Source organism: Guptibacillus hwajinpoensis (assembly GCF_020524165.1).
Taxonomy (GTDB): domain Bacteria; phylum Bacillota; class Bacilli; order Bacillales; family Guptibacillaceae; genus Guptibacillus; species Guptibacillus hwajinpoensis_D.
The window spans coordinates 1-56,841 of record NZ_JAIVKU010000006.1 but is presented as its reverse complement, the minus strand read 5'-3'; the positions used below and the strand labels follow the sequence as shown (position 1 = coordinate 56,841).

57 protein-coding genes, 16 tRNA genes and 1 rRNA gene (1 of these 74 only partly in view) are annotated in these 56,841 nt (G+C 40.2%); 18 read left to right on the top strand and 56 right to left on the bottom strand.

The window, feature by feature from the left end:
- From LC090_RS18280 to LC090_RS18245, 8 genes are all read right to left on the bottom strand, one after another.
- On the bottom strand, positions 1 to 1,240 hold the 5' portion of the coding sequence (locus tag LC090_RS18280) for an MDR family MFS transporter (protein WP_226659456.1). Its footprint begins 35 nt before the window's first position; 1,240 of the gene's 1,275 nt are visible here — the first part of the coding sequence; its start codon is at positions 1,238 to 1,240; its stop codon lies off the left edge, out of view.
- 76 nt (positions 1,241 to 1,316) lie between these two features.
- Entirely contained in the window at positions 1,317 to 2,288 is a 972-nt protein-coding gene (yhaM, locus tag LC090_RS18275) for a 3'-5' exoribonuclease YhaM (protein ID WP_226659455.1), read from the bottom strand.
- Positions 2,289 to 2,336: 48 nt separating this feature from the next.
- Positions 2,337 to 3,707, bottom strand: coding sequence for a sensor histidine kinase (locus LC090_RS18270; RefSeq protein WP_226659454.1), 1,371 nt, complete (start codon positions 3,705 to 3,707; stop codon positions 2,337 to 2,339).
- The gene (locus LC090_RS18265) at positions 3,704 to 4,369 is read right to left on the bottom strand and encodes a response regulator transcription factor (protein WP_226659453.1); all 666 of its coding nucleotides are present in this window, start codon (positions 4,367 to 4,369) and stop codon (positions 3,704 to 3,706) included. Before LC090_RS18265 ends, LC090_RS18270 begins: the two co-directional genes overlap by 4 nt.
- Positions 4,370 to 4,373: 4 nt before the next feature.
- On the bottom strand, positions 4,374 to 7,160 hold the full coding sequence (locus LC090_RS18260) for an AAA family ATPase (protein ID WP_226659452.1): 2,787 nt from the start codon (positions 7,158 to 7,160) through the stop codon (positions 4,374 to 4,376).
- Positions 7,160 to 8,401, bottom strand: coding sequence for a metallophosphoesterase family protein (locus tag LC090_RS18255; protein ID WP_226659451.1), 1,242 nt, complete (start codon positions 8,399 to 8,401; stop codon positions 7,160 to 7,162). Before LC090_RS18255 ends, LC090_RS18260 begins: the two co-directional genes overlap by 1 nt.
- A gap of 190 nt (positions 8,402 to 8,591) precedes the next feature.
- Positions 8,592 to 9,845, bottom strand: a complete 1,254-nt coding sequence (locus tag LC090_RS18250; RefSeq protein ID WP_226659450.1) for an ABC transporter permease — start codon at positions 9,843 to 9,845, stop codon at positions 8,592 to 8,594.
- Positions 9,838 to 10,734 (bottom strand): ABC transporter ATP-binding protein, encoded by an 897-nt coding sequence (locus LC090_RS18245; protein ID WP_226659449.1) that lies wholly within the window; start codon positions 10,732 to 10,734, stop codon positions 9,838 to 9,840. Before LC090_RS18245 ends, LC090_RS18250 begins: the two co-directional genes overlap by 8 nt.
- Positions 10,735 to 10,872: 138 nt before the next feature.
- On the opposite strand from LC090_RS18245, the gene LC090_RS18240 reads away from it, so the two are divergent.
- Entirely contained in the window at positions 10,873 to 11,058 is a 186-nt protein-coding gene (locus LC090_RS18240) for a YhzD family protein (protein ID WP_224598668.1), read from the top strand.
- Positions 11,059 to 11,127: 69 nt separating this feature from the next.
- Here the strand turns inward: LC090_RS18240 and LC090_RS18235 are convergent, their stop codons facing one another.
- Together LC090_RS18235 and LC090_RS18230 are read right to left on the bottom strand one after the other, a co-directional pair.
- Entirely contained in the window at positions 11,128 to 12,609 is a 1,482-nt protein-coding gene (locus LC090_RS18235; protein WP_226659448.1) for an aldehyde dehydrogenase family protein, read from the bottom strand.
- 152 nt (positions 12,610 to 12,761) lie between these two features.
- Positions 12,762 to 13,613, bottom strand: a complete 852-nt coding sequence (locus LC090_RS18230) for a Cof-type HAD-IIB family hydrolase (RefSeq protein WP_226659447.1) — start codon at positions 13,611 to 13,613, stop codon at positions 12,762 to 12,764.
- A 197-nt stretch (positions 13,614 to 13,810) separates the two neighbouring features.
- Here LC090_RS18230 and LC090_RS18225 point away from each other — a divergent pair, with 197 nt between their 5' ends.
- Positions 13,811 to 14,032 carry a hypothetical protein gene (locus tag LC090_RS18225; RefSeq protein ID WP_226659446.1) on the top strand — a complete coding sequence of 74 codons (222 nt, stop codon included), beginning with the start codon at positions 13,811 to 13,813 and terminating at the stop codon, positions 14,030 to 14,032.
- 155 nt (positions 14,033 to 14,187) lie between these two features.
- Here the strand turns inward: LC090_RS18225 and LC090_RS18220 are convergent, their stop codons facing one another.
- Both LC090_RS18220 and LC090_RS18215 read right to left on the bottom strand, forming a co-directional pair.
- The gene (locus LC090_RS18220; protein WP_224598674.1) at positions 14,188 to 14,556 is read right to left on the bottom strand and encodes a YlbF family regulator; all 369 of its coding nucleotides are present in this window, start codon (positions 14,554 to 14,556) and stop codon (positions 14,188 to 14,190) included.
- An 83-nt stretch (positions 14,557 to 14,639) separates the two neighbouring features.
- On the bottom strand, positions 14,640 to 15,782 hold the full coding sequence (locus tag LC090_RS18215) for a DUF445 domain-containing protein (RefSeq protein WP_226659445.1): 1,143 nt from the start codon (positions 15,780 to 15,782) through the stop codon (positions 14,640 to 14,642).
- A 127-nt stretch (positions 15,783 to 15,909) separates the two neighbouring features.
- Here LC090_RS18215 and LC090_RS18210 point away from each other — a divergent pair, with 127 nt between their 5' ends.
- The 10 genes from LC090_RS18210 (at position 15,910) to LC090_RS18165 (ending at position 25,284) form a co-directional block, all read left to right on the top strand.
- Complete coding sequence (locus tag LC090_RS18210) at positions 15,910 to 17,268, top strand: YheC/YheD family protein (protein ID WP_226659444.1); 1,359 nt, start codon at positions 15,910 to 15,912, stop codon at positions 17,266 to 17,268.
- A gap of 12 nt (positions 17,269 to 17,280) precedes the next feature.
- Complete coding sequence (locus LC090_RS18205; protein WP_226659443.1) at positions 17,281 to 18,369, top strand: YheC/YheD family protein; 1,089 nt, start codon at positions 17,281 to 17,283, stop codon at positions 18,367 to 18,369.
- Positions 18,338 to 19,711: a YheC/YheD family protein gene (locus tag LC090_RS18200; RefSeq protein WP_226659442.1), complete on the top strand. Its 1,374-nt coding sequence runs from the start codon at positions 18,338 to 18,340 to the stop codon at positions 19,709 to 19,711. The genes LC090_RS18205 and LC090_RS18200 overlap by 32 nt, the downstream gene beginning before the upstream one ends.
- Complete coding sequence (locus LC090_RS18195; RefSeq protein ID WP_226659441.1) at positions 19,708 to 20,871, top strand: YheC/YheD family protein; 1,164 nt, start codon at positions 19,708 to 19,710, stop codon at positions 20,869 to 20,871. The genes LC090_RS18200 and LC090_RS18195 overlap by 4 nt, the downstream gene beginning before the upstream one ends.
- A gap of 43 nt (positions 20,872 to 20,914) precedes the next feature.
- Positions 20,915 to 21,133 carry a DUF5342 family protein gene (locus LC090_RS18190; RefSeq protein ID WP_226659440.1) on the top strand — a complete coding sequence of 73 codons (219 nt, stop codon included), beginning with the start codon at positions 20,915 to 20,917 and terminating at the stop codon, positions 21,131 to 21,133.
- A 57-nt stretch (positions 21,134 to 21,190) separates the two neighbouring features.
- Positions 21,191 to 21,394, top strand: a complete 204-nt coding sequence (locus LC090_RS18185) for a hypothetical protein (protein ID WP_226659697.1) — start codon at positions 21,191 to 21,193, stop codon at positions 21,392 to 21,394.
- A 117-nt stretch (positions 21,395 to 21,511) separates the two neighbouring features.
- Positions 21,512 to 22,405 carry a PucR family transcriptional regulator gene (locus LC090_RS18180; protein WP_226659439.1) on the top strand — a complete coding sequence of 298 codons (894 nt, stop codon included), beginning with the start codon at positions 21,512 to 21,514 and terminating at the stop codon, positions 22,403 to 22,405.
- A gap of 164 nt (positions 22,406 to 22,569) precedes the next feature.
- Positions 22,570 to 23,667, top strand: a complete 1,098-nt coding sequence (locus tag LC090_RS18175) for an ABC transporter ATP-binding protein (RefSeq protein WP_224598707.1) — start codon at positions 22,570 to 22,572, stop codon at positions 23,665 to 23,667.
- A gap of 173 nt (positions 23,668 to 23,840) precedes the next feature.
- A complete protein-coding gene (locus LC090_RS18170; RefSeq protein ID WP_226659438.1) occupies positions 23,841 to 24,632 on the top strand; it encodes a transporter substrate-binding domain-containing protein in 792 nt (263 codons plus the stop codon).
- A complete protein-coding gene (locus LC090_RS18165; protein ID WP_226659437.1) occupies positions 24,625 to 25,284 on the top strand; it encodes an amino acid ABC transporter permease in 660 nt (219 codons plus the stop codon). The genes LC090_RS18170 and LC090_RS18165 overlap by 8 nt, the downstream gene beginning before the upstream one ends.
- Positions 25,285 to 25,319: 35 nt before the next feature.
- Here LC090_RS18165 and LC090_RS18160 read toward each other — a convergent pair whose 3' ends face one another.
- The 6 genes from LC090_RS18160 to LC090_RS18135 all read right to left on the bottom strand — a co-directional run bounded on the left by LC090_RS18160 (position 25,320) and on the right by LC090_RS18135 (position 30,692).
- Complete coding sequence (locus tag LC090_RS18160) at positions 25,320 to 25,568, bottom strand: hypothetical protein (protein WP_226659436.1); 249 nt, start codon at positions 25,566 to 25,568, stop codon at positions 25,320 to 25,322.
- 76 nt (positions 25,569 to 25,644) lie between these two features.
- A complete protein-coding gene (locus LC090_RS18155; protein ID WP_048313244.1) occupies positions 25,645 to 25,860 on the bottom strand; it encodes an alpha/beta-type small acid-soluble spore protein in 216 nt (71 codons plus the stop codon).
- Between the two features lie 447 nt (positions 25,861 to 26,307).
- The gene (locus LC090_RS18150; protein WP_226659435.1) at positions 26,308 to 27,660 is read right to left on the bottom strand and encodes a TrkH family potassium uptake protein; all 1,353 of its coding nucleotides are present in this window, start codon (positions 27,658 to 27,660) and stop codon (positions 26,308 to 26,310) included.
- A 270-nt stretch (positions 27,661 to 27,930) separates the two neighbouring features.
- Positions 27,931 to 28,638: an alpha/beta hydrolase gene (locus tag LC090_RS18145; protein WP_226659434.1), complete on the bottom strand. Its 708-nt coding sequence runs from the start codon at positions 28,636 to 28,638 to the stop codon at positions 27,931 to 27,933.
- A gap of 74 nt (positions 28,639 to 28,712) precedes the next feature.
- Positions 28,713 to 29,207 carry a hypothetical protein gene (locus tag LC090_RS18140; protein ID WP_226659433.1) on the bottom strand — a complete coding sequence of 165 codons (495 nt, stop codon included), beginning with the start codon at positions 29,205 to 29,207 and terminating at the stop codon, positions 28,713 to 28,715.
- 81 nt (positions 29,208 to 29,288) lie between these two features.
- Entirely contained in the window at positions 29,289 to 30,692 is a 1,404-nt protein-coding gene (locus tag LC090_RS18135; protein WP_226659432.1) for a SpoVR family protein, read from the bottom strand.
- A 170-nt stretch (positions 30,693 to 30,862) separates the two neighbouring features.
- Here LC090_RS18135 and LC090_RS18130 point away from each other — a divergent pair, with 170 nt between their 5' ends.
- Positions 30,863 to 31,828, top strand: coding sequence for a bile acid:sodium symporter family protein (locus LC090_RS18130; protein WP_226659431.1), 966 nt, complete (start codon positions 30,863 to 30,865; stop codon positions 31,826 to 31,828).
- A 42-nt stretch (positions 31,829 to 31,870) separates the two neighbouring features.
- Here LC090_RS18130 and LC090_RS18125 read toward each other — a convergent pair whose 3' ends face one another.
- The 5 genes from LC090_RS18125 to LC090_RS18105 form a co-directional block, all read right to left on the bottom strand.
- Positions 31,871 to 32,956 (bottom strand): mechanosensitive ion channel family protein, encoded by a 1,086-nt coding sequence (locus LC090_RS18125; RefSeq protein WP_226659430.1) that lies wholly within the window; start codon positions 32,954 to 32,956, stop codon positions 31,871 to 31,873.
- Positions 32,957 to 33,037: 81 nt separating this feature from the next.
- Positions 33,038 to 33,925 (bottom strand): EamA family transporter, encoded by an 888-nt coding sequence (locus tag LC090_RS18120; protein ID WP_226659429.1) that lies wholly within the window; start codon positions 33,923 to 33,925, stop codon positions 33,038 to 33,040.
- 252 nt (positions 33,926 to 34,177) lie between these two features.
- Positions 34,178 to 34,366, bottom strand: coding sequence for a hypothetical protein (locus LC090_RS18115; RefSeq protein ID WP_226659428.1), 189 nt, complete (start codon positions 34,364 to 34,366; stop codon positions 34,178 to 34,180).
- Between the two features lie 101 nt (positions 34,367 to 34,467).
- Entirely contained in the window at positions 34,468 to 35,046 is a 579-nt protein-coding gene (locus LC090_RS18110) for a peroxiredoxin family protein (RefSeq protein ID WP_226659427.1), read from the bottom strand.
- A gap of 196 nt (positions 35,047 to 35,242) precedes the next feature.
- Positions 35,243 to 35,503, bottom strand: a complete 261-nt coding sequence (locus LC090_RS18105; RefSeq protein ID WP_098446390.1) for a metal-sensitive transcriptional regulator — start codon at positions 35,501 to 35,503, stop codon at positions 35,243 to 35,245.
- 157 nt (positions 35,504 to 35,660) lie between these two features.
- Between LC090_RS18105 and LC090_RS18100 the strand changes: the two genes are divergently transcribed.
- Positions 35,661 to 35,849 carry a hypothetical protein gene (locus tag LC090_RS18100; protein ID WP_194220044.1) on the top strand — a complete coding sequence of 63 codons (189 nt, stop codon included), beginning with the start codon at positions 35,661 to 35,663 and terminating at the stop codon, positions 35,847 to 35,849.
- A gap of 94 nt (positions 35,850 to 35,943) precedes the next feature.
- Here LC090_RS18100 and LC090_RS18095 read toward each other — a convergent pair whose 3' ends face one another.
- From LC090_RS18095 to LC090_RS18055, 9 genes are all read right to left on the bottom strand, one after another.
- Positions 35,944 to 37,683, bottom strand: coding sequence for a phospho-sugar mutase (locus tag LC090_RS18095; protein ID WP_226659426.1), 1,740 nt, complete (start codon positions 37,681 to 37,683; stop codon positions 35,944 to 35,946).
- A gap of 191 nt (positions 37,684 to 37,874) precedes the next feature.
- Positions 37,875 to 39,410, bottom strand: coding sequence for a bifunctional GNAT family N-acetyltransferase/carbon-nitrogen hydrolase family protein (locus LC090_RS18090; protein ID WP_224884079.1), 1,536 nt, complete (start codon positions 39,408 to 39,410; stop codon positions 37,875 to 37,877).
- A gap of 115 nt (positions 39,411 to 39,525) precedes the next feature.
- Positions 39,526 to 39,963, bottom strand: a complete 438-nt coding sequence (locus LC090_RS18085) for a CBS domain-containing protein (protein ID WP_224598753.1) — start codon at positions 39,961 to 39,963, stop codon at positions 39,526 to 39,528.
- A 78-nt stretch (positions 39,964 to 40,041) separates the two neighbouring features.
- The gene (locus LC090_RS18080) at positions 40,042 to 40,911 is read right to left on the bottom strand and encodes a ComEC/Rec2 family competence protein (protein ID WP_226659425.1); all 870 of its coding nucleotides are present in this window, start codon (positions 40,909 to 40,911) and stop codon (positions 40,042 to 40,044) included.
- Positions 40,912 to 41,042: 131 nt separating this feature from the next.
- Positions 41,043 to 42,212 carry a sporulation protein YhbH gene (yhbH, locus tag LC090_RS18075; RefSeq protein WP_226659424.1) on the bottom strand — a complete coding sequence of 390 codons (1,170 nt, stop codon included), beginning with the start codon at positions 42,210 to 42,212 and terminating at the stop codon, positions 41,043 to 41,045.
- Between the two features lie 289 nt (positions 42,213 to 42,501).
- Positions 42,502 to 42,672: a hypothetical protein gene (locus LC090_RS18070; RefSeq protein WP_226659423.1), complete on the bottom strand. Its 171-nt coding sequence runs from the start codon at positions 42,670 to 42,672 to the stop codon at positions 42,502 to 42,504.
- Positions 42,673 to 42,729: 57 nt separating this feature from the next.
- Positions 42,730 to 43,287, bottom strand: a complete 558-nt coding sequence (lepB, locus tag LC090_RS18065; RefSeq protein WP_226659422.1) for a signal peptidase I — start codon at positions 43,285 to 43,287, stop codon at positions 42,730 to 42,732.
- A 157-nt stretch (positions 43,288 to 43,444) separates the two neighbouring features.
- Positions 43,445 to 45,340 (bottom strand): PrkA family serine protein kinase, encoded by a 1,896-nt coding sequence (locus LC090_RS18060; protein ID WP_226659421.1) that lies wholly within the window; start codon positions 45,338 to 45,340, stop codon positions 43,445 to 43,447.
- A gap of 156 nt (positions 45,341 to 45,496) precedes the next feature.
- Positions 45,497 to 45,802, bottom strand: coding sequence for an antibiotic biosynthesis monooxygenase family protein (locus LC090_RS18055; protein WP_226659420.1), 306 nt, complete (start codon positions 45,800 to 45,802; stop codon positions 45,497 to 45,499).
- A gap of 450 nt (positions 45,803 to 46,252) precedes the next feature.
- Here LC090_RS18055 and LC090_RS22030 point away from each other — a divergent pair, with 450 nt between their 5' ends.
- Together LC090_RS22030 and LC090_RS22025 are read left to right on the top strand one after the other, a co-directional pair.
- Entirely contained in the window at positions 46,253 to 46,375 is a 123-nt protein-coding gene (locus LC090_RS22030) for a hypothetical protein (protein WP_255648193.1), read from the top strand.
- Complete coding sequence (locus LC090_RS22025; protein WP_255648192.1) at positions 46,372 to 46,494, top strand: hypothetical protein; 123 nt, start codon at positions 46,372 to 46,374, stop codon at positions 46,492 to 46,494. The genes LC090_RS22030 and LC090_RS22025 overlap by 4 nt, the downstream gene beginning before the upstream one ends.
- Before the next feature lie 185 nt (positions 46,495 to 46,679).
- Here LC090_RS22025 and trmL read toward each other — a convergent pair whose 3' ends face one another.
- The 6 genes from trmL to LC090_RS18025 all read right to left on the bottom strand — a co-directional run bounded on the left by trmL (position 46,680) and on the right by LC090_RS18025 (position 52,471).
- Positions 46,680 to 47,153 carry a tRNA (uridine(34)/cytosine(34)/5-carboxymethylaminomethyluridine(34)-2'-O)-methyltransferase TrmL gene (gene trmL / locus LC090_RS18050; protein WP_226659419.1) on the bottom strand — a complete coding sequence of 158 codons (474 nt, stop codon included), beginning with the start codon at positions 47,151 to 47,153 and terminating at the stop codon, positions 46,680 to 46,682.
- Between the two features lie 64 nt (positions 47,154 to 47,217).
- Positions 47,218 to 48,105, bottom strand: coding sequence for an amidase domain-containing protein (locus LC090_RS18045; RefSeq protein ID WP_226659418.1), 888 nt, complete (start codon positions 48,103 to 48,105; stop codon positions 47,218 to 47,220).
- 55 nt (positions 48,106 to 48,160) lie between these two features.
- The gene (locus tag LC090_RS18040; protein ID WP_226659417.1) at positions 48,161 to 48,790 is read right to left on the bottom strand and encodes a YczE/YyaS/YitT family protein; all 630 of its coding nucleotides are present in this window, start codon (positions 48,788 to 48,790) and stop codon (positions 48,161 to 48,163) included.
- Positions 48,791 to 48,996: 206 nt separating this feature from the next.
- Positions 48,997 to 49,533, bottom strand: coding sequence for a methylated-DNA--[protein]-cysteine S-methyltransferase (locus LC090_RS18035; protein ID WP_226659416.1), 537 nt, complete (start codon positions 49,531 to 49,533; stop codon positions 48,997 to 48,999).
- Positions 49,534 to 49,599: 66 nt separating this feature from the next.
- Positions 49,600 to 50,739, bottom strand: a complete 1,140-nt coding sequence (gene queG, locus LC090_RS18030) for a tRNA epoxyqueuosine(34) reductase QueG (RefSeq protein WP_226659415.1) — start codon at positions 50,737 to 50,739, stop codon at positions 49,600 to 49,602.
- Positions 50,740 to 50,770: 31 nt separating this feature from the next.
- Positions 50,771 to 52,471: an ABC-ATPase domain-containing protein gene (locus LC090_RS18025; RefSeq protein WP_226659414.1), complete on the bottom strand. Its 1,701-nt coding sequence runs from the start codon at positions 52,469 to 52,471 to the stop codon at positions 50,771 to 50,773.
- 81 nt (positions 52,472 to 52,552) lie between these two features.
- Between LC090_RS18025 and LC090_RS18020 the strand changes: the two genes are divergently transcribed.
- Both LC090_RS18020 and yvfG read left to right on the top strand, forming a co-directional pair.
- The gene (locus LC090_RS18020; protein WP_226659413.1) at positions 52,553 to 53,221 is read left to right on the top strand and encodes a B3/B4 domain-containing protein; all 669 of its coding nucleotides are present in this window, start codon (positions 52,553 to 52,555) and stop codon (positions 53,219 to 53,221) included.
- A gap of 257 nt (positions 53,222 to 53,478) precedes the next feature.
- Positions 53,479 to 53,700: a protein YvfG gene (gene yvfG, locus LC090_RS18015; RefSeq protein WP_226659412.1), complete on the top strand. Its 222-nt coding sequence runs from the start codon at positions 53,479 to 53,481 to the stop codon at positions 53,698 to 53,700.
- 35 nt (positions 53,701 to 53,735) lie between these two features.
- On the opposite strand, the gene LC090_RS18010 is transcribed toward yvfG, so the two are convergent.
- From LC090_RS18010 to rrf, 18 genes are all read right to left on the bottom strand, one after another.
- Entirely contained in the window at positions 53,736 to 54,440 is a 705-nt protein-coding gene (locus tag LC090_RS18010; RefSeq protein ID WP_226659676.1) for a DsbA family oxidoreductase, read from the bottom strand.
- Positions 54,441 to 54,872: 432 nt separating this feature from the next.
- Positions 54,873 to 54,957 (bottom strand) — tRNA-Leu (locus LC090_RS18005).
- Between the two features lie 34 nt (positions 54,958 to 54,991).
- Positions 54,992 to 55,081: transfer RNA gene (locus tag LC090_RS18000), tRNA-Leu, on the bottom strand.
- Positions 55,082 to 55,108: 27 nt separating this feature from the next.
- A tRNA-Cys gene (locus tag LC090_RS17995) sits at positions 55,109 to 55,183 on the bottom strand.
- Between the two features lie 9 nt (positions 55,184 to 55,192).
- Positions 55,193 to 55,267, bottom strand: a tRNA-Gly gene (locus LC090_RS17990).
- A 7-nt stretch (positions 55,268 to 55,274) separates the two neighbouring features.
- A tRNA-Gln gene (locus LC090_RS17985) sits at positions 55,275 to 55,349 on the bottom strand.
- 4 nt (positions 55,350 to 55,353) lie between these two features.
- Positions 55,354 to 55,429: transfer RNA gene (locus LC090_RS17980), tRNA-His, on the bottom strand.
- 16 nt (positions 55,430 to 55,445) lie between these two features.
- A tRNA-Trp gene (locus LC090_RS17975) sits at positions 55,446 to 55,519 on the bottom strand.
- Between the two features lie 7 nt (positions 55,520 to 55,526).
- A tRNA-Tyr gene (locus LC090_RS17970) sits at positions 55,527 to 55,611 on the bottom strand.
- A 70-nt stretch (positions 55,612 to 55,681) separates the two neighbouring features.
- Positions 55,682 to 55,757 (bottom strand) — tRNA-Thr (locus LC090_RS17965).
- Between the two features lie 4 nt (positions 55,758 to 55,761).
- Positions 55,762 to 55,837, bottom strand: a tRNA-Phe gene (locus LC090_RS17960).
- Between the two features lie 86 nt (positions 55,838 to 55,923).
- Positions 55,924 to 56,000 (bottom strand) — tRNA-Met (locus LC090_RS17955).
- A gap of 18 nt (positions 56,001 to 56,018) precedes the next feature.
- Positions 56,019 to 56,094, bottom strand: a tRNA-Asp gene (locus LC090_RS17950).
- A gap of 8 nt (positions 56,095 to 56,102) precedes the next feature.
- A tRNA-Val gene (locus LC090_RS17945) sits at positions 56,103 to 56,178 on the bottom strand.
- Positions 56,179 to 56,202: 24 nt separating this feature from the next.
- Positions 56,203 to 56,277 (bottom strand) — tRNA-Glu (locus tag LC090_RS17940).
- A 23-nt stretch (positions 56,278 to 56,300) separates the two neighbouring features.
- A tRNA-Ser gene (locus tag LC090_RS17935) sits at positions 56,301 to 56,392 on the bottom strand.
- 1 nt (position 56,393) lies between these two features.
- Positions 56,394 to 56,468: transfer RNA gene (locus tag LC090_RS17930), tRNA-Asn, on the bottom strand.
- Between the two features lie 9 nt (positions 56,469 to 56,477).
- A 5S ribosomal RNA gene (rrf, locus tag LC090_RS17925) occupies positions 56,478 to 56,594 on the bottom strand.
- Positions 56,595 to 56,841: the final 247 nt, after the last annotated feature.

Sequence of the window (56,841 nt, the reverse complement as noted above, 5' to 3'; positions counted from 1 at the left end):
TAAACATCACATAATAGAGAATACCTGCACTAACGGCAAGAAAACTAATCATATAAAACGTCCACTGAAATCCTAGTATAGCTGTAAGCGGGATTGCGGCTGGGGCAAGCGTTCTACCAATTGTAAAGCGCAGACTTGCCGCTGCAAAATACTGTCCACGCATATGCTCTGGTGCCAGACGTGATACAAACCCCTCTTGAATTCCTACGACCATTAGCTCTCCCATGGTAAAAACAAACATAGCGATGACAAGGAGCCATACAGACGTAACATTTCCAAATAAGATCATGCTTAACGCATAGATCAGGCAAGAGATGATAAATACATTTCGTTCTTTAAACTGATTCATCTTACTCGTCATATAAACCGTAAGTAGCGCTACCAATAAACCATTCTCTGATATGAGCCAACTGAAGATCCGATTGCCATCTGCTATGATGGAAGTGCCTAGAAAATGAAACACAGCTTGCTCTGGCACTTTTTCACTTAAATAAACAGCGATTAATAAATCTAGTTGCATAAATGTTTGAGCTACAAGGACTCCAGCTAAAATAAACAAAAGAAATATTTTGTCTTTTGCAATCACACGATAGTCTTGAAGCTGTGTCCAAATAAACTTTGTCCACTTAGTAGAAGAATCTGTAACGAGACTATTTTGTCTCTTCTCAGGAGCAGTCTCACGAATAAAGATGGCAATTAACACTGCCAGGGAGAAGCTGACGAGAGCAGCAATTAACAGTAAGCTAAACCGATGCTGAAAGAAGAAAAGGCCACCTAAAATGGGGCCGACAACAACTGAAATATTGAGGGCCGTATAAAAAACAGCAAACACGGTATTTCGATCCTTTTCTTCCACGACATCTGCGACCATCGCATGACTCGCCGGCCAGTACAAGGACCCGAATATGCCAAGAATTGAAAAACTTATAAACGTTAACATCGGTGAGTCGAACCAGGGGGAATTTGCCAATGCGAACACAATAAACGTTAGTCCCTGCCCGATAGCGGAAAGAAACATCATTTGTTTTCTTCCATATTGATCGGCACAATACCCACCAACTAAATTAGCAATAACTGCCACAACTTGAGATAATACAAGTAACAGACCTGCCATTCCCTTTCCGAAAGAATCGGAAAAATAAATCGCCATGAAGGGGAAAAACATCCAGAATAGAATATTCATCATGCCTTCCCCAAATAGCCTAATTTTTAAATTTCGATCCCAATCTCTTATTCTCATATCCATCCTCCGGAGTTTCTTTCATCCAAAAAAGAGAAACCGCTCAAAGAACGATTCCCCATTCTATCCTCTTGCTTTAATTTTTTGCGTTTTCGCTTAAAGAAGTCATCTTAGGTTTATAAAAGGAACGATTATCAAGCGCAAAGACACGATCTGTAAATTCACCTGGCTCCACTTTGTCAAGTGCTCGATCAAGCATATTCATTTTCGCATCAATGTTATCAATCATATGCAAAATCTCCGCTTCTCGAATCATAGGAGGCTTTGGACTTCCCCATTCTGCTTTGCCATGATGACTCAAAATGAGGTGTTGAAGAAGCATGACTTCTTCCCCTTCAATTTCTAATTCTTTTGCAGCCTGGCCGATTTCATTTACCATGATAGAGATATGGCCCAGGAGTTTCCCTTCATTCGTATAGCTTGCTGCAATCGATCCTGATAGCTCTACGACTTTTCCTAAATCATGTAGGATTATCCCCCCATAAAGCAAGTCCGTATCAAGTGATGGATACAACTGAGTTAGCGACTTTGCGATATCAAGCATCGAAACAACATGATAAGATAATCCGGATACAAATTCATGATGGTTTTTTGTTGCTGCAGGGAATGTAAGAAAGTCATTTTGATGTTTTTTCACAAGATGACGGGTAATCCGTTGAATATTTGGATTCCGCATTTCAAACACATATTGCGTGATTTTCTCCATGATTTCATTTACTTCAAGTGGTGCAGATTCTACGAAATCACTTACTTTCACCTGATCCATATCTGTTGCAAGGCGAATGGCTTTAATTCTTAGTTGATTACGTCCACGATAGCTTGTTACATCACCTTTCACCTTAATAATTTGCTGAGCATCAAAACTCTCTTCATCGTCAGGAGAAGCATCCCAGAGTTTGGCTTCAATATCCCCTGACTTATCCTGCAGGATTAACGTAAGGAATGGCTTTCCATTACTAGCCACGCCTTTCACTGATGATTTAATTAAAAGATAATGATCAACTTGATCACCTACTCGGTAATGTCCAATTCCCTTGAATTCCTTCATCTTTCCACCTCCGGGTCAACATGTATTTATCTAGTATAGCATAGCGACTTATGCAGATGGTTCGCTACGATTCTTAGGCATAGTGATTGAAAAAACAACTCCTTGCTCCAAGTTCGTTACTTCTGCTATTCCTTTATGACGCTCTGCAATTTTCTTAACAATTGCAAGTCCGATGCCAAATTGGCCTTTATCCCCTTTTTGAAAAGGTTCAAACAGCCTTTCCTTTTCTACTTTCTGAAACGATATTTGTTCACCATCATTAAAGACTTCTAATGTAATCTCCCCTTTGGCCTCGCGAGCCTTCAAGTGAATTTCACTTTTCGCATACCGTAATGCATTCTGAACTAGATTGTCCATCGCTGTTAACATTTGTTCATGGATCGCTGTCAGTTCAATCTGTTCACCAGAGATCGAGAACGTTACATCTTCTCTCTGATACATAAACCGTTCACGAAGCTCTTCTGCAAGAACCCCAAATCGAAATGTTTCCCAGTTTCCTTCAGGCTCATCGATTGAGTCGAGCTTAATATACGTTAGCATCCCTTTTACACGCTGTTCCATTCGATCAGACTCATTTAATATGATGGTCATCGTATTATCAAGTGAATCAGGCATCACACCATCTTTTATGGATTGCGCATAACTTTTAATGATCATAATTGGTGTTTTCAACTCGTGAGAAGCATGTTGAATAAAGGTTTTTTGAGCCTTGTCATATCTCATTAGGTTTTGTCTCATCGACTCAAATTGATTGGAAAGCTTCTGAAACTCCTCATCCCCTTCCCACTTGAAAGGTTCTTTCCAATTACGGTTAGCAATTTGCTCAAAGCGCTCTCCAAGCACGGTTAACGGTCTTCGCAAATACTGTGCGATCCACGCGGCAGGAAAAAGGCTAAGAAACAATGCAAAAAGTAAGATGATGATGAGTCTCCACCAGAGACGGTCGATCATTTGATTACGATACGTATCCCACATATAGGAGATAAAGTACGCTTCTTGCCCATTAACATCGACTTTAGAAATAACATAAAACAATGAGGCCTGATTATTATAAGTGAGTTCATATCGGCCTTTATCTTTTTTCTGATCTAGCGCATTTTTCCTCATTTCAATAATCACTTCATCAGGAATGGGATCACCTTGTAACGGTCCACTATAGAGCCTTGTAATCAAGGTATGGCCGACAGATCGTTCCGCGTCCCTTCGTTCAATAAAATCTTGATCCGTTTGAGGTGGGAGTGGACCATCTTGATCAGGAAACGTGTATCGCTGCTGTTCGCTCTCAATAATCTGATACGTTTCTTCGGTTAATGTCCCTTTGATGGAAAGAGGATAGATCACCGCAATAACGACACCTACGAGCAAGACAAGGATCATAAATGATAGCCAAATTCGCTTCGTTAAGTTCAAGCGGATCATGTGATTAACCGGTAACCAAGTCCGTATGACGTCTCCAGGTTCATGCGAGGCATTTTCTTACGTACGCGTCTAATCACATCATCAACAGCTCGATCTGAACCAACGTAATCATCGCCCCATACATGGACGAGAATTTGCTCTCTCGACAAAGTTTGATTCACATGATCCGCTAAGTAAAGAATTAAATCCATTTCTTTCGTTGTTAATTCAACCGGTTCCCCTCGATCAAGTACTTTTCTCGCCACAGGGTCGATTTCATACTCTACGATTTCAAATCGCTTTTGGGTTGATTGCTGATACACTCTCTGTAGTAGTTTCTTCGCACGAATGATTAGTTCCCTTGGCATGAATGGTTTCGCAATATAATCATCGCTTCCCAATTCAAGACCAACGATACGATCTAAATCTTCATCTCTAGCAGATATGAAAATAACCGGGACATCATCTTCTGCCTTAATTTTTTTTAACAACTCGTATCCATCAATTCCAGGCAGCATAATATCTAATATCCACAGGTGGCAGCTCTCATGAATGCTTTCAAGGGCTTCTTCACCACTCATAAAGGTCTTAACCTGAAATCCTTCCTTTTCCATATACGTCTTTAAAATTTGCACCAAATTCTCTTCATCTTCAACTAAATGTATTTTATAATTTTCTTCCACAAGATCACCTCATTAAATGGTCTCTTTTATTTGTTATAACGGATGAACGTTCAAGTACATGAACCTTCTCATCTAATCCTATCGTGGTAGCGGTGTGGCATGTTAATAAAATCACTTGATGTTCTTTTGAAAACTTTTTAATAAAGGTTTTCGCAAGATTCGTCCGTTTTTCATCAAAATTCACAAAGATGTCATCAAGAAAAATGGGCAATTCAACTGTTGAAACGGAAGCAAGCGCAAGTCTAATACATAAATATAACTGTTCAGCTGTTCCCCTGCTTAACTCTGACGGCTTAAGCGCTCTTCCACTATGGTGAATTACTCGGAAGGGTTCACCTTCTGAAGGCGGATAAACGGCGACGTAACGGCCATCAGTAATCGTTTGAAAGTATGCTTCTGCTTTCTTCATCACAGCTGGAAGCCGTTCTTCTTGATATCTAGCTTTCGCTTTTGTTAGAAGATCAGCTGCTATTCTCATCACAGACCATCTTCTTGCAAGAGCATTCACTTCATCTTCAGTTTGCTGACGTTGCAAAAGAAGCTCATCATACGTGCCATCTTCAATTAAAAGACGTATTTTTTCTTGTTCACTTGCTACCTGCTTATAAAGCGTTTGTTGATTCTCCATAATCAACGCTTCTTTTTGTTCTACTTGTTGACGTTGATGTTCTAAATCTTCGATCGATGCAAACCTGACAGACGCATCTTCACCAAGCTGTGTAGAAAGAGTAGCTAGCTGTCGATGAAGCTCTTTTGCTTCTTGATTCGCTTTTCCTTTTATTCGAAACGCCTCTTCACTCGCTGTCTCTGCGAACTGCATCAGCGCGTTCATTTCCTCTTTACAGCTCTGTAATTTTGCGTCAACCTCACCGCTCTGCTCTTCAAGAGATTTCAGTCTATTTTTCGCCATTTCAACTTCTTTCAAACTCTCTCTTTGCTCTTCTGCTTTTTGTAGCACAAGTTGGAGCGCCTTTTCAGGGGTTTGATATACTAAATTCACTTTTTCACATAAATGCTTTATCCGTTCTTCGACCACTGTTAAGCTAGCTTCAAGCTCTTCTACTTGCCTCTGCTTTTGATTTCGTTCTGTTTGCAATCTTTTAATAGAAACCACTCGATCAAATGCCTCTAGCAAAGATGAAGGCTGCAAATCGTCTGGAAACCGATGTTGAATACGCCATTCCGCAAGATCTTTATCAAGCTGGTATCTTTCTGCTTCCCAAAGATCCACTTTTTCAGCAGCTTTCAAGTAAGTGCGATTCAGACGATCTACTTGATCTTTTAATTGTTCAGCTTGTCGCGCCCACTCTCTCTCACGGATCAATGTCTCATCGTGAAAACCGTTCTTAGAACCTTTCGTTGTATAAGTCATCAGGAAAGCTCCGCCAATGACAATAGCAGCCACTAAAAAGCCAAGCACCCAATCCTCAACTAAACCGATTACAATCAGAAGAATGATTGCAAGTGCCACCATCTCAAATGGTCGCTTTTTGGTTGAAGAGGGTTCTCTCTCTCCTTTTTCGCGAACCTTTTCAGAAGTCATACGATCTTTTAGGCGTTTATACTCATTTTCCTCTTTCTCAAGCTCCTCTTTAGCAGTAAGAAATCCTTCATTTACATATTGGTATTTCTGATCGGATTGCTGATAGGCTTCGTTGAGTTGTTTTAAACTTTGACGACCTGAAAAAGGCGTCTGAACAGATTCAACTTTTTCTTCTTTATGACCTAATTCCTGTAGCTCTGTTTCAAGCGTTGTCTCAAGTGAAAAAATTTCTTGCTTTAGCTTTCTGCGTTCTTCTGCTCTTCCTCGATATAGAATCATTTCTTCGTTCAAGTACGAAGCTTCTTGCAGGAATTCTCTCCAATTAGGCAGAAGATTGGCAGGATGGAGTTCTTCTTTTAGCTCCTGCATTCTTTTCTTTAAACTTTCTAGCTCCCCGGATAAAAGAACAGCCTGCTCCTTCCATTTATCCATTCTTACAAGTCCTTCCTCTGGAAAAGGAGAAAAATCAGGCAAGTTGAGTAACTCTTGATGGAGCTGTTGTTTTTCTTTAAGGAGTGGTAGGATTTGTTTCTCATAATCAAGCGTGCGCTGCTCGGATTGAAGTGACTGTAATTTCTCTGCATTTTCTTCTACTTGTGTTTCTAGCTCCTCTACCTTTTGAATCATCTGATTGTAGCTCTCGTTTTTCTTTTCCCAATCGCTTGTCCTTTTCTTTAAAGACTCATAGCTTTCTAGCTTTTCATTCAATGCTGGTTTTCTCCCGCCAGGCTTAAAGATTTCCCCCTGCCACTTATCTAGATTCTTCTCAATTGCTAGTAATGAAGCCCCGCCACTCATACCGGCTTCATATAATATTTGGTTCCAGCTGTCTTCATCATACGTTTGATATTCATTTAATGTTGTTAAATCGCAAAAGAAGATTTGTCTGAAGCTTGTTCGATTCATTCCCTTCAGCAAAGCCTTTAAATCGTCACGATCTCCCAATGCACCATTTGAATAATAGAGCACAACCTGTTCAGAAGTGAGATCTTTCGTTCGTTCAATTCGAAGCGTCTCCCCATCAACGTCAACAGAAAGCACACCTCCAAAGCGCGGAAGGTGATTCATATTATAGTTGTTATCCTGACGTGCTTTAAACCCAAATAACACATATTCAATAAAGGCAATTAGCGTTGATTTTCCTGCTTCGTTTTCACCAAACACCAGCTGCAGTTCATCTGAGATATCTTCTATTTGATCATTTTCGAATTTGCCAAAACCATAGATTTCGACTCCATTAAGCTTCATTACCCGCCGCCCCCTTTTGATTCAATAAGGTAGGTAAGTAGTAACTCTTCTGCTTCTTTGATTAACTGACTTTCATCTTCTACCGGATGAAGTGCCTTTCTCGCTCGCCTGTGTTCATAGAGTGGGGCAAGGGCTTCTTTTAAATTGGTTTGTTCATAGTGATCTGAAGTGAAGAGGATATCTTGTAAAAACCCACTTTGCTGTTTTAAACTCTCACGATTCCATGAAGGCATTGAATGTAAGGATAGTTTGTATGGCCATACGAATCCGTTCTCTTCCAAATCTCGATTTAATTGTAGCGTCTGAAGAAGATCTTCTAATTGATTTCCATACAGCAAATCTGTATGTACTGTACTCCTCCCTACAAATTCGATATTAATTAAATGTCCTCCCGAAGAAAAGCTTTCCTGATTCAAAATCTCTTCACAAGCATTTAATAGATCCTGAATGGATTCACATTTGCCAATATCGACACTCAGTCTATGCCATGTGACATCAGACGTTTGATGAAAAGCTGTTAATGGCCCCGCTTCACTTAACTTAACAAAATAACATCCCTTTTCCCCTCGCTCTTTGGAATGAGCCCCCTGAATGTTCCCAGGATACACAATGGGAGGGTTATCTTGTAATTCTGCCCGTTGATGAATATGCCCAAGCGCCCAATAATCAAAGTTTTTCTCAATTAATTCACTTAATGTAAACGGGGCATAAGCAGAATGCTCCGTCTGTCCTTCTAAATTTCCGTGAAGCATTCCGATTTGAAAACTGTTTTCATCCGCCCTCTGATAATCATTTACCCTCTTTTCATTCACATGACGAGTTGGATAACTAAATCCATGAATCCAGGCTAATACTTCACCTTCTCGCTTGTAGGGAATGGCTTCTACCTCTTCTTCAAAAAAGTAACTTGATTCCGGCCATGTTAAGGTAGCCCACTCTCCGTCAAGTGCATCGTGATTACCATGGGAGAGATAGCTATGAATGCCTGCCTCATCTAACCTCTTTAATTCTTGTAACAGAACCATTTGGGTCTTTATACTTCGATAACTACTATCAAACAAATCTCCGGCAAATAAGACAAAATCGACTCGTTGCTGAATGGCGAGTTCAACGATCGCATGTAATGAGCGATAGGCGCTTTCTCGAACAAACTCAAGAATTGAAGTTGGTAACTGATTAGCACCTGTGAATGGTCGATCTAAATGTAAATCCGCACAGTGTAGAAAGGTTACTTCTTTCATCACTCATCTCCCTTTCGAATGCTCTCTATCATTCATTTTACCATATTCAATCGAGCGCACGTTCGTACGTCTACACATTTTCTACTGCGATCACCAATGGGGCTAACCGCATCAACACAATAAAGGAAAGAAAGATAAACGACCCGGGGTAACCATATCCCCGGGTCGATTAGCTTCTTTTCTTTTTTAGCTATTGTTCACGTTTCGACAATTTCAATGCTTTTCCAATATCCTTTAATGAAGATGATTTCCCATACATGAGAACACCGCCTCGATAAACTTTCGCACCCATGATGCCAAATAAGACAATTGCTCCAACAAGTAGCGCAAGACTAATGGCTACTTCCCAGAATGGAATCGAGAGCATTCCCACGCGTAAAAACATGACAACCGGTGAGAAAAAAGGGATATAGGATGAAATCGTGACGAATGTAGCTGATGGTGTACTTAGGCCAAACATCGCGATAAAGAAAGCCACAATGATTAAAAGCTGCACTGGCATGATCATCTGCTGCACTTCTTCAGCTCTGCTGACAAGTGATCCAACCATGGCGAGAATTGTTGCGTACAGCAAATACCCAAGCATAAAGAAAACAACTGCATAAACGATGAGCGAAGCTGAAATGTTACTAAAATCAAGAAACGACAGGAAGCCTGTTTCGGTGATACTTTCCTCCTGCATCTCCATAAACAGATAACCACTCGCAATAATAATCGCGTATTGGGTTAAACCAAGCAAAGCAATTCCAAGAATTTTACCAAACATTTGCTTAACAGGAGAAACACTAGAAATTAATATTTCCATTACTCGTGATGATTTTTCTGTCGCAACTTCCACTGCTACCATATTCCCATAAAAAATGACCGAAAAATAAATCACGAATAAGAGGACATACACAAACACACGGGCTTGATTTAATTCGTCTTCTGTCTTTGCTCCTTTTTCTAAAGCCACTTTTTCAAATTGTACAGGCTGATCAATTTGGTTAAGCTGCTCCTGTGTCACCCCAGCTTTTTCAGCTGCAAAGGTACTCTTCATTTGCTGAAGAGCGGTTTCAAGTACTTGAGGGGTGACTTGCTCTGCCACCGTCTTAGCTTTATAAACTCCTGACGGCTCCTGCGCTTCATTTTCTTCAAGAACCAAATAGCTGTCAAGCTCTCCCTGTTCAACCGCTTTTTCCGCTTCCTCTTCCGTTCCATCAAATTTCTCTAAAACAATCTCAGCGTCCATCATGTTGATCTGTTTTTCAAGCGGTGAATAAAACGATCCTGTATCGATTACTCCTACTCGATCAGCCTCACTTGAATCAAACGTATTGATAATGGTTGAGATGTTTGTAATTAAGAAGATCATCAATAGTGTTATAACCGTCGTAATAATAAATGCTTTGGACTTTAATCGATTTAAATAGGTTTGGGAAAGAACAATGAAAAACTTATTCATATGCTGCACCCACTTTTTCAATGAAAATATCATTTAAAGATGGCTCTTCTAATTCAAACTTTCTTACGAACCCTTTGCTTGCTAACTCGTGTAAAATTTTCTGAGAAACTTGTTCATTCTCAATTTGAACGACGCTATGATTCATGCCTTGTTTCAAACGAAGAACGCCCTCAACGTTTTTTAAAAAGGAGAGGTCAAAATCTGCATCAATTCGAATGTTCTTTTTCCCATATGAACGCTTAATTTCTTTCAAATTTCCTGAAACGACTGCTTTTCCTTTATGTAGAATACAGAGATGCTCACAGAGTTCTTCCACATGCTCCATTCGATGACTCGAGAACAAAATCGTTGTTCCAGCTTTTTTCAAATCAAGCACGGCCTCTTTTAGCACTTCAACATTTACCGGATCCAGCCCACTAAATGGCTCATCTAGAATAAGCAACTCTGGTTTATGGATGACGCTCGCAATGAATTGAATTTTTTGCTGATTTCCTTTCGATAATTCTTCTACTTTCTTGTCGAGGTACTCTGGTACTTTAAAACGATCTAGCCAGATTGTGATCTCTTTTTCGACTTCAGATTTCTTCATCCCTCTTAATTTCCCAAGGTAAATTAATTGTTCTTTTACTTTCATCTTTGGATAAAGACCGCGTTCTTCAGGTAAGTACCCAATTAAATGACTAGAATCATAGGAGATTTTTTCTTCCTTCCAGCTAATTGTTCCTTTCGTTTGATCAATCAGTCGTAATAGCATCCGAAATGTAGTCGTTTTACCAGCTCCATTCCCACCGAGCAAACCAAAGATCTCATTTTCTGGAATGGAAAGATTTAGGCCCTCAACTGCCGTAAAGGCACCAAACTGTTTAGAAACATTTTGAAATTCGAGCATAGCTTCCCCCTCTTAACTATTCTTCACCTATAAACGTCACGATAAGTATAACGTTTGATTCTCCTAAAAGATTCGTTTTCTCAGAAAAAAGTGACAACAAATTGTTCAATCGGTAAACTATTAGTAGGAGGGGATAACATGGAAAAATACATTATCACGGCATTCGAAAAAAGCGGCGCTACCGTTCTTGATGAAAGTTTCGATGCACAAGATGACAAAGAAGCCAAAAAAGTAGGCGAGGAACTGTTGAAGCAAAAAGGATTTGAAAATCATACAGCACGCGTCGTCTCATCTGCAGGTAAATTGATCGTCTTAAAAAGATAGCGCTGTCATTCCAGTGGTAAGTAATTTGAAAGAACCGCCCGTCCATAAAGGGACGAGCGGTTCTCTTGGTTATTTTAAGTTAATCCAAACACTCTTTACTTCTGTGTAGTTATTTAGTGCATAAGAGCCCATTTCTCTTCCAATGCCAGATTGCTTATAGCCACCGAAAGGAGAAGCGGCGTCAAACGCATTATAACAGTTTACCCATACAGTACCAGCTTTGATTTTGTTTGCAACATAGTGTGCCGACTTCAGATTCTCTGTCCAGAGTCCAGCTGCAAGACCATAATTCGAATCATTTGCACGCTCGATCACTTCATCCAAATCTTCAAATGGCATTGCAGCAACAACAGGCCCAAAGATTTCCTCTTTTGCAATGGTCATTTTATCATCAACGTCAGAGAAAATAGTTGGCTGGACATAGTACCCTTTGTCGTAAGGTACCTGTCCACCAGTAAGCAATTCTGCCCCTTCATCCTGTCCTTTAGAGATATATTTCATGACTCGCTCATGCTGTTCAGCTGATACAAGCGGGCCCATTTCAGTATCTGGATCCAGTCCAGCTCCCTGCTTAATCTTCTGACTATGACTTACTAAGTCAGCCATGACATTATCGTAAGCTTTCTTTTGGACAAAAAGTCTTGATCCCGCACAGCAAACCTGCCCCTGATTAAACATAATACCGCTTAGTGCACCCGGTATCGCTTTTGTCATATCAGCATCAGGTAAAATAATATTTGGAGACTTTCCTCCAAGTTCAAGCGTAACGCGCTTCAAATCATTTGAAGCCTGATTCATAATATATTTTCCAACTTCAGTCGATCCCGTAAAGGCAATCTTGTCCACGTTCGGATGCTTGACAAGTGCATCTCCTGCCGTTTCCCCGTACCCTGGTACTACGTTGACGACTCCTTCAGGGAAGCCAGCCTCTTCCATTAGCTGCGCTAAATAGAGAGCAGATAACGGAGTTTGCTCAGCAGGCTTGAGTACTACCGTACAGCCAGTCGCAAGAGCAGCACCAAGTTTCCATGCTGCCATAAGTAGAGGGAAATTCCACGGAATGATTTGCCCCACCACACCTAATGCCTCATGACGCGTATAGTTAAAGAATGGGCCATTAACAGGAATGGTTTGTCCCATAATTTTGGTTGACCAACCTGCGTAGTATCTGAAGTGCTCAATCGCAAGCGGTACATCGGCATTCTGCGTTTCACGAATTGGTTTACCATTATCAAGCGTATCAATCATCGCTAGTTCTTCTTTATTTTCTTCCATTAAATCAGCAAGCTTATAAATTAATCGACTTCTAGCAGAGGCAGACATGCGAGACCACGGTCCACTGTCAAAAGCTTTCCGAGCCGCCATCACTGCTTCATCAATATCATCTTTCATTGCTTCACTAACTGTTGCAAGTACTTCACCAGTTGAGGGGTTTAGCGTATCGAAAGTTCTACCTGATACCGAATCCTTCCATTGGCCGTTAATATAAAGTTTTTTTGTTCCTTTCAGAAATTCCGTCACCTTTGGATTCAAGTCGAGTAATTTTTGCATACAATCCCTCCAGAATTCATAATTATCAAACATTATACATATTAGCTGTTATTTCGTGAAAGCCTTTTCATTTCGGGAAAATGATTCTAAAGTCTCATAAAAACCGCCTTCATTCCCCAGCTTTCGTCAGGGTTCGATGAAGGCGTAACAAACTACCTTTTCAGTTGAACACGCATCTGTTTTCGAAAAACTTCTTTTACCATATAAGAAACGCCTTGTTGATCGTTCGAACGCGTGACCCAATCGGCAAGTCGCTTTAATTCATAGGATGCATTCCCCATTGCTACGCCGAGACCAGCCTGTCGGATCATATCAGCATCACAATCTGAGTCGCCGATCACAACCATTTCATCGACAGCTATGCCTAATTTCTCCCCTAAAATACGGAGTCCTTTTGCTTTTGAAACACCTTTAGGAATAATACCAAAATTACATTTTGTCGACCGCACAACAGATATGGATGGAATAAACTCTTCTAATAAAAGAAGTGCTTCCTCTCTCTCTTCTTCATTAAAGAAATGAGCATCGATCTTTGGTGGAGAAAGCTCTTTCTTTTCCAAGTAATCACTTAATGTTTCCACGAAGTTTACAGGGTAGAATAGGGGATCTCCTATTCCTAGTGTCATTTTGGCAGATAAGTAGTTATTATGCTTCACTCGATTTCCAACAGCTAGTCGTTCATGAATAATGCGAATGTGGCAATCAAACCGTTCTAAAATCTTCACAATCTGATTGACATCCTCGTTTGAAATTCTTTCTTCGTAAATTGGCTCTTCAACCTCTTTAGCAATAAAGGCTCCACTATGCGTAACGAGCATACAATCATCTAATTTCACTGCTCTTGCAATTTTCTTTGCAGATGCAAAGTTGCGGCTCGTTGTGAGTGTAACGTATACGCCTTTCTCCTTCACATAACTAATGGCATCCTTCGTTTCTTTGTCAATTTTATGATTGGACCTCAGTAAAGTCCCATCAATATCTAATGCAAGAAGTTGATAAACCATGCGAATCCCCCTTATATGAAAGTACTCCCTTCCCCACTTATCTCTATGACTCGTAAATCTTGTCTTATCACATGAAATTCCCTAAAATCGTCTGTTCTCAGAATTAGGCGTTTAAAAATCGAACAGCGTGGGAAGTTTTAATATGAAACTAGTATTATTACAAATGTATTACAATAACGGAGAGGGGTCTTATACGTATGACAAAAGGAAAAGAAAGAATCAGGTTCGATTGTACCGGAGCATTTAGTGAGCCACATATTTATAAATGTTCTGAATGCGACCATGAATTTAGAGGAATCATTGGTGGAGATAAGGAAAGAGCTCACCAATTAAACTGTCCTCATTGTTCTGTAGAAGAAACAATCATTACACAACCGACTCAGTTTGAAGTCATTGGCGTTATTGAGAACGCTTCCTAAGCCATTATCCTTTTTTTATTTAGATGTTGTTTTGTGCTTATTCGATTGAAGCGAAGGTTTCACTCGAATAAACACAAAATCAAGCTGGAACCGATATGACTATAAGAAAAGAATCATAAAAAAAACCGTTCATCCTCGGATGAACGGTTTTTTTATTATTGCTGGATGTCTTCTTCAGGGCTACCGTAAAGATCCTCTAGAGGCTTCGTTACGATTTTGTTGATGTCCTGAATAACCTGGCTCATGCGCTGTTCTTGCTGCATCAACTGAGAAATCACTTCATGCTGCTGAACAAGTTCAACCTGTTGCTGAGCTTTTTGCGCTTCTTCTTCAGTGATTTGTTGACCAGTCATTTGCTTCTGTTGAAGCTCCATTTGCATATTGCGGAAGTTATCAAAAAGTTTCTTTGATACTTCATCCTGGTTGACCTGATCATATAATTCTTTCAGCTTTGTGTAGTCCTCGTGTTCACGCATTGCGCTTTCTAACTCGTATGCTACGTCGTAAAGATTTTTTTCTGCCATTGTATATACCTCCTTAGTAAGTGAGGATTATTTCGCTCTCATAACCCTATACTTCCTCACTATAACAAAGACTGAAACGAAATTCATCCCATAAGGGAAATGATGATACCCTGAATGAGTCCAATCATTCCCCCAAGCACTGCGCCAAGATACGTAATCATTTTAAATTCGCGGCGAGAAATAGACAGAACCATCTCTTCAAGACGGCCGACTGAAAATGTCTCCACCTGACTTTTCACCACATCTGCAAGGTGCAACTGTTCCATAAGCGGTTGCAGATTTCGACTTAGATATTGACCGGCAGCATCTACGATTCTCGGCACAAAGTCTTCGATTATACGTTGTTTATATGGCTCTACTGCTTCTGATAAGCTTAGGTTCATCACATGGTGAATCGGAAGTTCATTTACAATGAGATTCGTTATCCCTTGAACAAGCTCTTCTGATTTGAATTTATCTTCGAATGTCTCTAATTTCGTATCTTTTAGGGCATGCCATTCTTTCTCAAGCATTGTTGTAATGACATTTTGAATATCTTTTTGTTTAAGAAGACGGAGCAGTTCAGGCTGTACCTTATCAACTAGTCTTGTATTTGTAAAAAACATATTGATCATACTTCCAAGCGTTCCTCTGTCAGCAAGATAGCGATCAATCATCACAGATAGCTTGTTCTTTCCTTCAGAAGATGCGATGTAATCACTAATTTTCGTTAAAATTAGATCGGCTATCGGTTCGATCGCTTCATCAATTCTTGCCTGTGTTGTGACTGGTATAACCTCAGCTAGTTCTTTGTTTTTCATACTCACTATTTTCTTTTCAATCTTTTCATTAATATAAGCACTTGCTTTCAATCGTACTTCCCGCTCAGGATCCTCAAGATGTAATCCTCTCTTTAGAAGCTCCTTAATTTTTTCATCCGTCTCAACTAATTTCAATACTTCTTTTTGTGCATACTCAATCATCGTACGCTTGAAAACTGGATCATTCATTTTCTGTTGAATGCCTTCAGCTGTTAGAAGGTGTTCCACGACCATTCTTCCAAGCTGAACGGCTAATTCATCTCTTCTCTTTGGAATTAATCCAGGCGTAAATGGGACTTTCCATTTCCCGATATACCGAGCTTCATATGGTCTAAATAGCATTTTAATCGCTAATGAATTCGTAAATCCACCTATGGCAGCGCCTATAGCGATCATAAAGAGGACTGTGATAATAATGGACGACATGGTACCTCAACCTTTCTATTCCTCACGTTCACAGAGTAAACTTCATCTTCATAGTATACGATATCCGCTATTGCCTATCCAGTTAAAGGAAGGTGAAAAAGCAAAAAACATTGAACGAGGGTCTTGAATGAAACATGTTGAAAAAATTATGTTACAACCAGAAAATTCAACCTTACCTAATTCTAAACTTATCCTAAGCATCCCAGAGAACATCGCTTCTAAATGGAAACTGACAGATTCTCACCTTCCACTGCGGTGTGGAGTGCTGGAAGTAACAGTTACAATAAAGGTCTATCGTACATCATCAAGTCATACCGTATATTGTTCACCTGAACTACTTCGTTCCCTGTCACTACCAAATCAAACCATTCCAATCATGATAAGCTTTTGTCATCAGCAACAGGTCCTCTCATTAGGCCCAATTTTCTGCCTTGCTCTTAATTGTTCTCCTAAAGGAGAGACTCCGTTTGGGTCTTATACGGATTTTTGTAGAGAAGTAGCTGAGTATTGCGAGGAACACCATATTCTATTCTACGTCTATACGCTACAGCCCTGGAATGAAACAAGGGTGTCAGGATTCATTTGGAACCAGCGTACATGGTTAGAGATGGAATTGCCTATACCATCCGTGATTTATAATCGAATTCACTCTAGGAAGCTCGAGAAATCTCCTTTTATCCAACAATTAAAAACCTATTGGCAACAGCAAAAAATTCCTTATTTTAATGAATCCTTTCTTGATAAATGGGACGTTCATCAGAAACTACTTTCATATGAGGAAATCACTCCGTATCTTCCTGAGACGGTACTCCTTGAAGGTTTTGAAACCGTTGAGATCATGATATCGAAACATCCGATCCTATACTTAAAACCGTTAAATGGAAGCCAGGGCAAACATATCTTTCGAATCAGCCAAAGTGAAAACCTCTTTCATCTCGATTACTCTAGCTTTCATGGTAATCAGACCCATTCATCTTCTGCCTTACCGAGTCTTTTCAAAACGGTTCGCTTACGTTCTAAATACGTTCCCTATTTAATCCAACAAGGGATACCGCTCATAGACATCGACGGCTGTCCCGTCGATTTCCGCATTCTATGCTTAAAAGGTTCTGGTAATAAGTGGTCAGTCGTCTCAGCAGTATCGCGTGTTTCTCGAACAAATGAACAATTTGTCTCAAACATTGCACGTGGGGCCCTATTAAAAAAATTTGACGAAGGTCTCACGCCATTCGAAGATTCGATGAAAAGACAGCTAAAACGCATCCTTCCTGAACTTGCCCGTGAAGTTTCGCAAATCATTGATCGTGAAAGTGAAGGTTTATTTGCGGAGCTTGGCATCGACATGTCAGTTGATCAAGACGGCCATCCATGGATTATTGAAGTAAACACAAAACCCTCTAAAACATCAGAAGGCACGCCTTCCGCTACCTATCGCCCGTCGGTAAAAGCATTAATCCGATTAGTACACTGGTATGCATCCTTATAGAAGGAGGATGTCATGAAGTCACTTGGGATATTACAATATTCACTTCAACACGAAAAAGACTATGTCTTCAAATTAAGTGAAGCTGGGATCGCTTTAGGATTCGACGTCTATCGCTTTATCCCTAATCAGCTTTCTTCTCATCACTTACGAGGGGTAACATACAGTCAAATACAAAAGGATTGGGTGGAAATAGATTTTCCAGTACCCAACTTTATTTATGACCGGTGCTTTCATAACGGTAACTGTACCGCGAAAGAAACCGCTTTTATAAAATGGCTAAAAACGAAAGCAGATACGACATTCCTTGGCCACGGCCTTCCTGGAAAGTGGGAAATTCACAAACATTTAAAGAAAAATGCCTTACTAAACCGTCATCTCCCACAATCGATAAAGCTCCAACCTCACACATGCGCTAAAGTCTTAGCAGATATGTTAATCGAACACGATAAACTTATTTTGAAACCAAGTATCGGCTCACAAGGAAATGGTCTGATGCTGATTACTAAAAACCTTCACAAGATTGGTGTGCAAATCAATCATAATGGGCATATCCTTCATCATACTTATGATAATACTGGTTCTTTACTCAAAATGATTAGGAGCGTTCTAAAAGAGCGTGATTATATCGCCCAGCAATGGCTTTCTTTACTTGACCAGAAGGATCGACCTTTTGATCGCAGAGTAGTGATGAAGAAAACCTCTTATGCTACCTGGGAAGAAATTGGTCGTGCAACTCGTGTAGGAAACGCTGAATCTTTTGTATCAAACTTGCATAGCGGAGGTTCTATCCAAACCGATCAACAGCTCCTCATACCAGAGGGTGTCTTTCATCAAGCAGAACAAAAAATTAGCCGACTTTCTCATTGTGTCGCTTCTCTCCTAGAAAAGGATTTCCCTCCACTGTTTGAACTTGGTTTAGACTTTGGAATTGATCGAACAGGTAAAGTCTGGTTACTTGAAGCAAATTCAAAACCAGGACATAAGGCCATTCGGTCGCATCGAAATTACGATGCGATTCCATTCCATTACTGCCAATCACTCATAAGTGAGAAGAAAGGGGTTAACTGCTATGAACACGATTCTTCCATTAAAAAAGGATAGTGCTTCTCAAGGAAACTTTTATGTTCCACCCTCTCTGTTTAAGCGTTGGGTAGATCAAGTTTCTTTTCCGAATCAGCTTTGTTTTGGCTCAAGAAGGTCCTTTTGCACAGTTTCTCCGCATCCTGATAACAAGGAAGAGTACCTTCTATCAGAAGATTTATGGAAGGTATTAGGTGTACCTTCGGAAACATCTGTTCACTTGTTTGAAAAAGGTCCTTCCCTGCATATAGGACCATTAATTGGGATTTTCACTGCTGGTTTTACCAAGGATAGTATGAGGCCGATTGGTGAACGTAGCATGTACTTCGCTAAATTATTGTCAGCCACCCTAAAGTGTGGCGCAATTGGCTTTGCTTTTGGCGCCCACCATATTGATTGGAAAACGGGAAGTATTAAAGGGGTGATGTATAACAAAAAGGGTTGGTACAGAGTCACAGTGCCAATCCCTGATGTTGTATACGATCGCCTACCGAACCGTAGTTCGGCAAGCATTGAACAAGTAAGTTCAACGATGAAGAAACTTCAATCGCAATACTTCACTCCATGGTTTAACCCTGGTTTTTTTGATAAGTGGACGATGTTCGAAAAATTACGGGAGGATGAGACCGTAAAGGACTACTTACCAGAAACCGTTTTAAGTCCTAAAACAACAATAGTGTCACGTATGCTGAAAGAGTATGAGCAAGTTTATATTAAACCAGCCAATGGAAGTCTTGGACTTGGGATTCAGCAAATCTTAAAACCGGCAAACGAAAAATATTATTATTGCCGTTTCAGAACAGATAAAGAAAACCGACTTAGACGGTATACTTCTCTTGCAAGGCTAATGAAAACGCAATATCCAAACGGTCTGGAAGGTCTGATTGCGCAACAGGGAATTGATTTACATCGCATTCATCATCGGTCGATGGATTATCGCGTCCATACGAATAAAAACAAAGAAGGACACTGGGAAGTTAGTGCAATTGCTGCGAAGATTGCCGGTGCTGGAAGTTTAACGACTCACATGGCATCAAACGGAACGGTTAAAACGATAGGAGAACTTATTTCGGAATATGGGGTCAAAAAACAGGTAGAGACTGATTTAATGGAGGCATCCCTTCAATTAAGTCGAGCCATTGATAAGAAAATCGCTGGCTTTATTGGCGAGATTGGTTTTGATCTTGGCATAACGAAAGACGGGGAAATTTATTTATTTGAAGCGAATTCTAAACCGGGAAGAGGAATCTTTTCACATCCGAAACTTAAATCAGAAGAAGTAAAAACAAGAATGTTACCGATGGAATATGCTATCTTTTTAGCCCAATCTACAATTGAGAAACACGTGGTTTCTAGAGTATGATCGAATTATTTTATAGTCATGCAAACAAACGCTGGTATCAGAAGAGTAGCTATCAATCCATTTATTGGGGGAAAGAGCCATCAAAGCTCTCTCCCTTTCCCTCTTCCTCTTCTTCTATTATTCAATTGCAATCGTCTCACGATGCCATCAGGCCTCTTGTCGGCATTCTTGCTGGATCGAATCGAAAGCATCACTTCAGTGGGAATGGTCCAATATTTAAAACCATTCAACAGGAGCTTACTGAATGTGGTGGACTTTCTTACGTCTTCACTCCTGATGATATTTATCCTTCGTTTATAACAGGTTATCTTTACAATCACTTTTTACAAAAATGGACAGGTTTTCGCTTCCCTTATCCTAATATTGTTTACAATCGAATTCCTAACCGCGAAGAAGAGCGTTCGAATAAAGTGACCGCTTTTTTTAACTTATTAAAGAAGAAAGGAATTCCTTATTTTAACCGGTCATTTTTTCAGAAAGATCATATACTTTCTCATTTAGCCGCAAATGAAGCCCTATCGCCATTCATACCAGAGACAGCCCCTGCTACGGAAGGCAACTTCTTACACTTTCTCAAATCGAATCCCTCGATTTTTTTCAAACCCACTTCTGGTAGTAAGGGGAGAGGGATATTTAAAGTAAAAAAAGTGGATTCAGGGTTTCAGTATATCGATCATGAAAGAAATTATTTATTTTCAACATTCCCCTCCCTACAAGAACATCTCATGACTCAAATTGATGAAGCTTATCTCATGCAACGTGACATTAAACTGGTTACACACCAGGGAGATCCTTACGACTTTCGAGTTCTGTTACAAAAACCCTTCAAAAGCTGGCAGGTGACTGGCATTGGCATTCGTGCAGCACCACCTAATGGCCTGACAACTCATGTCCCAAAAGGAGGGCGGATCCTTCCATTTCATAAGGTTGCCACTCAAGAAGACGAAGCACGATTAAACGCACTCGCGATTCTTACGGCAGAAGCCCTCGAAGAAAAAGAAGAGATGCTTGAATGTTCGTTAGATATCGGCAAAGATCACGATGGGAGGATGTGGATCTTTGAAGCAAATGCAAAACCAATGCGTTTCGATGAACCTTTGATTCATCAAGCTTATATCCGATCCCTCCTCACATCTTTTCGAACTTATTCTGCGTATTAACTTCCTATGTTATGATGATTAAAAAGTGACATGGGGGAATACAATGATTTCACACTTTCAATATAAACCGGTTGGATCAAAAGTTAGAAAACCTAAATGGGAAGTATCTTTTTTCTATCAGGGAACGTATTACCGTACATTATACCTCCATACTGGAGAATTCGAATGGTTTCAGCCCGCTCCACCTGAATCGGACCAAAACAAACTTCAGTCCCAGATCCATGAGCTTATGCTTTTCCATGTATATGAACAAGACTCATAATCCTTATCCCAGGAACGCATACTAACCTTATTCAACAAAATAAGGAGATGGATAAGGTTGCCAAATAAACGAACAGAAGACTCTATGTACGAAGGCCGCGATAAATATGATATGGATATTGACCGTATGGTTAATGAAGGAATGGCTGGCGGCGCCGTTCATCAAAGTTATAGACAGGCACAAATTGAGGAAGCCATTCCCATTATGGAACAAGAGCCTCCATACACAAGCAAAGAAAGAAAAGATAAGAAAGATCAGTAGACCAGCGACTGAAAGAACCTCTTGCCCTTAAAGAGGTTCTTTTCATGTGCTTCTCTATTAAGTTGAATGGACGATTACGTTATACTAGAGGATAACTGCACATTAGGAGGACCACTTATGAATGCAAAACTTGCCGAATTATACGGAAATGATTATGTCCTCACCTCCGAACAACCTGATCTCTTCTACTGGTATCGCACGACTGACGGAGAAGAATTTGGGATAAGCAAAACACGTCTTACCAAACGAGAGAAGGATCTTCTCAATGCCATTTTCCCTTCCCTTCGTCTAATCGATAACCAAATGAATGAGGTTCAAAAGAAATGGACTTCTCTCCTTTTTGAGGATGATATAAGCGTTGAACTGAATCTGAAACCACCTATCCGGTATATTCATTTTTATTTAAAAGAAGCGCCAACCGATTTGTCTGATTTCATTGAGGCTATGACTGGACTATTTTCTGAGGAAACGGTTCTTTTATTCGAAAATGACAGAAAGGGCGTACTTGTACAAACAACCGAAGTTGACGAACAAATCGTTCAGGAATTGGAACAAACAGCTGCAGCTCTAACAGCTGACTTTTTCACTGGAATGTCTTTATTTGTTGGCCAAACAATTCGTCATTCTGACAACAATCATTTAAAACGTGTGTATAAAGCTGAAAAAAAATGGTTTTCTACAGGACGAGATCTGATGCCCTCTCAAATGGTCTTCACTCACCAGGAAATTGTTCCAGCCGTTCTCTTTCATGAAGCAAGTGAAGAAACGATTGACTACTTAGGGAAATTAATAGAACCCGTTCAACTTGATGCAGAACTTCTAAAAAGCATTCGCATTTATTTAGAATCAAACTTAAATATTACTCTTGCAGCTAAACAGCTTTACGTACATAGGAATAGTCTTCAATACCGTGTCGACAAGTTTATTGAAAAAACCGGCATTGATGTTAAAAGCTTTCAAGGAGCTGTCATGGTTTACCTTTCTCTCCTCGCGATGGAACTGCGTTCATGAACGCAGTTTTTTTGTGTCACTGACCTTTCCTAAAAATAAACCTCTTTCGTTCAAAATGCACAAAACCACCAGACAATTTTGTGCACGCTTCCAATTTACGATAGCGTTTTCATAGAGTAGACTTAGAACTAGCAAAAGGAGTTCATTTCATAGGAGGCATTAACATGGCAGAGATTACTCTCAATCACATTTATAAAAGATATGATAACAAATTTGAAGCAGTAAAAGACTTTAATTTAGATATTAAAGATAAGGAATTCATCGTATTTGTAGGTCCTTCCGGTTGCGGTAAATCAACTACACTTCGTATGATTGCCGGCCTTGAAGATATCTCAGATGGTGACCTCGTCATTGGTGATCGTCGCGTGAATGACGTTGCACCAAAAGATCGTGATATCGCAATGGTATTCCAAAACTATGCGCTGTATCCTCATATGAACGTATACGATAACATGGCATTTGGATTGAAATTACGCAAGTTCGATAAAAAAGAAATCGAGCGCCGTGTAACGGATGCTGCTCGTATTCTTGGGCTTGAAAGTTTGCTCGATCGTAAACCTAAAGCACTCTCAGGTGGTCAGCGTCAGCGTGTTGCACTAGGTCGTGCCATTGTTCGTGATCCACAAGTATTCTTGATGGATGAGCCGCTTTCAAACCTTGATGCTAAGCTTCGTGTACAGATGCGTGCTGAAATCTCCAAGCTACACCAGCGCCTTCAAACGACGACAATCTACGTAACGCATGACCAAACGGAAGCGATGACGATGGCAACACGGATCGTTATTATGAAAGATGGCGTAATCCAACAAGTGGGTTCACCAAAAGAAGTTTACGATGCACCTGATAACGTTTTTGTTGGCGGATTTATCGGATCCCCTGCCATGAACTTCTTCCGTGGTACATTGCAAGATGGTTTCTTCAAACTAGGTGATGTTCAAGTAAAAGTTCCTGAAGGAAAAATGAAAGTCCTTCGTGATCAAGGATACTTGAATAAAGAAGTTATGCTCGGTATTCGTCCTGAAGATATTCACGATGAGCCTGTGTTCATCGAATCTTCTCAAGATACTAAAGTAAATGCCGTCATTGATGTAGCTGAATTGATGGGTGCTGAAACATACCTTTATTCAAAAGTAGCGGATCAAGACTTCGTCGCACGCGTGGACTCCCGTACTGATATTCAAAACGGTCAGAATATCAGCCTTGCGTTTGATATGAACAAGTGTCATTTCTTTGATACAGAATCAGAACTTCGCATTCGTTAATCACTGAATAGAAAAAGCTTTCTCTTAAAACGAGGAAGCTTTTTTATTTGTGCTTTGCATGAACAAGTAAATTAACGTCAATAATGTTTCTTGATTGACTTTAAGTTAAATGCTAACTACAATAAATACAGAATTCACATCAATTTTGTAGGAATTAAAAGGAGGACTTTATTTTGAATAAAAAATGGATGGTAGGATTAGTACTTGCATTAACACTTACTGTACTAGCTGCCTGCGGTAGTAATGAAAATACAGAAAATGGCGAAGAAGGTAGTTCTGATGAAAAAGAAACACTCTTAATTGGAACAGAAGCAACTTATCCTCCATTTAGCTATCGAGATGATAACAATGACATCACTGGCTATGACGTGGAAGTTGCCCGAGAAGTAGCCGATCGGATTGGGATGAAGGCAGAATTTAAAGCGATTGAATGGAAAGGTCTTCTCTCTTCTCTTGAAACTGAGCGTATCGACATGGTAGCGAACCAGGTGACCATTACTGACGAACGTAAGGAACAGTTCGACTTTACAGAGCCTTATACCTATTCTGGTGGCCAAGTAATTGTCAACGAGAATAATGAAGATATCAAAGGAATCGAGGATCTTGAAGGAAAAACAGTAGGAACAACACAAGGAAGTAACTACGCGCAATCTGCTGAAGAAGCAGGCGCTGAAACCAAAATCTACAAAGGTGCGAACCAGGTCCTCACTGACCTTAGCAATGAACGTAACATTGATGCAGCGATGAATGACCGTCTTTTTATTTTAACGGAACTTCCCGAGCAAGATTATAAAGTAAAAGGTGTCGGTGAAACGTTCAATAAAACAGAAATGGCCTTTGCTCTTCCAAAAGGGAATGATGATCTGGTTAAAAAGATCAATGATGCATTGAAGGAAATGAAAGAAGATGGAACACTTGCAGACATTTCTAAAGAATATTTTGATGGAGAGAATGTAAGTGAGTGAAACAACTGATGTGTTAATCAATTCTTTGCCCTTTCTTCTTGAAGGGGCGAAGAATACACTTCTCCTTAGTTTCTTTTCCATCTTTGGGGCTTTATTCGTTGGATTAATCATTGCATTGTTGCGTCTTTCAAAAAGTAAAGTAGCGACTGGATTAGCAAAATTGTACGTCTCATTCTTCAGAGGCACCCCTCTACTAATCCAATTATTTATTTTGTATTATGGTCTTGTCTCGGTTGAGATCCAATTAACAGCCTGGCAAGCCGCCTACACTGGCCTTATTTTACACTTTGGAGCCTATATCTCTGAATCATTTCGAGCAGCCATTCTTTCCCTCTCAAAAGGACAATGGGAAGCTGCAATGTCACTTGGGATGAAAAAGTCGTTAATTTACAAAGAGGTTATTTTACCTCAAGCTTGGAGAAGAGCCATTCCACCAGTATGGAATTCTTTAATTGATATCGTAAAAGCCTCGTCTCTTGCTTCTGTACTAACTATTTCAGAGCTAACTTATAATGCCGATCAGATTGCTGCTTCAAATTTTAAAGTCTTACCGATTTTATTAACAGCAGCCTTCATCTATTGGTTCTTCACAACGATTCTTAATCTGATTCAAAGCTTTCTTGAGAAAAAATTGTCTATCCCATCCTCATAACAAGGTAAAGAGCTGCAGGAATTGGCAGCTCTTTGCTATGTAATCCATTCTTCAATTAAATACACGTCACTCCATCCGCAAGTTGGACAAGATAGAAGATGGGGGCATTCATGCGTTTCACTTTTATATCCATCCGTTTTCTTCATTGCTTCAATGGGCTCATAAGCACTATATTCATCATAGTACTCCGCTTCTCTTCCCTTATCAGCTAACCTATCTTCACATACCTGACAGACAAGTTCGATAGCAGCAAAGCTATTACAGAGCGGACATTCAAAAGACATGAAATCCTCCTCCTTCTCTAGATCAATCACCTAAGAAGGGATGGACGTATCCACCCCTTACAGCCATGGTATAAAATTATTTTTGGTAACCGCCAAGCTGTTGTTCAGCCATTTGAACCAAACGCTTAGTGATTTCTCCACCAACAGATCCGTTAGCGCGAGAAGTTGAGTCCGGACCAAGTTGCACTCCGAATTCAGTAGCGATTTCATACTTCATCTGGTCGATAGCTTGAGCCACACCAGGTACCACAAGGTTGTTAGAGCTTCCTTGTCTGCTTTGTTGTTGAGCCATGTCAATCACCTCCTTTGTACAACTAGTTTGTGAAATCCCGATTTTTATATACCAATATTTTTTGGTAAATAAGTCCAGAAAAGCGGAAGCGCCCGTTTAGCCTCGAAAAGCGCTGGAGCCCCATAAAAAGAACACACTCTTTGTGTTCATTTTATGGGGTGAAGCGATCGAGAGGCTGGGTGCTGCAGCTGGATCAAAGAAAAGCGGAGACGAGCGTTTAGAAACGGAGATATTGGAACTCTTGAACTAGAACACTGTCTTTGTGTTCTGGTGAAAGAGTGAAATATCGCAGTTTCTGCGAGTCGCAGCTGGACAAGAAAAGCGGAAGTGGGCGATTAGACACGGCAGGCACTGGAGCTAGACCAAGAAAAGCGGAAGTGGCCGGTTAGGATCGACACCAAAAGGTAAGAACGCAAAAAAAAGCAAGAGGCACTATGCCCCTTGCAATTACCCAATAATAACTCGTTCTGTTGGATAGTGATATCTTTCGCGTAAAACCGTCCCTCGAATAAGGAACAGAAACGAAAGAATCCCAATTCTCCCGATAAACATTAGACACATGATTACAATTTTACCGAAAGTACTTAATCCGGGTGTGACGCCCATCGATAAACCAGTAGTACCAAACGCTGAGGATACTTCAAAAATGATTGCCACAATCGGAAAAGGTTCTGAAAACGAAAGCATAATAATACCGCAGCTCCACACGATAATGGCTACAGTGAAGACAACAAAAGCTTTATGAATATCCTCATGATGCAATTCTCGTCCAAATATCTTTATCGATGTTCCACCCTTTGCGAAGAAGAAGATAGCGAGCAGCACAATCGCAAAGGTTGTTGTCCGAACCCCACCACCTACACTGCTCGGTGAAGCCCCAATAAACATTAGAGCAGACATTAACAATTGGGTAGGCTCTTGGAATTGGTTAACATCCATCGTTGCTAAGCCTCCACTACGGGTTGTGACTGATTGAAACATCGCATAGAAGAAGGACTCGTGCCAGTTCTTATCGGCAAAAAAGGTTGTAGCCTCAAATGCCCAAATTAGAATAGCACCCGACACGACCAGTACAAAGAACGTCATTGTGGTTAATTTCGTAAACAAAGAAAATTTGTAGCGATAACTATTCTGTCTAGCAAATAAAAAGTTTTTCACTTCAATCAGAACCGGAAATCCAATTGCCCCAGTCACAATCAATAAGATGTGTATAAATTGCACGAAATAGTCATGAGCAAACGGCTGCAGGGAACTACCGGTTATATCAAAACCACCATTTGTTGTTGCACTTACCGAAGCAAAGAATCCCTGTAAGTAGGCTTCTTGCCAGGTTTCAAAAAAGCGAAGATAATAAGTGCCCAGGACGAGAGCTCCAATCAATTCAATAATAAAAATTAAGCCAAGTATTTGTTTCATTAATTGCACTAATCCAGAAAGCGTTGATTGATTTTGATCTGTCATGATCAGCTGTCTTTCTTTCAATCCAATCTTTTTACCCATGACTAGCCATACAAATGTACCAAGAGTCATAATGCCAATTCCGCCAATTTGTAGGACTGCCGCAAGAATAAAGATTCCTGGTACGCTGAATGTATCTGCAATGGATACAACAGAAAGTCCCGTTACGCTTACCGCACTAACGGCTGTAAATAGGGCATCAACAAAGGAAACATGCACGCCAGGTTGGTGGGCAATTGGTAAACCAATTAAAAAAGTGGAAACCGTTACCGCTATTAAATAAAACAAAACGATTAACTGAACAGACGTTAATCGGATTCGTCGAAATCGAGATCTTAACAAAGCATCCACAGCCTTTTCATATAATACAAACGTTTGAGAGAGAGCTCCTTCCTATAAGTTCAAAATGAACGACTTCGATTGCAAGGAGTTTATCTCATATGAAGGGTTAGATAATCACATTCCCTATCTTAACCCATATACGCTTTCTGTCAATCTCTTTACTAGATACCCCATTATTGAGAATCTTCTTACCATCTTTTACATATCTCACCTTTCCAATTCCAAAAATAATACAAAACAAAAAATGAGAAGCTGTCTATAGACAGCTTCTCATTGTTCTTCTATCCAATTAGTTACAATCTTAACGGTTTCATTGATTTGTTGTTTTGAAGTAATAGATGCTGGATTATCCCCTTTTTGTTCACCGTACATACCGTAATTCGCATGGTTTCCACCTTTAATGACATGGATTTCTGAGTGAGTGGATAACAAGCTTTCCTTTTCTTTTTGATCAGATAGAACGGCTACTCCATCATCTTCCCCGTAGATTGTTAAAGTAGGCATATTTCCGTTTGACATGTCTTCAATCGGATAGGCAGCAAGGAAAAACAAACCTTGTATGACGTCAGGGTGCTCAATAGCAAATGAGGACGCAACAGCACCACCTAGCGAATGACCACCAACGTACCAATCATTTATCCCTCTATAGCGCTCAATTATTCCCTCAGCTTTATCACCATCCAGAATAGCGAGGTTTAACGTTAGGCGAGGGATAACAACAAAATAACCGTTCTCGGCAAGCTGATTCCCTAGATAAGCATAGGCTTCTTCTTCAACTTTACCGCCTTGATAAAAGATAATGCCTTTATCTGCTTCTTTTGATCCAAATGTTAATTCATTTTCATTTGACTCTTCCATGTAAGTTAGCGCTTCTTCTGTTGGTTCATAGGCAGACTTTGCCCAGAAATAGAAAGCAATCGCAAGGACGACGATTAACAGCAAAACAACGAGGACGAATCGTTTTATCACTTTTTTCATATGAGATCCCCTTTATATGTGCATAATCACATACATCATACGATAGATCTCATTCTTCGACAAGACATAAGTGTTTAGAATGACCGTTGCTTCCCTTGATTAAGAAGCGAATTGATTTCACATTGGTAAAGTTTGGCTTCCTTTGGTCCTACCGCTTCACCGACTTTTGCTTGAAGCTTAGTGAGACGATCCATTTCTGCTTCTGTTAAGTAAACAGGTGGTGGACTCATCATTCCTTTTACCATTGATCCATCCGATTCATTCTTTACAGCATACGTTTGGATGTTTTCATTTTGAAGTGTAAGGTTATTTTGATGGATGATTTGGTCTGTTTTTTGCTCCACATATCGCTTTAGAAATGCACTGCTTCCAAAACCTGTGAGAAGCGCTAAGTATAACAAATATTGGCCAGAGGCAGTTTCAATAAACAAAAGTGTTGTTAAGATGCCGCCAATAGCGCCTACAAACGGTTCTTTGATCGACCCGAGACTATAGTAGACCGTCTGATTTTGATGGTTCACGATTTTTCGATAACGCTGAAACTCACCTGAGATAAGAATATTCCCCACTCCCCCTAACGCACCCGCTAGAGTAATAAAAAGGAGATAACTCCAGAAATGGTTGTGTAAATCACTCAGGATGTCCAACGCCTACAAATACCTTCGATGCAATTTCTTTCCGTCATAAGAGAACAGAACTTCCTTATCCTCTACTCTTGTTTCCATGTGAACCGGACGCCCCCAAAGCTGATAAATGTAAGGAAGCACTCTCTCTAAATATTGGAGATCAAGCTCTGTCTCTTCAAAAGAGTGGTGAAGGTACATTTCACCAGCTTTCATATAATTGCCGTCATTTACAGTTAAATATGGAAAGCCGCCGTTTACCCTCATCGTCACAAGTTGATCCCGAATATGCTCCCATTCTTTATCTACGATTTTATAGTCTCGACCCTTTTTCTGAAACAAATACAAATCTTCTTTGTGTACAAGATCTTTCGTTAAATAGTTTCTTATAAATGAAATATCTGCTTCTACTTCTCGCACCTCAAACATTTTCTCTCGGCCTTTCCCTGGTTCGAACCCCCGCTGCTTCATTTCTTCTGTTGGGTGATCATACACTTCTTCAATATGTTCGAAAATTTTCAGACCAAGGTAGTAGGGATTGATCCGCGTTCGTGAAGGCTGCACGACATTCGCGTTTAAAGAGGCGAATTCGATCGCTTCATCTGTCGTTAAATCCATTTCCCGTAGAATTCGTTGATGCCAGTAGCTAGCCCAGCCCTCATTCATAATTTTCGTTTCAAGCTGTGGCCAGAAGTAAAGCATTTCTTCTCTCATCATTGTCAAAATATCTCGTTGCCAATCCTCTAGCTCAGTACTGTACTCCTGAATAAAAAGAAGAAGATCTTTTTCTGGCTGAGGAGGGAATTTTTTCTTTTTCTTTGGAGCTGGCTCGTCCGCAGAATCATCCTTATCGATTGACCATAAATCATTGTACGGTGAATCATTCTTCACTGGAATTGGGGTATCGTCTTGATAATGATAAGTTAGTCTAGGACGCATGATAGAAGGATCGATATGTTCTTGTATAGATAGTACTGCATCAAGAAAAGTTTCCACCTCTTCTTTTCCATAGTGATGTTCATAATACGCAACACGCTCAGCTGTAGCAGTCATACTTTCGACCATGTCTCTCCGTGTATTTGAGAAACGAACATTATTTTTAAAAAAGTCACAGTGCGCCAATACATGAGCAATAATAAGCTTATTTTGAATAAGGCTATTCGTATCTAATAAAAAGGCATAGCAAGGATCTGAATTAATGACAAGCTCGTAAATTTTACTGAGTCCGAGATCATATTGAAGCTTCATTTTATGAAACTGTTTACCAAAACTCCAATGAGAGAAGCGTGTAGGCATTCCATATGCTCCGAACGTATAAATAATATCTGCTGGACATATCTCATAACGCATTGGGTAATAATCGAGTCCGAACCCTTTTGCGATTTCCGTAATCTCTTCTATAGCATAAAAGATTTCTTTCTCTGTAGACATGTCATTCCCTCCTAATGAATTGCTTACTAATATGTATGACCGGACAAGTAGGTTCATGATTATGGGAAGAAAATCGTTATGGAAAAATAATTGGGTAAATTTTCAGATAGTATTGAAAATTGTATGAATAAGCGTATAATCAAGATTAAAATTTCGAAGGATGTGATGGAATGAAAGCTCTTGAAAATGCAAGTCGGTTCGCAGGAAATACATTTGCAATATGGGTACTTCTATTTGCAGTATTAGGGTTTGTGTACCCTGAAGGATTTACGTGGATCACTTCTTACATAACGATTTTACTAGGCGTTATCATGTTCGGCATGGGGATGACCCTCTCGACTAATGATTTTAAGGAAGTCGTGAAGCAACCAAAAAGTGTTGCCATTGGAGTAGCGGCACAATTTATCGTTATGCCACTACTCGCTTACGCTCTTGCCGTTATCTTTCAACTCCCTGCTGAAGTGGCTGTAGGTGTCATTCTAGTTGGCTGTTGCCCAGGCGGAACAGCTTCAAATGTTATGACATATCTTTCTAAAGGAAATACCGCATTATCGGTAGCCATCACAGCCGTATCAACATTGCTCGCTCCCTTATTAACTCCTGCACTTGTTCTCTTATTTGCGAGTCAGTGGCTCCCTGTATCAGCTGGAGATCTATTCTTATCGATTTTCCAAATGGTCGTCATACCAATCGCTCTTGGTTTTATCGTAAAGCTCATTTTCAAAGAAAAAGTTTCTGAAAGTGTAAAAGCGTTACCCCTTGTTTCCGTCATCTCCATCGTCGCCATTGTGGCTGCAGTCGTTGGTGCAAGCAAGGAGCGCATCGCAGAGACAGGACTGCTCATCTTCTCAATCGTTATTCTTCATAACTTGCTTGGTCTAATAATTGGCTATTTTCTCGCGAAATTATTCCGACTTAATGAACCGGATCAACGAGCTATCTCGATTGAAGTCGGGATGCAGAATTCAGGTCTTGGAGCAGCACTCGCAGCAGCTCATTTCAATCCAATCGCCGCAGTACCTAGTGCGATCTTCAGTGTATGGCATAATATATCCGGTCCAATTCTTGCTACTATCTGGAGCAAAAGGAAGCCAACTACCAAAGAACAAAAAGCTTTATCAAAGAGAAGCGCATAAACAAAGAAGGCAGGTCTCTCAAACGGAGACCTGCCTTCTTCTTTAGCTATACATTTTCTCTTCTTCATGCGAGGAAGCATTTTCAACATGGAGTGTTTGCGTTGGAAAGGCAAACGACACTTGTTCTTCCTCCATGATTTTCATAATCTTAAAATTCACGTCCTGCTTCACATTTAAAAAGTCGCCCCAGGTCGTTGTGTTTGTAAAGAAATAAAGAAAGATATCAAGACTACTGTGATTGAACTCGTCAAACGAGACAAAAATAGTCTCTGGATGTATTTCTTCGTGATCCCGAAGCATTTTCTCGATACGATTAATACACGTTTCAAGTCTTTCTGAGGGTGTATTGTAGGTTACGCCAAGATGGAACGTAATTTGGCGTTTCCCCATTTTTGACCAGTTTGTAATGTTCTCATTAGCCAGTCTTGCATTAGGAACAGTAACAAGAGCCTGAGCAAACGTACGAATTTTTGTACTTCTAAATGTAATATCTTCCACTACGCCTTCAACACTTGGTGTTTTAATCCATTCCCCTATCGAGAAAGGCTTCTCAGTAATAATCACAATGCCACCAAAGAAATTCTCAATCGTTTCTTTGGCTGCAAGAGCAAAGGCTAAACCGCCAAGTCCTAGTCCTGTAATAAAACCGTTCACATCATACCCAAATTCTCCAGCAATAACGCTGAATGTCATGGCAACAATTAAGAGACGAAGCGTTTTTGATAGAAATGGTATAAGAAGCTGATCAATCTTTAAATTATATTTGCTATTCATCGTTTGGAAAAACAAGGAAGAGGCCGAAGATAAATTATAGAGACCCCATGCAGCCAAGAAAATTAAAGATGAGCTCATAATATCCTTAAAGAGATCATTATGGTGATCTAAAAAGGATACATAACGCACAGAAATATATAACCCTATAATCACAAATAACATTCTGAGAGGTCTTTCAAAAGCCAAGAAAAGATGTGTAAAAAATTCATTAGAAGATTTTCTACTCAGTTTTAGAATTAGATTATAAATATATTTCGCAAATATTTTCCTCATTAACAGAAAGAGAAGGAATATTCCGAGTGCAATGGCAAGCTGAACCCATGAATCTTGAATGTAAGTACGTAACAATTCCATTACGCAATTTCCCCTTTACAAAAATAGGTTATAAGGATAACCATTCGTTTCCGTAACCATCTATTTGTCAGTTAACTATGATTATGCTGCTTTTTTCTTTCTTTTATTTTCGCCCAAAACTTCCAATTGAGAAATACTAATTCCGACTAAGATGAGAAAGACACCGGCCCATTGAACAAGGTAGATCGCTTCATGTAAAACAACAGCTGAAAGAAACACTGCTGCTGGTAGCTCTGAAGAACTAAGAATTGTGCCCATACTTGCTCCTACTTTCGGTACGCCGATCGCCATAAAAAGAACAGGAAATATATTCCCAAGTATCGCTAAGAAGAAACCAAACAGCGTCCATTCTAATGATAATCCTCCATGTAGAAGAGATTCTGGAGAAAATGTCGTTAACACAAGAACACCAGCGATCGTCACCATAAAAAAGCTTTTTTGTATGGCAGGCACTTCAACTGAAGTTTTGCCCATTATAAAAATGTACATAGCGAAACAAATGGCTGATAGAAGCCCTAACACGATGCCAAGTGGATCATACGCTGACTTCTCACTTCCAATAATTCCACTCGCTAGAACCGTTCCGATAAGAAGAATACTAACGGAAAAAAACGTTTTTAAATCTGGCCATTTCTTTTGATACAAGGAATCAATGACAAGTCCAATCCATGTAAACTGAAACAAAAGCAAAACGGCAATGGAAGCTGGAAGCTTTGATACAGAAAGCGTATAGAATATGGAAACACATCCGATCATCGCCCCGCCTATTAACAAAAATTCAGCTCCTTTAAAACTTGGTTTTTGTTTAGAGATAAGAAGGAGAACAAGTAGGATCAACCACCCAATAACAAACTGTCCTGCTAAAAGTTCACCAACAGAAAACCCTCTTGTCATTCCTATTTTTGTAATTGTAGATAGTGATCCCAGACTGCATCCAGCAGCTAAAACAAACAGTACATACTTCCACATGTATGATCCCCCAATCATTCCATTTTTCAATAAATTTAACTGCACAATGAGATAATTATTGTGTGAAAACAATAAAAAAATCGCCCCCTGTCGATTAAATCAACAGAGGGCGATGAAAATGAGAAATAACTCTCTCAGAAAAATCGCCGTCCAGCCTTCGATGGACTGGTTTTAGTATACGTTTTACAGCATAAGCGCTATTTCACCAAACGTCAATGGAAACTCAATAAAACCATAAACGACTAACTTTTTCTAGTAAGCTTGATAAAGGCCAGTTGTAATGAAATAGCCGACTAATATACCAAGAAACACTGACATTGATATGTAAGACCATTTTGATTTAAATTCGTATCCAATCCCATCTACTGGTTCATAAATCCAACTGTATTGGACATACCCCAGGATAACAAATAGCATGACACCAAATCCCAAATTTGTCACAGTTCACTCCCCCTTATGTGTCAACTGCTTATCCTCAGTGTTTCCTAAAATCGTCTTTTAAAAAGAACAAAGGAACGAACAACAAGACATAGATGACCTAGTTAATCACTTTCTTGAGCATAGGATGCCAAATCGATCATCATTTCTTTAGTCATAGGACCAATCACCTTCTTCATTATTATACCATTTTTGTCAATAACATAAGTAGTAGGAATTGTGATAGCCGCAAATGTTTCCATTTGTTGTCCCTTTGTGTCCATTAATATTGGGAATGTGAGATGATTTTTATTAGCAAAATCTTTTACAACCTGTGAGGATGACTCGTTCGTTGTAAGATTAACTGCAAGAATCTCCGCATCAAACTGTTTCGCATCTTGCTCATAAAACTCCTGCATATCAGGCATTTCTTCTTTACAAGGAGGACACCAGGTGGTCCAGAAATTAATGAAAGTAACCTTTCCTTTGAAATTTGAAAGGCTCACTTCTTTCCCTTCGAGCGAATATAATGTAAAGTCAGGTGCACGGTTGCCTTCTTGGATTCCTATTTCATTAGCATCAGACATTACTTCAGCAGCTTGCATTTGTGCTGGATCACTCACTTCTTTCTCTTGATGAGTAGAATAGAGACTGTACGCCAAAAAAACAAGAACTACTACGATTCCAATTCTAAGACGTTTCATTTGCTCCTCCTTCTTCAAATAAACGTAAAAGCAATGATCTCTATCTATTCATCGCGAGCGTAACTGAAAGCGAATAATAGAAATGAGAAGATCTATTATTCATTATTTCTCCGGTTAGTTATTTACATTCACATTCGCTTCGATTGACCACATGATGAATTGTTTTCCGACTCTGTAAAATATGGAAAAAATGAAACTAGCGGCTTTTTACTAATAATTGCACGGCTTCTTTTACGACATCTTCAGTGGACTCACCTTTATCAAGCTGTTCACGAATACATTCTTCAAGATTGGAACCAACAATTAATCCAATCGTACGATCAATTGCCGTCCGACTTGCCGAAAGCTGAGTAATGACATCTTTACAATCTTTTTCTTCTTCAATCATACGGAGAACGCCACGAATTTGACCTTCAACTCTTTTTAAACGATTTTTCATTTCATTTGTATATTCCATGATATGACTCCCTTTCAAATTCATTTTTGTTGCTATCTATAAGAATATTCTGTCATAATAATATTAATTTCTTGCTACTTCTCTTCATATATTGTAAAATAAATCGTAATTTAAGGATAGGAAAAAGGTTTAGTTCATTATAAGGAGGCAGTGCCTTTTGGATTTATCCGAAGATGATAAACGGTTATCTAAAATTTATCGAAAGATTGTTACCTCAAACGAATATAAAGCAGGTAAAATTCTCGAAAAACTAGATAGCGAAACGAAAGACAAAGTATTTCATCTCATTCGTATGAACAAAGCTGAATACGAACATCAATTGAATAAACAACAACTTCACCAATAGTAGAAAATCGGCTGACTAGCCGGTTTTTTTCATTCTTCGATGATTAAGAAAACCAGGACAAATGTTGTCCTGGTTTTCTTACGTCATGATCTTATTATCCCAATCGGTCTTGTACCTTACTCATAACCGATTTTCTAAGCTCAGCCAGTTTCCTTTGGCTGTTTTCTAAATTGTCTCCATTCACTCCAAAATAAAACTTCACTTTTGGCTCTGTTCCTGAAGGACGAAGACAGAACCATGAGCCATCTTCCAGCTTATACTTGAGGACATTCGAAGTAGGTAAATCAATTGGCTCACTTTCCCCTTCTTTTAAATACGTTCTTTTACTTGTCTCATAATCCTCTACACTTTGGATCGTTATCCCTGCTGCTTCAGTAGGTGGTTCTTCACGGAACTTCGCAAGTAATGAGACGATTTTTTCCGCTCCTTCTTTCCCTTTTAACGTTAACGATTCAAGGCCTTCTTGATAATAGCCATACTGTTCAAATACTTCAAGGAGTCCTTCATAAAGCGTCATACCTTTCGATTTATAAAATGCTGCTACTTCTGCGGCAACAAGACAAGCTTGAACAGCGTCCTTGTCCCGAACGAAATCCCCAACGAGGTAGCCATAGCTCTCTTCATAACCGAATAAGAAAGTATGCTCGCCAGTGGTTTCAAACTCCTTGATTTTCTCGCCAATAAACTTAAATCCAGTTAACGTGTCAAATGAAGTCAGACCATTATCTTCTGCAATCTTACGGCCAATCTCAGAAGTTACGATTGTCTTAAGTACAGCGCCATTTTGTGGGAGTTCTCCATTTTCTTTTTTCTGAGTAATAATATAATTCAAAAGAAGAGCACCCGTTTGATTCCCAGTAAGAACAACGTACTTCCCTTCTTTATTCTTGACGGCTACACCAACACGGTCAGCATCAGGGTCAGTCGCTAGTAGAACATCTGCATCCTGCTGCTCGCCATATTGAATAGCAAGTTCAAATGCCGCATGTTCTTCTGGGTTTGGAGAAGAGACCGTAGAGAAATTTGGATCAGGCTTCTCCTGTTCTTCTACAACAGTAACATTTTTAAATCCATAAGCCTTTAGCCCTTCTCTAACTGGGATATTACCGGTTCCATGTAAAGGCGTAAACACGATCTTTAACTGCTCACCCATCTCTGAAAGTAAGGGCTGATTTACGCGTAGTGTCTTTAATTGTTCTACATATTGACGGTCAATTTCTGTGCCAATCATTTGAATGAGTCCTTTATCTTTTAATTCACTTTCAGAAGAGACCGTCACCTCTAACTCATTTTCTACGCCATCAACGTAGGAAATGACTTCGGCTGCCGCTTTAGGCGGGAGTTGTCCACCATCCTCACCGTATACTTTGTATCCATTGTATTCTGGCGGATTGTGACTCGCCGTGATAACGATTCCAGCACAGGCGTTTAATGTTCGTACCGCAAAGGAAAGCTCTGGGGTAGGGCGTAGCTCTTCAAAGACATACGTTTGAATACCATGGGTCGCTAGCGTCTTAGCGGCTTCCATGGCAAACTCAGGAGACTTGTGACGTGAATCGTATGCAATTGCCACCCCTCTCTTTTTATACCCTTCACCATTCGCTACTATGTATTGAGCTAAGCCTTCAGACGCTTTGCGAATCGTATACAGATTCATTCGATTCGTACCCGGGCCGATTTCCCCACGCATGCCTCCTGTGCCAAATTCAAGGTTTTTGTAAAAAGCATCCTCAAGTGCTTTATCCTTACCACTAAGTGCTTCGAGATCCTTTTTTAATTCCTCATCAAGTGAAGTTGCTGATGTCCATCTTTTGTATTCGTTTTTCCAGTCCATAGTATGCCTCCTGTTATGTATAGCTTGTGATTGTATCATTTCTAGAAAACCGACTGAAGTCCTGCCTTTTAGGTCAGATTTTCCCCTTATCCTTACTTAATCATAATACGAATCGGTTCCTCAGCCAATGCTATTTAGGAAAAAAACACCACTTCCTAAAAAACGACAAAAAAAGAAAGCCGCTTAACGGCTTACTTTTTATAATGAATTTCATATAAATCTTTCCGGCGATCTCGCAGTTGACGAACCGTTCCTGACTGACGCTGTCTTCTAAGAATTTCAAGGTCAACATCACCTACTACGACGGTCTCAATATTCGGGTGACATTCTCCAGCAATGCCATCTCTTGAAAATGCAAAGTCCGATGGCGTAAAAATACCAGATTGCGCATACTGAACATCCATATTCTCCACTTGGGAAAGGTTACCGATTGTACCAGCAATCACCGTATAGATTTGATTTTCGACCGCTCTAGCCTGCGCGCAGTAACGAACACGTAAATATCCTTGACGGTCATCTGTACAGAAAGGTGTAAAAAGAATATTTGCTCCTTTATCTGTTGCAATACGACCGAGCTCAGGAAACTCAATATCATAACATATTTGAATCGCGATTTTACCACAGTCAGTATCGAAAACCTCAATGCCATCAGAACCGTGAATTCCCCACCAGCGACGCTCATTCGGTGTAACGTGAATTTTATACTGCTTTTCGATCGTTCCATCTCTTCTAAATAAATAAGCAATATTGTAGATCTTTTCATCCTCTAATACAAAATGAGAACCTCCAATAATGTTTACATTGTACTTAACCGCTAGTTCAGTGAATAGTTCAATATAAGGCTCTGTATACTCCGTTAATTTACGCACGGCTTTACTTGGAATTTTCTCATCCATAAACGACATGAGCTGAGTTGTAAAGATCTCAGGGAAAACGGCGAAATCAGAGCCAAAGTCAGCTGCCACATCTACATAATATTCAACCTGGTTTGCAAACTCTTCAAAGGAAGATATTTTCTTCATGGCATATTGAATGGCGCAGATCCGAACAGGGAAAGAGGACCTAAAGTGTCTTCTTGTAACTGCCTTATATTCAACGTTATTCCATTCCATTAAGGTAGCGAACTGCTTTGACGCTTTATCGTCTGGTAGGTAATTGGGATTGATCCTCATGACGTTAAAACCATTCATTAGCTGAAACGTTAACACGGGGTCATAGATATTCTGGAACTTTACTTCCTCAACATATTCAGATGCCTTCATTTCATCTGCATGTTTGTGGTAATTCGGAATTCGTCCCCCAATAATAATACTCTTAACGTTTAATTCCCGCGCAAGGTCTTTACGTGCATCGTATAAGCGCTTACCGATCTTCATTCTTCGATATTCAGGATGTACCATTACCTCTATTCCATAGAGGTTATAGCCATCGGGGTTATGATTAGTTATGTACCCTTCATCTGTAATATCGTCCCATGTGTGCTGGTCATCGTATTCATCAAAGTTAACCATCAGACTTGAACACGAACCAATGATTTCTCCCTCCAGCTCTACACAAAACTGACCTTCCGGAAAAATATCGAGGTGACTTTCAAGATGTTCTCTTTTCCAGGGATCCATTCCAGGGAAACACTTTTTTTGTAACGCTAGAATTTCCTCGATATCCTCGTGACGAATTTGTCTGATCTCAATCTTTTTTTCAAATTTCGATACGTCTAATTCTGACATCTGCTTTCCCTCCACTTTAGATCTATTTTACTATATACCCTATTTTCGTCTGTTTGTACCTTGATTTTATCATATGTAAAAAGAGAGGAGACTGACGACGTCAGTCTCCCTGGCTTTACGCCTTTGGAGCTCCATTTTGAGAAATGCTGGATAGTGCTGGTCCTGCTTCTTGTTGATCAGGTGTTTTGGTTGCAAAATCTCCAAGTGAGACCATGCCAACAACCTGATTGTTTTCTACGACAGGTAAGCGGCGAATTTGATTTTGTGCCATTAAAGCTGCCGCTTCGTCTGCACTCATGTTCGAAGTGGCTGAAACAATGTTATTAGACATACATTGACTCACCTGACAATTGGCATTTCCTCCAGTCGCAGTGGCACGAGTCGTGATATCACGATCGGTAACCATCCCACAAAGCTGACCGTTTTTCATAACTGGTAATGAGCCAATATTGTGTTGGTTCATTAATGCGGCTGCTTCTTGAATGGACTGCTCTGGTGTGACAGACACAATGTTCTTAGACATGAGATTTTGCAGATTGTTTTGCACAAGCATTCCTCCCAGGTTGTATGATCATTGAGCTTGGAAAGGCACTGCCTTCCACCGTTATAGTTTAAACTCAAGTCATTCATTTTATTTTTCCTTTTTATGTGAGATGAGATTATTTTCGGTGTGGAAGGTAATATTCTTTCCATCACTCGTTGCAATAATTGTTCCAATTTGATCTGTCCTTAGAATAGAAATATCATTTCCACTTAACCTCTGAAGCACTTCATGATCCGGAAAATGATATCGATTATCCTTACCAACTGAAATAACTGCCGTTTCAGGACTGACGGCTTTTATAAATGCCTCTGTCGTTGCAGAGATGGCACCGTGATGGCCAATTTTTATAACATCATTTAATAACTGCTTCTTTTTTAAACCATGGAGCATTTGCCTTTCTACTTCTACACCAGCATCTCCCATTAATAAAAAGCGATTATCTTCATGCTTGAGACTTAGAACAGCACTATAATCGTTAAAATCCTCATATTCGGCACTTTCAGAAGGAGAAATAACCTGTACACTAACGCGACGGCCAAGTTTAATTTTCACACCTTTATGGGCATTCGTAATGGGGATATCTTTCTTCTTTATTTCCTTGAGTAATGATTTATAGTGAGTTGTCGGATATGACACGTCAGGCATTAAAACCCGCTCTACTTCAAAGTTTTTTATAACGTCATCCATTCCACCAATATGATCATGATGGGGGTGGGTCGCTACGATATAATCTAACTGAGTGATTCCAAGTTTTTTTAAATACTCACTAACCACTTTTCCATCCCCATTATCTCCAGCGTCCACTAACATTGTTTCTTCTCCAAATGTAATTAAAATACTATCAGCTTGTCCAACATCCAGGAAATGGACCTCCATCGAATTGGTTTGTGCCGTCACCTTATAAGGCATTTGTAATAGGATAAGGAGGGAGAAAAAAAGAGCGAATAAGAACTTCATCATCATTCCTCCTGTTTTTTCTTACCGTTAGTATGCTCCTTCTCTTCTTAACTAAAAGTTTTGGCTAAGAAATGTTGTTGGTAGTCAGTAACACTTCTACCAATAAAAAAACTTCCCATTTCTGGGAAGCTTTACGAACGTACTTCTTCTTCTTTTCGAAAGAAACTTTTCATGGCGTGGTAGACGTCTTTTTTCTCCTTTAAGATATAATGCCTAAATTTCGGATCGTGAATATTCTTATATGCGCTCATTAACGTGGAGTGGCGGTTATAGGCATTTACTTCTCCATAACCAAACATATTTGATACCTTCATAATCTGGTTAACCAGTTTAACGCACCTTGTATTGTCAGAGGTTAAGTTATCGCCATCTGAGAAATGGAAAGGATAAATATTATAGCGAGAAGGAGAATATTTTTCATCAATTAATTCAAGCGCTTTTCGATAGGCTGATGAACAAATCGTTCCACCGCTTTCTCCTTTTGAAAAAAAATCGTCTTCTGTGACGACTTTGGCTTCAGTATGATGAGCGATAAACTCAATTTCCACTGTTTCATATTTAGATCTAAGAAAACGGGACATCCAGAAGAAAAAGCTTCGAGCCATATACTTTTCCCATTTCCCCATCGAGCCACTTGTATCCATCATTGCAAGAACAACTGCTTTGGACTCACGCTTGATTTCTTCATTCCATGTTTTAAAACGAAGATCATCTTGATAGATTGGTGCAATTGCTGGTTTTCCACTAATGGCATTTCGCTTATACGCTGTTAGTATAGTACGTTTCTTATCAATATTACCCATCAGACCTGTTTTTCGAATATCGTTAAATTCCACTTTCTTCTTCACAACATCTGCCGTTTCTTTTTCACGTAAATTTGGCAATTCAAGTTCTTTAAATAAGATATCTTGAAGTTCTACAAGCGATACTTCTGCTTCGTAATAATCTTCACCCGGTTGATCGCCGGCTCCTTCACCCTTACCTGCTCCAGGCTGTTTTTCACCTGAGCCATCGCGTGCCACTACGTCTCCCACCTGGCTATCGCCTTCACCTTGCCCAACGTGCTTTGACTTATCATAGTTATAACGAATTTTATATTCATCAAGTGATCGTATTGGTATTTTAATGACATCTCGACCGTTGGAAAGAATAATGTTCTCTTCACTGATGAGATCCGGGAGATTGTTTTGGATAGCATCCTGAACTTTTTCGGCATGGCGTTGTTGATCCTGATAGCCTTTTCGGTGGAGGGACCAATTCTCCTGAGAGACGACGAAATTGTTGGAATCCTTGTCTTTCATGCCTTATTCCCCTCCTTAAAAAAATAAAATTTCTATAGGAAATTTATTCAATGATCGATGATCGCTCATGATGATTGTTCAAAAGCAGCATCCTACTATGGACATCCCCTAGCTGCGTTGAATAGTATACTTTATCCTATGCAAATACAAGCGATAATTGACAATTAATTCTGACAAATTAGCGTTTTATCGAACTTATCATTTAAATTGGACAAAATAGGGAGGCTTTCCCTTCCTCTTTTGCTAATCCTACGATTATTTCTCAAAAAAAATAACCCCCAGTTGGGAGTTATTGTTTCTCATTTTTCTCTTCATGCTGTACAGGGTCTGGGCGTCGACCTTTTTTCTTTAGTTCATCATTTGTCTCCAGCTCTTCCATTTCTTTACCAAGATCCTGCATTTCCTGTTCATCCATTGCCATTGAGCTATTTTCAGGTTTATCTTTTCGGTCTGCCATCATGCATCACCTCATTTATCAACGTACCCAGATCTCATCCATTATTAACCTATTTTCGGATTATTTTTCAAACGTGAAGTCAAATTTTTCAAGCGGCCAGTAACGAAGGTTTACTTCTCCGACTACTTGCTCCATGGGAACGAAACCAATATGGCGACTATCATAACTATGCCTACGGTTATCACCCATTAAAAATAAATAGCCCTCCGGTACTTTCATCTTGCCTGTCTTATCTTCAAGATTAAAATTTTCCGTTAAATTGCCGTTAAAAATATCCTCTTTATACCGTTCAAGATAAGGTTCGCTCATCTTCTTACCATTCACATAGAGATCATCATTTTTGTATTCAATCGTATCCCCTGGAAGTCCAATAACTCTCTTAATGTAATCTTCTTGTTCATTTGCATGAAATACCACAAGATCAAACCGATCAGGTTCAGATACTTCATAACCAATTTTATTAATTATTAAACGATTCCCGTCTTGAATCGTTGGCATCATTGATTCACCATGCACCACATAATTCGTTATGAGAAATTCACGAATAACAATCGCAAGGACGACAGCTATTGAAAAAGCCTTTATCCACTCCCAAAGCGGATTGCGTTCCTTCTTCATCTCAAACCTCTTTTCAATACGTCTTTACGTCTAATCTATCACTCCTAATAAGCTCGCACAAGCACACCTGTCCCTGTAAGCGATTGCAAACAAAACGAATTGCACATTCAAACATCCCAAAAAGCATACCCCCTGTAGAGGTATGCTTTTTTGAATGTTATCTGTTTAGGAGACTTCCAACATAACGAAGCAGCTCATTAGCTGAAATGGAATTATAGCCATGTTCATCGATGAGACGAGCAATAACCTCATTGATTTTTTTGAGTTGATTTTCATTTGGTGTTTTTGAAGATGTCGTAATTTTCACAACATCTTTTAAATCTGCGAACAATTTCTTCTGAATTGCTTCTCTTAAACGCTCATGAGAATTGTAATCGAATTTCTTTCCTTTCCTAGCATAAGCAGAGATTCGGATTAAGATCTCTTCACGGAATGCTTTTTTAGCATTTTCAGAAATTCCGATTTGTTCTTCAATTGAACGCATAAGTTTGTCATCTGGACTCATTTCTTCACCAGTCAACGGATCACGCAACTTATTTTTATTACAGTATGCTTCTACATTATCAAGATAATTATCCATCAACGTCTTCGCACTTTCTTCATAGGAGTACACAAAAGCTTTCTGCACTTCTTTCTTCGCAATTTCATCATATTCTTTTCGAGCGATCGAGATGAAATTCATATAACGCTCTTTGTCTTCTTTCGAAATCGAAGCATGCTGATCTAGTCCATCCTTCAATGAACGAAGGACATCTAGGGCATTAATGGACGGTACTTCTTTTCGTATAATGGTCGATGAAATCCGGTTAATGACATACCGCGGATCAATTCCGCTCATCCCTTCGTCCGAATGCTCTTTATGAAGCTCATCCACATCGACCTGATTGAATCCTTCCACAATCTCCCCATCATACAAACGCATTTTCTTAACAAGATCAACGCCCTGGCGATTTGTATCTTTTAATCTTGTGAGGATCGAGAAGATCGCCGCTACCCTAAGTGCATGTGGAGCAATATGAACGTCTGCCACATCGCTTTCACGAATCATTTTCTCATAAATGCGTTCTTCCTGACTAACCTTCAAGTTATACGGAACAGGCATGACAATAATACGAGAGTGAAGAGCCTCATTCTTTTTGTTTGCAATAAACGAGCGGTACTCCGCTTCATTCGTGTGCGCTACAACAAGTTCATCAGCTGAAATTAAAGCAAAACGACCAGCTTTGAAATTCCCTTCTTGGGTGAGTGAAAGCAAATGCCATAGAAACTTCTCATCACACTTTAACATTTCCTGAAACTCCATCATCCCGCGATTTGCTTTATTTAACTCCCCATCAAACCGATAAGCTCTCGGATCAGACTCAGATCCAAACTCAGCAATTGTTGAAAAGTCAATGCTACCTGTTAAGTCTGCAATATCCTGAGACTTAGGATCGGAAGGACTAAAGGTACCGATACCTGTCCGCTTATCCTCGTTAAAGAAAATGCGTTCAATCATCACATCTTCAATGCGACCACCATACTCCTGCTCAAGACGCATGACATTAAGGGGAGAAAGACTTCCTTCAATTCGGATTCCATACTCATCATGGAACTCATCTCTTAAATGATGTGGAATCAAATGAAGTGGATCTTCATGCATTGGACACCCTTTAATCGCATAAACGGCCCCTGAATCTTCATGTGAATACTTTTCCAAACCTCTTTTTAATACAGTGACTAGCGTTGATTTACCACCACTAACTGGCCCCATCAATAAGAGGATTCGTTTTCGAACATCTAATCGCTTTGCAGCTGGATGAAAATATTCTTCGACAAGACGTTCAATGGCTTCCTCGAGACCATACAGTTCTTCTGAGAAAAAAGAATAGCTTCGTTTCCCATCAACTTCTTCGATCCCTGCATCTTTTATCATATTATAAACACGTGAATGAGCTGACTGCGCTACTTCAGGTCGTTCCCGGATAATGTCTAAATACTCGCTGAAGGTTCCTTCCCACTTCAGCCGCCTTTCATCTTCTCGATGCTGCTGGATTTTACGTAAGATATCCATTACGAGCCCCCTCCAAGTTTGATTCATCGGATTTAATACATGTTATGCAGGGATGTCCTATAACATTCGGCTTTCTTTTCCAACAAAACAACAAGGACAGGGACCAATAGCCTTTATAATACAAACAAAAAGAGCCGGATCGTCCGGCTCTCGGTGTTACGTATGATAGACAACAGTAAATTCACTTAGCTCGTTACCTGAAGCTGGCGATTTTTCTTTGGAATCACGCTTTTCTTTATGGGCATTCTTAAAGGACTCAGAATGCAACCATTTCTGGTAAGCCTCTTCATTTTCCCATTTCGTGAATACAATTAACTTTCCATTTTCAGCTGATTGCTCAAGAAACATGAACTCCAAGCAACCTTCTACATTCTTCATACTTTCCGCGCTCTTCCCAAAACGTTGTTTCATCATGTCCTTAGCTTCATCGGGTACCTTTAACTCATTCATAACAACATACATGATACAATACCTCCTTTATCTTTCTAGCTCTATCTTATCGAATAACTGCATTTTTTTCCAATTCAAACCACCCTCAAAACCAGAAATCCCCTCCAAAACATTCACACCATACCGCACATGGTTTATAATGAGAGATAGATTTGGACACAATTTTACCTGAGGAGGATGAGACCATGAGTTTCCTGGGTATTTTAGTAGTAATCCTGGCATTCCTAGCAGCAATCTTCACAGCTGGCTACAACGACCGACCAAGCAAAACCAAAAAAGGTAGTCGGTAAAAAGAAAAGCGGAAGTGGCCGGTTAGGTCCGACACGCGCTGGAGCCCTTCAATATGAACACGGTCTTTGTGTTCGGATTGAAGGGTGAAGCGATCGAGGACCTGGCCACTGCAGCTGGACAAGAAAAGCGGAAGTGGGCGGTTAGGTCCGACACGCGCTGGAGCCCTTCAATATGAACACGGTCTTTGTGTTCGGATTGAAGGGTGAAGCGATCGAGGACCTGGCCACTGCAGCTGGACAAGAAAAGCGGAAGTGGCCGGTTAGGTCCGATAAGCGCTGGAGCCCTTCAATATGAACACGGTCTTTGTGTTCGGATTGAAGGGTGAAGCGATCGAGGACCTGGCCACTGCAGTTGGACAAGAAAAGCGAAAGTGGGCGGTTAGACACGGCAGGCACTGGAGCCTTTTCATTTGAACACGGTCTTTGTGTTCGGATGAAAAGGTGAAGTGACCGAGTGTCTGCCCACTGCAGCTGGATCTCACAAAAAGCGGAGACGAGCGTTTAGAAACGGAGATATTGGAACTCTAAATTTAAATTCTGTTTTAAACCTCTATCAAAAAAAAGAACGACTTACAGCTCTTTGCTGCAGTCGTTCTTTTTTATTTCATCCCAGGGTAATTTTGCTGTCTCAACGCTTCATATACCATAATAGCAGCTGTATTTGAAAGGTTAAGAGCGCGAACGTGATCAGTCATCGGTAGACGAAGACAACGTTCTTTATTATTCTCAATTAATTCATCTGGCAAACCATTCGTTTCTCTTCCGAAAACAAAATACGTATTCTTACCTTGATCAGAATAATCGAAATCAGTATGTGTGTTTGTACCATATTTCGTAATATAGTAATATTCTCCACCCTGATTTTTATCGAAAAACTCATCAAGAGAATCATAATAATGAACGTCAGCATATTGCCAGTAATCCAACCCAGCACGCTTCAACATTTTATCATCTGTTGAAAAGCCCAGTGGACGAATTAAATGCAAACTTGTATTCGTTGCTGCACAGGTACGTGCAATATTCCCTGTATTCGCCGGTATTTCAGGCTGAAAAAGGACGACATTTAAAGACATCTTCATTCACCTCCACTTCAAAACATTTCTATTATAGCATGTTTATTAGTGGAAGAGACATTCGCTAATCTTCAATATGAAAAAACTTATACTTAATATCTGGTGTCCATGCGGTAGAATCTTCATAAGCCCAATAACGCATTCTGCTATTTGTCGTATGAGCATTTACAAGAGGATAACCCTTTTCATCATTATCGACGACGAACGTAGTATGCTGCCAGTGCCCATCTCCATCAAAATCATAGCAAATAATATCTCCTGGAACCAGATCATCAGGATTCGCCACTTCACGAGCGCGCAAACCCGTCTTCGATCCACTTAAATGCCAACGAAGCGCATGAGCCACTGTCCACGAATAGCTCCAGCTACTCCCCTTCATCCACCATCCCGTTGTTCGATCAGGATATCCACGCATTGGTGCTTTTCCGGCATGGAGACATTGTGAAATATAGTTCGTACAATCAACATCAAATGAGTGAAATGCAGGGTTATAATCGTCCCACCAGCGTTCTGCATACTTAAGGGCAGATAATCGATCGTAATAGGAACCTTTCATTCGAATACGGTCGTCCCCTTCCCTCTCTATCGCTTGAGGCTGATCTCCCTCTATCTCTACCGAACAGTCTAGAATAAGATCACCCTCAGTTATTTTGGCAAATCTCTTTTCAATTCGTTCTTCTTGATATAGCTTCATTCCTTGTTTTATCAAAAATTGTTGGTGTAGAAGGTAATCATACACTTGATTTGTTGAAAATCCTTTTTTGCTCAGAAGAATTCCTTTGTTTTTTATCCGAATAACCGAAGCTCCTCTATCGTGACACTGTTGCAAATAGCGGGCCACTGCTTCTTCTTCTGATGATGGACGTATTCCTAATCTAGCGAACTCCGTACCATTTATTAAGCTAATCGCCTGATCTTCCCAAAAAGATTTCAACTGCCGTCCCCACCCCATATGCGTCCCCCCTCATCGCAATTTATGATAGGAGAAACCAACACATGACACGGAATCAAGAATGGTTAAACGCTGGTTCAGTTGATGAATGTTTTATTTTCTTAAGAAGTTTATCAAACCATCCGACGAGGAAGCCGAGTAAAAGGACTTCAACAAACGTACCTGCACCAATGGGTCCACCGAGAAGAAAAGCTAAAACAAATGCAAGAACTTCCGTTAGCGTCTTGGTTACGCCGATACTCCATCCTGTTCGTTCAGTAAGAGCAAGCATTAATTCATCATTTGGTATAGATGCAAGTGAAGCAAATAAATATACAGCAATTCCAAGTCCCATGATGACCAAACCTACAAGAAATAAAATCCATCTGGGAACGATTCCATTTACATCTATAAAAGCTAATACTTTCAAATTCAGTAAATCTACAAACAGCCCTAGTAAAATAATTGGAATAAAACCAGCCAGGTTAGGTTTCCTCATCATAATGAGACTATTAATGAAAATTAAGATACCGCCTACTATAAATACCCAAGACCCAACTGTAAATCCAATTTGATCTGAAAGAGCAACATAGAGAGCATCCCAGGGAGCAATTCCAACATCAGCGTTGATTAACAATACTACTCCAAAGGCAAGGGTAAATAATCCTGCTACGTAAATTAGGCTTTTTGACAAAAAGCTGTTCATCTTTCCCACTCCTCTTAAGAAGGCTCTGAATACAATTTATTTGTTTGTTGCATTCATTACTTTTATTTGAATTATTCTCTGAAATTTAACCGCATTTGCTATTTTACAAGAAACCACTCCCTTTTTGTAGCATTATGCCTAAGACAAAAAATTCAAAAAAGCCTGTTAGCTACGAATGATACATAGCTAACAGGCTTCAAATTTTGTTATGGCAACATGGCATGCACAGCGTGCTGCTGTTCAAGAGATAATAAATATTCTTTCTTCGTGACGCCCCCGCCGTAACCAACTAAAGCACCATTGCTTCCAATTACTCTGTGACACGGTACAATGATTGGAATCGGATTCCGATTATTTGCTGATCCAATTGCACGAACAGCTTTTGGAGCAGCAATACCGACGGCCACATCTCTGTAGGAACGGGTTTCCCCATATGGAATTTCAGTAAGTTTTTTCCATACTTTTTTCTGAAAAATAGTTCCTATTGGATCAAGCTGAAGATCAAAACTCCTTCTTTTTCCACTGAAGTATTCTTCCAATTGAATGACAATTGGTTCAATCATATCAGAATTGAAAACAAGGTCCGCGTTTACATGATGTTTTTTATACCATGTTTCAGCAGCAGGCAGCACATCCTCCGGGCAACCAAAATCGAGCCTACTAACTCCTTTCGAACTAGCAAACAACGTTAATGGACCAATCGGCGATTGAAACTCCCCATAATAGATCACTTGTTTCTCCATTCTATCCCTTCTTTATTGTACATTTTTCACTATCTTACAACGCATCTAATCGTTTGACCATCAGCATTAAGTCTTATTTTCAAGCATTGACAGGCCCTTAGCGATCTCATCTGCCACATCCTTGTCATTTTCTCGCATTTGCTCCTTCATAAGGGCATAAAGGGCCTTCTCACCCCCAATTTTACCAAGTGCCCAAGCTGAAGTTCCCCGGATCACCGGGCGAGGATCTTTTTCCATCAGTTCTACAAGCGTGTCAACCGCTGTTTCATCTTTGTAATGGGCAAGAGCAAGGATTGCGTTTCTCTGAATTGGCTTCTTTCCTCTCCATGATCCAGCTGCTTTACCAAATTGTTCTTTGAACTCACGATTTGTCATTGTCAGTAGCGGAATAAGTTTTGGTTTCACAACCTCTGGATCTGGTTCGAGTTCAGAATGATGATGAAAATCTCTTCCTTTGTTTTTAGGGCAAACAAGCTGACATGTGTCACACCCGTACAATCTGTTCCCTAATTTAGTGCGGTATTCATCAGGTAAAAACCCTTTCGTTTGTGTCAGAAAAGCAATGCATTTATTCGCGTTAAGTTGCCCCCCCTCAATCAGGGCACCCGTCGGACAGGCATCTACACAAATATTACAATCTCCACACCCCTCCTCGACAGGTTCGTCAGGCTCCAAATTTAGATCAGTGATCATTTCTCCCAAGTAGACCCATGAACCAAACTCTTCTGTAATAGTCATCGTGTTTTTACCACTAAAGCCAACGCCTGCTCTTTCAGCTACAGCACGATCAGATAGTTCACCCGTATCAACCATAGAACTCGTTTTAGCTTCAGGAACCTTTGATTTAATATATGCGTCAAGAAGAGAGAGTTTCTCTCTAAGTACATGGTGATAATCAACCCCCCATGATGCGCGACAAAATAGTCCTCTACGCTCGCCTTTCTTACTTCTTGGACTACCTTTCATTCGCGAAGGATACGCAATAGCAATTGAAATAATCGTCGTTGCACCGCTTAACAAAAGCTCAGGATGCGTTCTCTTTTCGATATCAGATTCCTCAAATCCCGATTGATACCCAAGCTCTTGCTGACGCTGCAGTCGTTGTTTAAGTGTTTTAAAAGGATCTGCCGCTGCAAAGCCTATTTTATCAATTCCAATTGTTTTACTGTATGCTACAATATCAGCTTTTAATTGTGCGTTTGTCATTTTATCCCCTCCTTTCTTTTTTGAAGTAAGTTTATTTTATTTTTAACGTTCGAATCCGATTTAAGATGGCCGCCATTTCCGTTCTTCTTATTCGAGCAAGGTCTCCTGGATGCTGATCTTTAAATAACGAAAAGGCTCCCAGCCCCTCATTATTTATTTTTTCTTCAATGAAATCCAGTAGCTCAGGAATCGACTTATCTCCTAACGTATGGTTTCTTTCTAGATAATAAAGAACTTCAGCAGCAAAGCGAGTTTGGCTAGGATCAACGAGCTGTTCTACTTGAAGAAGTGAAATATCTGACTGCCCAAATTGAATATGATGTAATCCTCTCGCTGTCACTTTCGCTTTTTTTCCTTTTTGGCTATTTAAACTATTGCGCTCAGGTATTCTTTTTCTTGCATTGCCGAATCCCTCTTCACCTTCAGCTTGTCGAGATTGTTGAGATTCTTGTACGATTTTTTTAGCTTTATCGGTTAAATCGTAGGGAAGATAGTTTTCCATTAAAATCACCTGATCTGCTACCTCAAAGTAATCTCCAGATCCCCCCATAACAAGTACGGTTGATATGTGTCGTTCTGTACTTAATTGCTTTACCCGATCAATAAATGGGGTGATTGGTTCTTTTTCTTTGGCAACTAACTGCTGCATCCGATAATCTCGAATCATAAAATTAGTCGCACTGGTATCTTCATCTATTAGAAGCGTATCTGAGCCAGCTTCTATTGCTTCTATAATATTTGCAGCCTGTGACGTACTTCCACTGGCATTTTCGGATGTAAATGACCGTGTATCCTTGCCATAAGGTAGATTGTTGATAAATGGTGATATATCAACTCCAGTTACCTGACGACCATCTTCAGAACGAATTTTCATAGCCTGGTGATTTGTGATCACATATTCTCTTCCATCCCCCGAAATATGATTATAAACGCCTTGCTCTATGGCATGTAAGAGGGTACTTTTCCCATGATAACCCCCACCAGCAATCAAAGTGATCCCTTCCCTAATTCCCATTCCTGTTAATGGTTCTGCTCGATGAGGAATGGTGAAAGACACTTCCATACTTTTTGGGGATTCAAACGATACAGCTTTGTTCTGCATTGGACGATCGCTTATCCCACTTTCACGTGGTAAAATAGCTCCATTTGCTACAAAAGCGATATAGCCATTCTCAGTAAGATAATCACGAATCGCTTCCTGCTGATCGGCTAAATGTAGCGACTTGACCATTTTTTCCTGATTCAACGCAAAAACAGATTGCTGCATAAGGCTCGGGATTTTATGCAAAAGAAGGTCAATCGCCTGTCTTCCTAGAACTCTTCTTCCTTGGGCAGGTAATCCGATCGATAAACAAACTGTAATATAGTCCGCTTGGACGTTCACTGCGGTCCTCTCAATGACCTTTTGACCTGGTTGATCAATTAGGATCAATCCGCTTCTTCCAGTGCCTTTCATACGCCTTTCCGTACGTTTAATGGCATCCCCTACTTTTCTAGCAATCATATCTTCAATTCGAACTCTTCTTACATCTGAATCAAACCACTCATGCTCTACAATTGTTTTTCCACGTGGAATAATCATTCTTATCCGAGAAGGGCTGGCAAACGGGTCTCCCTGAACATAATCAATCGCAAGAGTAAAATCATTAAAGTTATAGCGTCCTCTAATATCCTTGTATGCCTTATACCCTTTTCCATCAATACGTTCAAGCTGTTTTTTAAGTTCCTTCATAAATGAGGCAAGCCTCCTTTTAAGCTTCAAAATTTGGTATATGATAAAATAAACGATAAATGGTACTAGGAGGAAAGTGTGATGACCAAAATTACCCTCGCTCCATCTATAAAAGAGATTTATCCTGATTTTAAGATCGGTTATGCTATTTATCATAATATCGTTGTTGAAAAGTCACCGCAAATGGTACGCGGTCGCTTTCAGTTTTACCAGGAGACAATGATGATGGATCTTGAGCAGACAGACCTCAAATCGTTTCCTCCCGTAACTGAATGGCGTTCCATTTTCAAAAAATTCGGAACGGATCCTGCTCGATACCGTCCATCTTCAGAATCACTCTTACGTCGATTAAAAAAGGGAAGTTCTATCCCTCTCGTTCACTCTGCTGTGGATATTAATAACCTACTATCGCTTCAATATAAAATTCCAATCGGAATCTATGATCTTGATCAAATAAAAGGAGACATTATGGTCGATAGTGGAAATGATCTTTCTTCATATGAAGGCTTAAATGGACGTGAAATGTCCTTTGATCACAAAATCCATTCACTTGACCAGAAAGGCGCATTTGGAAGTCCGATTGTCGATTCCAAACGAACGGCTGTAACGGAAAACACAACAAACGCCATTCAGCTTTTTTATCTCCAACCGTCTCTATCACTTTCAGAATGCAAAAAACTAGTTACAGCCTCAGCAGAAATGTTTCATCAAATCCACGGTGGAAATGTTGAGAACGGAGTTTCCAGTTAAAGGAATTGTCTAGACATAAAAAAACGCAACGCTTCGTTAATATTAACGAAACACTGCGTTGGGTAAATGGTGAAAATTCGAGGAATTTCTACATTCCTCGCTGATGTAGATAGAATACCACAGAACCTATGAAAGAAACAATACATTTTTCATAATTTCTTAACAAAGTCCTTTTATTGCGCATTGATCATATCGAGTTTGACGCATCAATGGCTATCCATCTATAATCAGAACTACAAGTAGAAAGGAGAACGAATATGGAACCATTCTCTACACCATTTTTTGAAGAAAACTTTCGACAATACATACATAAAAACCGAGATGTATTTACAAAATTGGAAGCAATGAATAGCTATTATCGTTCAGTTGTTTCATCCATGATTTATGACAACCTTAACAAAAACTCGGAAATCGTTCGTCGCATTCGCAATTTGGATGGGGCTTACAAAACAGTTAAAGAGGAAGAGTCCGAACTATAAGAAAAAGCTCTCTTTTCAATAAGAGAGCTTTTTCTTTAGGATTTTGGGATATCGCAAGAATCAGCCGTGCATGCTGCTGCTTCGCCAGACATGACCTCAAGCTTATTTCCTTCTTCCCAGGCCTTCGTTAGCGCCTGCTCAAACATTTCTACAGGCTGTGCACCCGAGACGGCATATTTACCATCAAACACAAAGAACGGCACACCCTGGATACCCAGTTGACTTCCCATAGCTTCATCTTGGCGAACTTGACTCGTAAATTCATCCGTACGTAAAAATTGTCGAATATCAATAGCTTTTAACCCAAGGTCTTCACCTAGTAAAGCAAGTGTTTCATGATCCCCAATATTCTTCGATTCCGTAAAGAACGCATAAAATAATCGTTCTGACATTTCATTGCCCTTACCATACTCTTTTGCATAGTGAACAAGACGATGAGCATCAAACGAATTAGTGGGAATCATCTTATCGAAATCATAAGTTAGATTCTCCCCAGCAGCCTGCTGTCTCATGTTCTCACACATTCCTTGAGCCTGTTCAAGACTAACTTGATACTTCGCTGCCAGAAGCTCAGCCATGCTTTCACCATTTGATTCTTTCGCGTTTGGATCAAGCTCAAAACTCTTGAAAATAACGTCTACTTGATCACGGTGTGGAAAAGTACTAAGTGCATGTTCAAGTCTTCTCTTTCCTATATAACAAAATGGACAGACAAAATCGGACCATACTTCAATTTGCATCGAATCACTCTTTCGGTTCATCATTATTTATTACTCACCAATATTCTATCACCTGTATTTTCAAAAGAGCAGGAATTTGCTCAAAGATTATGAACGAAGTTTACTTGGAAGAGGTGAGTTATGTACACTTCAGCCTACTTAAAATAGGCTTAACTTCTTATCAACAGAGGGCTTGATGCGCCTTCGAGTAACTAGGTAAGTTCCATTTACGACCTGCCAAGTGTAGGAGGAATGTTCCAAACACCAAACAATTTACACAGCATTCCATAGTAGTTAAAATCCGTAGGCACCCTATTTGCTGAATTGATGTATATCGCTTAGTATGCTGTTTTCTAATTAGTTAAAACAGGTTTCTCTTAATGAGAATAAGAAGAGTAAGTAACAAAAAAAGACTCCAACGAGAACGTTGAAGTCTTGTAAGAACGTATGTAATGGTACCGGTGGTCGGGTTCGAACCGACACTCCTCTCGGAACACGATTTTGAGTCGTGCGCGTCTGCCAATTCCGCCACACCGGCAAAGTACCATGTTTAATTTAGGCAAAAAAATAAGTGGTGCCGGAGGCCGGGCTCGAACCGGCACGGAGGTACACCCTCCGCAGGATTTTAAGTCCTGTGCGTCTGCCAATTCCGCCACTCCGGCAGGACTTTAAAGAAAAAATATTAAGATTGGAGGCGGCACCCGGATTTGAACCGGGGCGTAAGGGTTTTGCAGACCCGTGCCTTACCACTTGGCTATGCCGCCTTTGTAAAATGGAGCGGAAGACGGGATTCGAACCCGCGACCCCCACCTTGGCAAGGTGATGTTCTACCACTGAACTACTTCCGCAACAAAATGGCTGGGCTAGCTGGATTCGAACCAGCGCATGACGGAATCAAAATCCGTTGCCTTACCGCTTGGCTATAGCCCAAAAATGGGGCGGCTGATGGGAATTGAACCCACGAATGCCGGAATCACAATCCGGTGCGTTAACCACTTCGCCACAACCGCCAAGAAAGAATGAAATTGGCAGGGGTAGTAGGACTCGAACCCACACCGGAGGTTTTGGAGACCTCTGTTCTACCTTTAAACTATACCCCTATCAAAATGGTGGAGGGGGACGGATTCGAACCGCCGAACCCTGAGGGAGCGGATTTACAGTCCGCCGCGTTTAGCCACTTCGCTACCCCTCCAAATTGACAATTACCATTGTAATACACATTTTATGAAAGTGCAATGGAATTTGATCTCATTTCGAGAAAATGGTGCCGGCCAGAGGACTTGAACCCCCAACCTACTGATTACAAGTCAGTTGCTCTACCAATTGAGCTAGACCGGCAACATGGTGGCTCCGGACGGAATCGAACCGCCGACACGTGGATTTTCAGTCCACTGCTCTACCGACTGAGCTACAGAGCCATGTTTGATAAAATAAATTGGTTGCCCTTAACAGGACTACATCCTAATTTTAACAAAGATGAATATTCGACGTTGTTAAAATTAATTGGTTGCGGGGGCAGGATTTGAACCTGCGACCTTTGGGTTATGAGCCCAACGAGCTACCGAACTGCTCCACCCCGCGATAATATTAAAATGTAAATGGCGGTCCCGACGGGAATCGAACCCGCGATCTCCTGCGTGACAGGCAGGCATGTTAACCGCTACACCACGGGACCTTAGAAAATGGTGGAGGATGACGGGCTCGAACCGCCGACCCTCTGCTTGTAAGGCAGATGCTCTCCCAGCTGAGCTAATCCTCCACAGAGTAAAACTAATATTTATGTTGGTGACCCGTACGGGATTCGAACCCGTGTTACCGCCGTGAAAGGGCGGTGTCTTAACCGCTTGACCAACGGGCCCTTGCTGCTATTATGTACGCTAGTGGCGGAGAGCGAGGGATTCGAACCCTCGAGACGGCGTTGACCGTCTACACGATTTCCAATCGTGCTCCTTCGGCCACTCGGACAGCTCTCCATGGCTCCACAGGTAGGATTCGAACCTACGACCGATCGGTTAACAGCCGATAGCTCTACCACTGAGCTACTGTGGAATAATATCAGCCTGGCAACGTCCTACTCTTGCAGGGGGAGATCCCCCAACTACCATCGGCGCTGAAGAGCTTAACTTCCGTGTTCGGCATGGGAACGGGTGTGACCTCTTCGCCATCATTACCAGACTTATGACTGGATATCACTTTTGTGATTTGCCAGCGACAAAATATATCATACTATATTTCATCAAGTTTTTCAAGAGAAAATTTCATTCCCTGAAAACTAGATAGCACTCGCAACGTTTTCCAATAATTAATGTGTCCAGCTACGTAAGCCAAATCCTCGATCGTTTCACCTTTTGATTCTGACGCAAAAAGCGCGTCTGATTCAAAAGCTTCCAACGCTTGTCGGATTTAAACGGCTTACTTCGCT

Excerpts from the sequence above, each read along its gene's own strand:
- yhaM (WP_226659455.1), bottom strand. The coding sequence starts at position 2,288 with ATGAAGGAATTCAAGGGAATTGGACATTACCGAGTAGGTGATCAAGTT.
- LC090_RS18270 (WP_226659454.1), bottom strand. The coding sequence starts at position 3,707 with ATGATCCGCTTGAACTTAACGAAGCGAATTTGGCTATCATTTATGATC.
- LC090_RS18260 (WP_226659452.1), bottom strand. The coding sequence starts at position 7,160 with ATGAAGCTTAATGGAGTCGAAATCTATGGTTTTGGCAAATTCGAAAAT.
- LC090_RS18255 (WP_226659451.1), bottom strand. The coding sequence starts at position 8,401 with ATGAAAGAAGTAACCTTTCTACACTGTGCGGATTTACATTTAGATCGA.
- LC090_RS18250 (WP_226659450.1), bottom strand. The coding sequence starts at position 9,845 with ATGAATAAGTTTTTCATTGTTCTTTCCCAAACCTATTTAAATCGATTA.
- LC090_RS18245 (WP_226659449.1), bottom strand. The coding sequence starts at position 10,734 with ATGCTCGAATTTCAAAATGTTTCTAAACAGTTTGGTGCCTTTACGGCA.
- LC090_RS18240 (WP_224598668.1), top strand. The coding sequence starts at position 10,873 with ATGGAAAAATACATTATCACGGCATTCGAAAAAAGCGGCGCTACCGTT.
- LC090_RS18235 (WP_226659448.1), bottom strand. The coding sequence starts at position 12,609 with ATGCAAAAATTACTCGACTTGAATCCAAAGGTGACGGAATTTCTGAAA.
- LC090_RS18230 (WP_226659447.1), bottom strand. The coding sequence starts at position 13,613 with ATGGTTTATCAACTTCTTGCATTAGATATTGATGGGACTTTACTGAGG.
- LC090_RS18225 (WP_226659446.1), top strand. The coding sequence starts at position 13,811 with ATGACAAAAGGAAAAGAAAGAATCAGGTTCGATTGTACCGGAGCATTT.
- LC090_RS18220 (WP_224598674.1), bottom strand. The coding sequence starts at position 14,556 with ATGGCAGAAAAAAATCTTTACGACGTAGCATACGAGTTAGAAAGCGCA.
- LC090_RS18215 (WP_226659445.1), bottom strand. The coding sequence starts at position 15,782 with ATGTCGTCCATTATTATCACAGTCCTCTTTATGATCGCTATAGGCGCT.
- LC090_RS18210 (WP_226659444.1), top strand. The coding sequence starts at position 15,910 with ATGAAACATGTTGAAAAAATTATGTTACAACCAGAAAATTCAACCTTA.
- LC090_RS18205 (WP_226659443.1), top strand. The coding sequence starts at position 17,281 with ATGAAGTCACTTGGGATATTACAATATTCACTTCAACACGAAAAAGAC.
- LC090_RS18200 (WP_226659442.1), top strand. The coding sequence starts at position 18,338 with ATGAACACGATTCTTCCATTAAAAAAGGATAGTGCTTCTCAAGGAAAC.
- LC090_RS18195 (WP_226659441.1), top strand. The coding sequence starts at position 19,708 with ATGATCGAATTATTTTATAGTCATGCAAACAAACGCTGGTATCAGAAG.
- LC090_RS18190 (WP_226659440.1), top strand. The coding sequence starts at position 20,915 with ATGATTTCACACTTTCAATATAAACCGGTTGGATCAAAAGTTAGAAAA.
- LC090_RS18180 (WP_226659439.1), top strand. The coding sequence starts at position 21,512 with ATGAATGCAAAACTTGCCGAATTATACGGAAATGATTATGTCCTCACC.
- LC090_RS18175 (WP_224598707.1), top strand. The coding sequence starts at position 22,570 with ATGGCAGAGATTACTCTCAATCACATTTATAAAAGATATGATAACAAA.
- LC090_RS18160 (WP_226659436.1), bottom strand. The coding sequence starts at position 25,568 with ATGTCTTTTGAATGTCCGCTCTGTAATAGCTTTGCTGCTATCGAACTT.
- LC090_RS18155 (WP_048313244.1), bottom strand. The coding sequence starts at position 25,860 with ATGGCTCAACAACAAAGCAGACAAGGAAGCTCTAACAACCTTGTGGTA.
- LC090_RS18145 (WP_226659434.1), bottom strand. The coding sequence starts at position 28,638 with ATGAAAAAAGTGATAAAACGATTCGTCCTCGTTGTTTTGCTGTTAATC.
- LC090_RS18135 (WP_226659432.1), bottom strand. The coding sequence starts at position 30,692 with ATGTCTACAGAGAAAGAAATCTTTTATGCTATAGAAGAGATTACGGAA.
- LC090_RS18130 (WP_226659431.1), top strand. The coding sequence starts at position 30,863 with ATGAAAGCTCTTGAAAATGCAAGTCGGTTCGCAGGAAATACATTTGCA.
- LC090_RS18125 (WP_226659430.1), bottom strand. The coding sequence starts at position 32,956 with ATGGAATTGTTACGTACTTACATTCAAGATTCATGGGTTCAGCTTGCC.
- LC090_RS18120 (WP_226659429.1), bottom strand. The coding sequence starts at position 33,925 with ATGTGGAAGTATGTACTGTTTGTTTTAGCTGCTGGATGCAGTCTGGGA.
- LC090_RS18110 (WP_226659427.1), bottom strand. The coding sequence starts at position 35,046 with ATGAAACGTCTTAGAATTGGAATCGTAGTAGTTCTTGTTTTTTTGGCG.
- LC090_RS18105 (WP_098446390.1), bottom strand. The coding sequence starts at position 35,503 with ATGGAATATACAAATGAAATGAAAAATCGTTTAAAAAGAGTTGAAGGT.
- LC090_RS18095 (WP_226659426.1), bottom strand. The coding sequence starts at position 37,683 with ATGGACTGGAAAAACGAATACAAAAGATGGACATCAGCAACTTCACTT.
- LC090_RS18090 (WP_224884079.1), bottom strand. The coding sequence starts at position 39,410 with ATGTCAGAATTAGACGTATCGAAATTTGAAAAAAAGATTGAGATCAGA.
- LC090_RS18085 (WP_224598753.1), bottom strand. The coding sequence starts at position 39,963 with ATGCTTGTGCAAAACAATCTGCAAAATCTCATGTCTAAGAACATTGTG.
- LC090_RS18080 (WP_226659425.1), bottom strand. The coding sequence starts at position 40,911 with ATGAAGTTCTTATTCGCTCTTTTTTTCTCCCTCCTTATCCTATTACAA.
- yhbH (WP_226659424.1), bottom strand. The coding sequence starts at position 42,212 with ATGAAAGACAAGGATTCCAACAATTTCGTCGTCTCTCAGGAGAATTGG.
- LC090_RS18070 (WP_226659423.1), bottom strand. The coding sequence starts at position 42,672 with ATGATGGCAGACCGAAAAGATAAACCTGAAAATAGCTCAATGGCAATG.
- lepB (WP_226659422.1), bottom strand. The coding sequence starts at position 43,287 with ATGAAGAAGGAACGCAATCCGCTTTGGGAGTGGATAAAGGCTTTTTCA.
- LC090_RS18060 (WP_226659421.1), bottom strand. The coding sequence starts at position 45,340 with ATGGATATCTTACGTAAAATCCAGCAGCATCGAGAAGATGAAAGGCGG.
- LC090_RS18055 (WP_226659420.1), bottom strand. The coding sequence starts at position 45,802 with ATGTATGTTGTTATGAATGAGTTAAAGGTACCCGATGAAGCTAAGGAC.
- LC090_RS22030 (WP_255648193.1), top strand. The coding sequence starts at position 46,253 with ATGAACACGGTCTTTGTGTTCGGATTGAAGGGTGAAGCGATCGAGGAC.
- LC090_RS22025 (WP_255648192.1), top strand. The coding sequence starts at position 46,372 with ATGAACACGGTCTTTGTGTTCGGATTGAAGGGTGAAGCGATCGAGGAC.
- trmL (WP_226659419.1), bottom strand. The coding sequence starts at position 47,153 with ATGTCTTTAAATGTCGTCCTTTTTCAGCCTGAAATACCGGCGAATACA.
- LC090_RS18045 (WP_226659418.1), bottom strand. The coding sequence starts at position 48,105 with ATGGGGTGGGGACGGCAGTTGAAATCTTTTTGGGAAGATCAGGCGATT.
- LC090_RS18040 (WP_226659417.1), bottom strand. The coding sequence starts at position 48,790 with ATGAACAGCTTTTTGTCAAAAAGCCTAATTTACGTAGCAGGATTATTT.
- LC090_RS18035 (WP_226659416.1), bottom strand. The coding sequence starts at position 49,533 with ATGGAGAAACAAGTGATCTATTATGGGGAGTTTCAATCGCCGATTGGT.
- queG (WP_226659415.1), bottom strand. The coding sequence starts at position 50,739 with ATGACAAACGCACAATTAAAAGCTGATATTGTAGCATACAGTAAAACA.
- LC090_RS18025 (WP_226659414.1), bottom strand. The coding sequence starts at position 52,471 with ATGAAGGAACTTAAAAAACAGCTTGAACGTATTGATGGAAAAGGGTAT.
- LC090_RS18020 (WP_226659413.1), top strand. The coding sequence starts at position 52,553 with ATGACCAAAATTACCCTCGCTCCATCTATAAAAGAGATTTATCCTGAT.
- yvfG (WP_226659412.1), top strand. The coding sequence starts at position 53,479 with ATGGAACCATTCTCTACACCATTTTTTGAAGAAAACTTTCGACAATAC.
- LC090_RS18010 (WP_226659676.1), bottom strand. The coding sequence starts at position 54,440 with ATGCAAATTGAAGTATGGTCCGATTTTGTCTGTCCATTTTGTTATATA.